This is a genomic window from Paraburkholderia sediminicola, assembly GCF_046026895.1.
Taxonomy (GTDB): Bacteria; Pseudomonadota; Gammaproteobacteria; order Burkholderiales; family Burkholderiaceae; genus Paraburkholderia; species Paraburkholderia sediminicola_C.
Window position 1 is genome coordinate 1 of sequence record NZ_JAQQEU010000046.1, and the last position, 57,286, is coordinate 57,286.

Here is a 57,286-nt window from a genome sequence, read left to right on the forward strand (position 1 = left end):
GACAGACGGCTGTCGCATGCCTTGCAGGGCAAATGCGCGCGGCGCGAAGGGAGATACGACGACCTGCGACCTAGGCGCGTGTCAATCCATGCCAATGTCCTAGGCTCGTCGACGTCTTCTACGAGAATGTCAACAAGGCAAAGTTTGAAGGGACGTTAGACGGCAGCTTCGTGTTGCAGGGAGAAACCTACCTTGTCGAGGCGAAGTGGCAGTCCGAGCCCACCGGAGCGGGGGACTTGCACGCTTTTCACGGGAAGCTTGAGCAGAAAGCAGCATGGGCCCGAGGCTTGTTCGTGAGCAACAGTGGCTTCACCGCGGACGGGTTAGCCGCCTTCGGTCGCGCCAAGCGCGTTATTTGTATGGATGGTCTAGACCTCTTCGACACACTGAACAGACAGCTTCCCTTGAACCATGTGCTCGAACGGAAGGTCCGGCGTGCTGCGGAATCGGGGCTTCCTTTCGAGCGCGTTCGGGACCTTTTTGCGTGAGTGAAACCTGGATAGCTATGCCGATGCATCGGGATGGGTAATTGGCAAACAGACTGCGAGGATGCTCGCCTCTGTGTCGTTTTCCCGAGGCGAACCCTTTGACCAGCTGTGCGCCGGCCTCGCGGTGACAGCCGCCTACCTGAGTGGAGTCATCGAATGGAAATCATCGTTGAGACGTCTGTGCCCTCTGGCGAACCTTCGTCGGCAGGCTTGCGCGTGAGGCCGCTTCCTGGGCAGGGAGTAGACCCAAACCTCAAAGTCGAGTGCAGTCGTTCAATGCGGCAGCAGCATCCAGCGGGTTCGCTGTTTCGGCTCTGCGTGAAGCTGAGTGAACGACAAGGCACACCATTTCTGTACGCTCATCCGTCCGCGCCGTTCGAACACGTGAATCGCGAAGAAGCGAGACGATTCATTTCGACCGTGTTCGGCGCATGACAGCTCGAAGCAGATTCATGGGAACACAAAGACGATGCAACAGGCGACCTATAAAGGTTACGTGCTAGGGGGCCATGCCATCGACCAGCAGAAAGAGGTTCTCGCGCCCGAGCAATACTACGCGAGCGGGACGATACTAGCGACCGGAAATTCGCGGAAGCCTCGGGAGTTCTCGCGTCTTTGACACCGAAGACGAAGCGTAGGACGTCGGACACTCGCGTGGGTGCTCGCTTGGGTCGACTCGCACGGTTACCCGAGGCGAATGGACTGTGCCCTCGATTCGTACTGAACAACGCCACGGGGTGCATCGACTCGCGTCACGTTCACAAAGTGAAGCTCCAAACGAAATCTCGAACATCACAAAATATAGTTTTACGATATACGTACATCAAAAAACAAATTAAATTTCGTATTTTTGTATATCCTATTAACGCGTTTTTCCACTGACCATCCTTGCTGCGTCTGCTCATTCCCAAACGAGCGATTCGCTGGAACTCCTGCCATACAAGGCTTCTAGCCGATTGGAAGCGCATTTTGGTACTGCAGCAGTGGTCGAATATTTTCAGTCAATTGTATTAGTTAACTAGCATTCTTAAAAAATAATTACATATTTGCATTTAAAAAAATTAACACTTGATTATCCCAGATTGGTCTGCTAATTTACGTTTAGGCGCAATGCCGAATTAAGCATTTTCTTGAATTGACCTCGTTCTCGACCTGGCTGCGACCGGCGCTCTATTTATGAGTAGATAAAGAGGCGAGGTTCGCAATGCGGGAAGTTGCAGGATGTGTAGGGGTCGGCGGATACAAGCGGTTTGCGGCCGCTTTCGCTCAGGCTGTTCGGTTGCCGTACTCGGATGCCTTCCGCCCTTCGGGCATCTTCCGTCAGAGAAACGCGACGGCTTCACGACGTGAAGCACCACAGCAGCCCCGACCAAATCATCGCGTACCGCAGCGTTTCAGGCCGCATGTGCGGGGAGTTCGACCGTGAGGAAGACCCTTCACTCGGTCGTGGAAATTCCCATCGCGGAAGGTCCCTTGGGAGCGAGCATCCCATTCCTGTTCCTCAGGGACGGCGAAGTTAGCATCTTCGCGCTGGCTTGGTCCCGGCATCACGCCCTGTACGAATTCACATCGCCCGCCGAAATCTTTGCAAGCATTCACGCGATTGGCCTGTTCTACGACTTCTACTATCTTGTGGAAAAGGGTCGACCTGTTTCAGCAGAAGACCTTGGCCGCGTTCTCGCGAGGTTTATGGAGGCGCGCGAGCATGGAACCGCTGAGTTGTGCTGGGATGCCGTGCAGCGGAAAACAGCCATAGACGACGTTCGCCGGATAAGTGCCTTTGGAGAATTCTGCGCGAACAGCCGAGGTGAAGGGACCACAGGTTACGCCACTTTTCCGAGACCCGAGCTCCGCAGACCTTAATCGTCCGATTGAATACTCTCGCCTCGCTCGCTTTTACGTAAAGGTGCTGCAAGAGACACAGACGCGCATAGAAGCCAAGTACGGGCAGCGAATCGCCTTGGTAGAGAACGATGGAAAAGGAGGCCTCAAATGGCTAGTCGACCTTCACTCACTTCGAGTTAGTGGGATTTCCAACCTGATTGAGGCAGGGGTTCCGCTCGAGGTAGTTTCGATGTTCGTGGCGGGGCACCAAACCCTCATCATGACTCTGCACTATCTCAAATATTCACCGGCAAAGCTGCGCAAGTTCATTCTTGACGCGCACGAAAGAATGGTCAACGACCAAGATTTCGTTGGGTCCGAACTCTTCGCGTCAAGCCTTGACGAACTTGCGCCGTACCTGCTCGGTCAGGAAGGTCCGGGAGTGGGGCCGGGCTTTCGCGCTCTGCAGGAGCGTACAGGGATTATGACCATCACGTCAGAAGGCATCTGCCCAGGTACGTCATGCAGTGTGGGCGGCCCCCTCATAAGCGTCGCACATAACACATACGCGCCGGTACCCGGAGGAAAAAGATGCGGGCTTTGCCGCTTTTGGATGACGGGCCCCGCTCATCTTCTCGGTCAGGTCACGGCTGTTAACAATCTTGCGTTTGTAATTCGCAAGAAGGGGCTAGAACTTGCGAAGATAAACGACGAGCGCCTCGACGCAGAGGACTCAGGTAACAAACGCAAAGCGAGAGAACTCCGCGACCGTGCAGACATCTTGAACCGGGAACTTGAAATCGACGTAAATGAATGGATTGCTCGCTATCGATATGCTGAAAAGTCCGTCGCACTCATGGATGATTACCTCGCTACGAAAAAACGTGTGACAGGTGAAGGAGCCAATGTCCCGGTGCCCGTGTTGACGTCAAGTAGTGGCCCGGAGCTCCGGGTCACTCTTGAACAGGCACACGAATTCGAATTGCTCGACCAGATTACGCAGATGAGCTCTTTCTCGACCAGCTTCAGCAACCGCGAGGCGGAGCTCGAGAAGAACGCAATCTTGTCTAAGCTGACGACTGCGAATGACATGAAGCCCTTCCTACTCAACCTTAACGACGAACATGCGCACGAAGCCGGAAATCTGCTTTCGTCTTTGATATTGCAGCAAGTCCGTGGTCAGAAGCTTGACGACCTACTGTCGGGCAAGAAGCCGCTCAAAGACTATCCTCGCCTTGCCAAAGCTATCAAGCTACTCGAGGAAAATGCGACCGCCGAGGCGCTGTCGGATTCGAATCAGATGAGCCGATTGGCCGCGCTGGTCGGCAAAGCGGCCGGGCCATCTGGTGCAACAGACGAAGAGGAGCAGTTCGCGTGAGTAAAGCAGCCGCCGTCGACAACCTGTACGCCGATTTGGTTTCGGCTGCTACGAATCCACGTCAACTTGAATCGCTGGAGAGAATCAAGAAGGCATGTGACTATCTGGAAGAACAGAGCGTCCAAGTTACGGCTAAAGCTATTGAGCATTACTGTGTCGACCGGGAATGGGGGGCCCGAAAGCCCAATCCATACGAAATTCGCCGGTCCTACGCCACTATGTTGACGTTCGGCGGTCTACTCAAGATGTGACATCTTCGGGCGGGACAAAGCGGGCAGAGCCGCTCATCGCTGACGAAACGGTCCGCGCCTATGTCCGTCTGCTTCAGGAAGAGCGTGACCAGGCGCTTGCAGCACGGGCCCGTATCGAGGCCGGTCTTCGCTTGATTCCTGGCGTCCCTATAGATGAGCTTATTAGGGTGGGATTCGGACGTGGAACATTGTCAAGTTCCAAATCCCCGGACTCCACCGCGTTGCCCGTAGCCGCAAAGGACGCGCTCGAAAAACTATTCGACACAAACATCCTTGCAAACTGCGGCTTGCAACTGCACAAGGACCGTATTCGACAAGCTATAACAGGAAATGTGCTTCTCGAGAAACACCATGTGACCGCGCTGCGAGAGCTGGCGGGGCGGAGCAAAAGCTAAAACTTTCACATACATTACAAATCGGCTGTTTTTGAATAGTTGCCCAACTAATATGGAGCGCCGCGCCGGTGGCGCTTTAGGTACTAATAGTTGCTAGTTGGGGTTTTTAACGACCGGCTGCATCCAGGCGCAAACCTGCCACACCGGGCGCTGCCCGACCGGCGTCGCGACCCAGGATCTGGTGCGCCAGCGCGCGCTGGTGGTGCCGGACAAGGCCGACCGCGTGTTCAATTTCCACCACAACACGCTACATGCGCTGAAGGAAATCATTCAGGCCGCCGGGCTCAGGCATCCTGCTGAACTGCGCGCGCATCACATCGTGCGGCGCGTGTCGTCGCATGAGGTGCGCCTGATGTCCGAGCTGCTGAAGTATCTCGAACCGAACGATCTGCTCAACGGCAACTATCGCTACTCGCTGTTCGAGAAGTACTGGCCGCTCGCGCAAAGCGATTCGTTTGCGGCGAAGGCGGAGCTGGCGGCGACGTAATCGCCAAGCGCCCGCGCAACACATAGGGCCGCCTAGCGCGGCCCTGTGTCGTTGAAAAACCGCGCTCACTCGCGTCCGACCCCGCAAAACGGACACCCCCCTGCCTTTCCGTTAAAATCTCAGGTTTAGCACTTCGCTCCACGGCCATCTCGCGCGCTTCGGCGCTGCGCGGCACGGCCTCATGCCCGAAAGGCACTTCATGCTCACGTTTCAGCAAATCATCCTGACACTGCAGTCCTATTGGGACAAGCAGGGTTGCGCGTTGCTCCAGCCGATCGACATGGAAGTCGGCGCGGGCACGTCCCACGTCCATACGTTCCTGCGCGCAATCGGCCCCGAGCCGTGGCGCGCCGCCTACGTGCAACCGTCGCGCCGTCCGAAAGACGGCCGCTACGGCGAGAACCCGAATCGTCTGCAGCACTACTACCAGTACCAGGTGGTGCTGAAGCCCGCGCCGGAAAACATTCTCGACCTGTACCTCGGTTCGCTCGAAGCCCTCGGCTTCGATCTGCAGCAGAACGACGTGCGCTTCGTCGAAGACGACTGGGAAAACCCCACGCTCGGCGCCTGGGGCCTCGGCTGGGAAGTGTGGCTGAACGGCATGGAGGTGACCCAGTTCACCTACTTCCAGCAAGTCGGCGGGTTGGACTGCAAACCGGTGCTCGGCGAAATCACGTACGGGCTCGAGCGTCTCGCGATGTATTTGCAGAAGGTCGAAAACGTCTACGACCTGGTGTGGACCGAGTGGGAAGAGCAAGGCCCGAACGGCCCGGAACTCCGCCGCCTAACGTATGGCGACGTGTATCACCAGAACGAAGTCGAACAGTCCACGTACAACTTCGAACAGGCCAATGTCGATCTGCTGTTCACGTTCTTCAACAGCTACGAAGCGGAAGCGAAGCGCATGATCGAAGCGCAGATCGCGCTGCCCGCGTATGAGCTGGTGCTCAAGGCCGGCCACACGTTCAACCTGCTCGACGCGCGCGGCGCGATTTCGGTCACGGAACGTGCGGCGTACATCGGCCGGATTCGCGCACTGTCGCGTCTGGTCGCGCAGGCTTACTACGATTCGCGTGAAAAGCTCGGCTTCCCGATGCTCGGCAATCCGGTGCACGGCGTGCCCGGCCTCACCACCGACGAGCAAGATGCCGCAATGCCCGCATGGGCGCCGCCGCTGAAAGTCGAACGCAAGATCGACCAGGACTGACGAGAACATCAATCAATGACTCATCCCCATCAAGCTACCCTGCTCGTCGAGCTGCTCACCGAAGAACTGCCGCCGAAGGCGCTCGCGCGTCTCGGTGACGCGTTCGCCGAAGGCATTGCGCAGCGCCTCGCGGCGCGCGACCTGATCGACGGCGAACTGTCGTTCGAACGTTATGCCACGCCGCGCCGCCTCGCGGTCACCATCAAGAACGTGCGCGCGGTCGCGCCGGAAAAACACGTGCGCGAAAAAGTGCTGCCGGTTTCCGTCGCGCTGGACAAAGACGGCCAGCCCACCGCACCGCTTGCAAAGAAACTCGCTGCACTCGGCTTCCCCGACTTTTCGGTCAGCGATCTGGAGCGCGCGCCGGACGGCAAGGCCGAAGCATTCTTCCTGCGCTATGCGGCACCGGGCGCAACGCTGGCCGAAGGCCTGCAAAGCGCGCTCGACGAAACGCTCGCCAAGCTGCCGATCCCGAAGGTCATGACCTATCAGCGCCCGGACGGCACCAATGTGCAGTTCGTGCGTCCGGTACATCGCCTGACCGCGCTGCATGGCGACCAGATCGTGCCGGTCACCGCGTTCGGCATCGACGCCGACGACACCACGCTCGGCCACCGCTTCCTCTCCGAAGGCTTCGTGCAGATCCAGCATGCGGATGCGTACTCGGAGACGCTGATGCACAAGGGCCGCGTGGTGGGGAACTTCGCCGACCGCAAGGAAACCATCCGCACGCATCTGCTCGCGCACGCCAACGGCGACCAGGTGGTGATGCCGGAAGCGCTGCTGGACGAAGTGACGTCGCTCGTCGAATGGCCGGTGGTCTACGCGTGCCGTTTCGAGGACGAGTTCCTGCAAGTGCCGCAGGAATGCCTGATCCTCACGATGCAGACCAACCAGAAGTATTTCGCGCTGACCGATGCGAACGGCAAGCTGCGCTCGCGCTTCCTGATCGTGTCGAACATCGAAACGACCACGCCGGGCGATATCGTCGAGGGCAACGAGCGCGTGGTGCGCCCGCGCCTGGCCGATGCGAAGTTCTTCTTCGAGCAGGACAAGAAGAAGCCGCTCGCGGATCGCGTGCCGCTGCTCGCCAACGTCGTCTATCACAACAAGCTGGGCTCGGCGCTGCAACGTGTCGAGCGTGTCGAAGCGCTGTCCGGCGCGATCGCCGGGCTGATCGGCGCCGATGCTGCGCTCGCAAAGCGCGGCGCGCGTCTGGCCAAGGCCGACCTGATCACCGACATGGTCGGCGAATTCCCCGAGCTGCAAGGCACGATGGGCACGTACTACGCGCGCCACGACGGCGAGCCGGAAGAAGTCGCGCTCGCGTGCACGGAACACTATCAGCCGCGCTTTTCGGGCGACGCGTTGCCCACCACCGCGACCGGCACCGTCGTCGCGCTGGCCGACAAGCTCGAAACGCTGGTCGGCATCTGGGGCATCGGCCTGCAACCCACCGGCGAAAAAGACCCGTTCGCACTGCGCCGTCATGCGCTCGGCGTGCTGCGGATTCTGGTCGAGAAGCAGTTGCCGGTCGACTTCGTCGAACTACTGCGCACCGCTTACGCGCAGTTCGCCGGCGTGCCGAACGTTGCCGATTCGACGCAAGCCATCTACGAATTCAGCATGGACCGCCTGCGCGGCCTGCTGCGCGAACGCGGCTACGCGGTTGGCGAAATCGACGCGGTGCTGGCCCTGAACCCGACGCGTCTCGACGACATCGTCGCGCGCCTCGACGCGGTGCGCGAGTTCGCGACGCTGGCCGAAGCGGAATCGCTCGCCGCGGCCAACAAGCGCATCTCGAACATCCTGAAGAAGTCGGAAGGCGCGGCGAGCGGCGGTGTGCAGCCCGCCCTGCTCGTCGAGACGGCGGAACAAGCCTTGCATGCGCAGCTCGAACAGGTCGCGCCGCGCGTGCAGACGCAACTGGCCGCGCGCGACTACACGGGCGCGCTGACCGCGCTCGCCGCACTGCGCGAGCCGGTCGACACGTTCTTCAACGACGTAATGGTCAACGCCGAAGATCCGGCGCTGCGCGCCAACCGTCTGGCCTTGCTCGGCGCGCTGCATCAGCAGATGAACTGCGTCGCCGACATTTCCCGACTCGCCGCCTGAGCCCCGCGCCATGCTGAACAGAAAAGTGGTGATCCTCGACCGCGACGGCGTGATCAACGTCGACTCCGACGCGTTCATCAAGTCACCGAGCGAATGGGTCGCACTGCCTGGCTCGCTCGAAGCGATCGCGCGTCTGAACCAGGCCGGTTATCGGGTGGCGATCGCGACCAACCAGTCGGGCATCGGCCGCGGTCTGTTCGACATGAACGCGCTCAATGCGATGCATCTGAAGATGCATCGGATGGCGGCGGCGGTCGGCGGACGTATCGAAGCCGTGTTCTTCTGTCCGCATACGGCGGAAGATCACTGCGAATGCCGCAAGCCGAAGCCCGGCATGCTGAAGATGATCACCGAGCGTTTCGAGGTCGATCCGGCGCACACGCCGGTCGTCGGCGATGCCATGCGCGATCTGCAGGCCGGCGCGGCGCTCGGCCACCCGCTTCATCTGGTGCTGACCGGCAAGGGCCGCAAGACGCTCGCGGCCGGCGGCTTGCCCGAAGGCACGATCGTGCACGACGACCTGCGCGCATTCGCGCTCGACTTCCTCGCCGACGCTCAAGAGTGACGCGCGCCAGGCGCGCCCCAACCCTCACAGACCACGCCGATGCGCTTCATTCGTTCTTTGCTGCTGCTGATCTACTTCTTCCTGTTCACGGTGCCGTATGCGATCGCGTGCTTCATCGCGTTCCCGTTCTTGCGCGCGGACAACCGCTACTGGATGGCGGCCGGCTGGTGCCGCGCAACGCTCGAGACGGTGCGCTGGCTCAACGGCATCCGCTACCGGATCGAAGGCTACGAGAACCTGCCCGACGGTCCGGCGGTGCTGCTCTCCAAGCATCAATCGGCGTGGGAAACGCTCGCGTTTCCGGCACTGATGCCGCAGCCGCTGTGCTACGTGTTCAAGCGCGAACTGCTTTATGTACCGTTCTTCGGCTGGGCGCTGGGCATGCTGAAGATGGTTCACATCAACCGCAAGGAAGGCAAGTACGCGTTCGAATCCGTCATCAGACAAGGCAAGGCGCGCATGGCGGAAGGCGCATGGGTCATCATGTTTCCGGAAGGCACCCGTACGCCCACCGGCAAGCAGGGCAAGTACAAGACCGGCGGCGCGCGCTTCGCGATCGCCTGCGGCGCGCCGGTCGTGCCGATCGCGCACAACGCAGGACGCGTGTGGCCGCGCAACTCGTTTCTGAAATATGCGGGTATAGTCACAGTGTCGATCGGCAAGCCGATCGAGACGACGGGGCTCACGCCCGACCAAGTCAACACGCGCGTCGAACAGTGGATCGAAACCGAAATGCGTCGCATCGATCCCACCGCGTACCGCGCGGCGAACGACAACTCTGCCGCCGCACCAATCTGACGCGCCCACGCCCTCACGGGCGTCTTGCGCGAAGCGAATCCGATGCAGAAGTCTCCTACGTCGCAGCCCGCTGCGGCGCTCGATAACCGGCAGCTCGATCTCCCGCTCTTCGCCGAGCCGGGGTCGATGTCGTCGTCCCCGTCCCCTTCCGCGCCATCGCCCGGCTCGCCTGTCGCGCAACAGCCGGCCGTACCGCTCGCGCCGGACGGCAGCAAGTTGCGCAGCCTGGCCATCGGCTCGCGCATGCTGCATTACGCGCTCAAGCGTTCGGCGCGCCGCTCGATCGGCTTCGCGATCGACAGCACCGGTCTGACGATCACCGCGCCGCGCTGGGTCACGCTCGCCGATATCGAAACCGCGATCACCGAAAAGCAGCGCTGGATCTTCACGAAGCTGATCGAATGGCAAACGCGAGTCGAACAGCGCGCGTTGCCGAAGGTCGACTGGAAAGACGGCGCCGAGGTGCCGTATCTCGGCCAGCCGGTGCGTGTGAAGCTCGGTTCGCCGCAAGGCACGTTGGCGTTCAGCGCAGCCGACGCGGCGCTGCAAGTGCCGTTGCCGTTGCAGGCCGATCCGCAGCAGATCAAGGACCGCGTGCAAGGCTGGCTGCAAGGCGAAGCGAAGCGTCTGTTCGGCGAGCGCCTTGCGATTTACGCGGACAAGCTCGGCGTCAACTATCGCGCGTATGCGCTTTCGTCAGCGGCCACGCGCTGGGGAAGTTGTTCGAGTGACGGCAAGATTCGCCTGAACTGGCGGCTGATTCATTTTCCGCTGTCCATCATCGACTACGTGGTTGCACACGAGCTCGCGCATCTGCGTGAAATGAATCACAGCCCGCGCTTCTGGCAAACAGTCGAATCGATTTTTCCGGAATTCCGCGAAGCGCGGCAGACGCTGAAGTCGCATCCGCCGGAATTGCTGCCAACGCTCTGAGGTCCTCGCGCCTTTGCTCAAACCGGTGCTTCATCTTGATGAAGCACCGGTCCGCATCGCAACCGGCCAACACCAGTCACGCATCGCGACAACTCGCGGCTTACTCCGCGCAGAAGGTTTCGTGCAGATGACGCCACGTCACCTTGCCGCGCGCGTCGAGATCCAGCACCGCTGTGGAGCGCCGCACGTTCGCGTTGCCCGCAGCGTCGCGCTGAAACTCGCGATACTTCACCACCGCACCCGACGGATACTCCGCGACGATCTCCATGTCGCGGATCGCGATTTGCGAGCCGGGACGCGCGCCGCGCAGCTGCGCGAAAATGTCGCACGCGCCCGCATGATCCAGCGCGGCACCGGACGGCATCACCATCGTGAATTGCGGCGCGAAGCGCGCCACGATCCGTTGCAGCGCGCCGTCGTCCGCGGAGCCGTCGAGCAATGCCTGGATTTCGGCGTGGATCTCGCCGAGTTCTTTGAAGTAGGGGTTATTGTTGTTCATTGCTTGAGTTTGCCCCGCCGACTACCTCATTTTTTCTTCTGGATGAATTCGATCTTGTAGCCGTCCGGGTCCGTGACGAAAGCGATCACGGTGGTGCCGTGTTTCATCGGGCCGGCTTCGCGCACGACCGTGCCGCCCTGCGCCTTGATCTTGTCGCAAGCGGCGTATGCGTCCTCGACTTCGACCGCGAGGTGTCCGAAACCGGTGCCGAGATCGTACGAAGGCGTGTCCCAGTTATGCGTCAATTCGATGACGGTGCCGTCGCGTTCGTCCGTATAGCCGACGAAGGCCAGCGTGAATTTACCGTCCGGGTAATCGTCGCGGCGCAGCAGTTTCATGCCGAGCAGCTCGGTGTAGAAGGCAATCGAACGATCCAGATCGCCGACCCGGAGCATGGTGTGAAGCAGGCGCATTGTGCACTCCTTGGTGCGTGATAACGAGACCGTCAATGTACCCGGAATCACGCGTCGCTGCAGGGGACGGATCGCGCGCGCCGGCGCTCAGAACTGATGCCGCAGCCCCGCCATGAGCCCGAGTTGCGTGCCCTTCTGCGCGAGTCCGATGCCGTTGATGCCTTGCAGTTGCGCGCCGATCAGATCGCCCCGGTACTGCGCGAAATCGCCTTCCAGATAGACGTCGGTGCGCCTCGACAGGTTATAGTCGGCGACCAGTTGATACTGCCATGCCGAGCCGTCCTGTTTGGCGGTCTTGCCGTCCTGCAACGTGCGCCATACGTTCGCCGCGAAGTGCCACGCGTTGCCGACCTGCTGCGTGATGCCGCCCATCATCATGCGACGCCTCGCGAAGTCCGTGTACTTGAGCGCGGCTAGCACGGGCGCGGTGAAGGGTCCGTTGGCGAAATTCGAAAAGCCCGCGTCGTTCTGATTGACGATGTAGCCCGCCGAGAAGCGCGTCAGGTTCCACGTGTACGAACCGCCGAAGGTCCATGCCTTGGCCGCCGCGCCGTTGACCGAATCTTTCGACTCCTCGTACGCGCCGCCGATGCTGAACGGACCGCCCGCCGGTCCGTAGGCCGCGGCCGCGCCGATCTGGCTGCCGTACGAATTGCCTGCGTTGCCGCCGAGCGCGTAACCGGCCGAGAAACTGAAGCCGTTGTATCTCGCCTGATATTGCGCCTGGTTGCTGGTCCAGATGCCGCCCGTCATCGTCACTTCCGGCTGGAAGCTGAAATCGTAGGGAATCCAGTAGTTGCTGCCATATCCGCCGGCCGTGATGCCTTCGATCATCACGTTGAACTGGCGGCCCAGAATCACCTGGCCATACGCGTTCGAACGCACGCCGACCTGCGCTTCGTTGAAGAACGGCAACGTGGGATCGCTCTGCCCGCTGTTGATGTAGAAACGATTTTCGAGCTTGAAGAAGGTGGACCAGCCGCCGCCGAGATCCTCGACGCCTTTGACACCCCAGCGGCTTTGCGTCAGGCCACCAGGACCAAGCCCGATCGACGAGTTGCCAGCCTTGTTCACGTTGGTCAGATAGCGCACGCTTTCGTCGGCCACGCCGTACAGCGTCACGCTGGACTGCGCGTGCGCCATCGGGCATCCCAGCGACGCGATCGCCGCGGGCATCCATGCCGCCCACCTGCTTACGTGCTTCATGTCGTCTCCTCGTACCGGCTCCGCGTTGCGCGAATTGGGTCGTCGGCGTGGGCGTCGGCGCGCTGCACTACAAGTGACGCAGTCCGTACGAATATCCTGATGAATGCTGGTGTTCGAACCTTAGCGCGAAATGGCGGCGCTCATAAATTAGTCTTACGAAGGTGTTGCTAACGGAGCAAAGGACTTGCGGCCTGTAAGAAGCACGCGTAGAAGGTAGGGGCTTCGGTTGGCCGGCGGGCTGGGTTTGCTATCGTATGACCTATCGAGGCAGCCGCTCGCCCTTAGGCTGGCATCCGCGACTGAGCGCCGCTCCCTTCACCGCTTTTCCCAGATCTCGCCGCCATCGACACCCATGAGCACCACCGCCCTGCCCGCACGCCGCGCCCCGGATAGATTCGCAATCTTGTTGATGATCGGCCTGTGCGCAATCTGGGGACTGCAGCAGGTCGCGATCAAGAGCGCCAACCCGGCGCTGCCGCCGGTTTTCCAGGCCGGCTTGCGCTCGGCGATCGCAGCGGTGCTGGTGTGGGGTTGGGCGCGTACCCGCGGCACGCCACTCTTTCGCGACGACGGCACGCTTGGCGCGGGCCTGCTCGCGGGCGTGCTGTTCGCCGCGGAGTTCGTCTGCATCTTTCTCGGCTTGACGCTGACCAGCGCGTCGCGCATGGCGGTGTTTCTGTACACGGCACCGTGCTTCACGGCGCTCGGGCTGCACGGGTTCGTCGACGGTGAACGGATGCGGCGGATTCAGTGGCTCGGCATCTTCGTCGCGTTTGCCGGGATGGCGCTGGCATTCGCGGACGGCTTCCTGCACGGACCCGCTGCGCGCGGCTCGGCGCTCGCGGGCTTGGCCGGCGACGCGCTCGGCGTGCTGGCCGGCATCACCTGGGCCGCGACGACCGTGGTGGTGCGCGCGACGCGCCTCGCGCAATCGAGCGCCAGCAAGACGCTGTTCTATCAGTTGGCGGTGTCGGCGGTGGTGTTGCTCGCGCTGGCGCTCGGGCTCGGCCAGGCCCGCGTCGAGACCGTCACGCCGCTCGCCCTGGTGAGCCTCGCGTATCAGGCGGTGGTCGTCGCGTTCGTCAGCTATCTGGTGTGGTTCTGGTTGCTGACGCGCTATAGCGCGTCGCGCCTGTCGGTGTTCTCGTTTCTCACGCCGATGTTCGGCGTGACCTTCGGCGTGCTGCTACTCGGCGACTCGTTCAGCCTGCGTTTCTTGTTGGCCGCGATGCTGGTGTTGACCGGCATCGCACTGGTCAACGCACCGGCGAAGCGGCTTGCGGCTTAGGGATTAGCGCATCGCGAGCGCGATGCATGGGGTGTGGCCAGCGCGCGAGACTTACCCTTTGCCCGCCACGATCTGCGCGACGCGCACGTATTCGGCGACCGGCACGTCTTCGGCACGGCGTTGCAGATCGAAGCCGAGCGCGTCGAAATCCACCGAATCGCGGAACGCAGCCAGCGTATTGCGCAACATCTTGCGACGCTGCGAGAACGCCGCCGTCACCACTTCGCCCAGCACCCGCTCGTCGACAGCCGGCAGTTCATGCAGCTCGTACGGAATCATCCGCACGATCGCCGAATCGACCTTCGGCGGCGGCTGGAACGCTTCGGGCGGCACGTCGAGCTGCTTGTCGATCACATAGCGGTATTGCAGCATCACCGACAGGCGGCTGAACGCCTTGGTGCCCGGCTCCGCCACCATCCGTTCGACCACTTCGTTCTGCAGCATGAAATGCTGATCGATCACGAGATGCGCGATCGAGGTCAGATGAAACAGCAACGGGCTCGAAATGTTGTACGGCAGATTGCCGACGATCCGCAGCGATGCCTTGTCGCCGGGCGCGGCCAGCGAGCCGAAGTCGAACGCGAGCGCATCGCCCGCGTGCAGTTCGAGCAGATCGCCGAACTTCGTCTTCAGGCGGCCGATCAGATCGCGATCCAGTTCGACCGCGTGCAGCGGCGCTTCCGGCGTCGCCAGCCGCTCGATCAGCGGTTCGGTGAGCGCGCCGAGCCCCGGCCCGATTTCGACCATGCGCTCGCCGCGCTGCGGCCGGATCACGTCGACGATCGAATCGATCACGCCCATGTCGACGAGAAAGTTCTGACCGAAACGCTTGCGCGCGAGATGACCTTGGTGTCGGCCCTGTTGCTGTCTGCTGGTGGACATCGAAGAAACGCTAAGAAAGAGAACTGCTTAAGAAAAGGAATACGCGCGACGCGCGTGCGAACCGCTCACAGGCCGCGCATGCTTCGCATTGCTCCTGCGCCTGCTCGCGCCGAACGCCCGGCGGCAGGAACGCGCGCAGCGGCGCTGACTCAGCCCGCGCGGCGGTTCTGCGCCATCGAGACCGCGGTGTCGATGGCGGCAATCAGGCTGCCCGCATCGGCGCGGCCGGTGCCGGCCAGATCGAGCGCGGTGCCGTGATCGACCGAGGTGCGGATGATCGGCAAGCCGAGCGTCACATTGATGCCTTCGCCGAAAGTCGCGTACTTCAACACCGGCAGGCCCTGATCGTGGAACATCGCCAGCACGCAGTCGGCCTGCTCCAGATAACGCGGCTGGAATAGCGTGTCGGCCGGATAGGGACCGCGCGCGTCGATGCCCTGGTCGTTCACGAGTTTGAGGGCCGGCGTGATCACGTCGATTTCCTCGCGGCCCAGATAGCCGTTTTCGCCCGCGTGCGGGTTCAACCCGGTCACGAGGATGCGCGGCGCCGGCAAACCGAAGTGATGGCGCAGATCGTGGTCGATGATACGCAGCGTCGCGACAAGACTCTCGATGGACAGCGCCGCGGAAACATCCTTGAGCGGCAGATGCGTGGTCGCGAGCGCAACGCGCAGCGGACGCTTGCCGGTGCCGGCCAGCATCATCACCACACGCGGCGTGTGGGTGCGCTCGGCCAGGTATTCGGTGTGGCCGGTGAACGGCACGCCGGCGTCGTTGATGGTGCTTTTCTGCAGCGGCGCCGTGACGATCGCGTCGAACGTGCCGGCCATTGCGCCGTCGATCGCACTGTCGAGCAGATCGAGCACGTAGCGGCCATTGGCGGCGTCCAGCTTGCCTGCGAGCGACGGCGCGCCCAGCGCCGTGTGCTGCAGGCGCACACGCTGCCCGTGCGCCAGCAGCGCGGCCCAATCGACACCCACCGCGTGGGCGCGTTCGGCGAGCAGCGCCGCGTCGCCGAGCACGGTGAACTGGGCGGCGGGCCAATGCGCCGCCGCGCCGGCCAACGCCTGCGCCGTCAGTTCGGGGCCGACGCCGGCAGGTTCACCGGTCGTGATCGCGATCTGCAACGGCAGGCTGGCGGACTGGGCGGCGCTCGTCATGATGGTTACTGCACGCTCGACAGCGTGGGTTTGACTTCCACGTACGCGGTGTCGCGCAGTTCGCGCAGCCAGTCGGCGTAAGCCTGTTCCGCCTTGCGCTGACCGATGGCCTGACGCGCCAGATCCATCTGCTGCGACACCGAGCCTTGCGCATCGCGGCGCCCCAGCACCTGGATCAGGTGATAGCCGTACTCACTGCGGACCGGGTCGCTGATCTGCCCGTCCTGCAACGAATTCATGGCGCGCTCGAATTCCGGCACCGTCTCACCCGGGCTGATCCAGCCGAGGTCGCCGCCTTGCGACGACGAACCGTCTTGCGAGTAGGTGTGCGCGAACTTCGAGAAGTCGCCGCCCGCGGCGATCTGGTTCTTGATGTCGAGCAGCTTCTGACGCGCCTGCGGCTCCGACATGCCGTCGCCGACGCGCAGCAGGATGTGGCGCACGTGCGTCTGCACGAGCTTCGGCGCATCCGAGCTGGTGCCCTGACCGGGGCGGCGGTCGACCAGCCGCACGATTTCGAAACCGTCGTTGGTGCGGATCAGATCCGGACTGACTTCGCCCGGGCGCATCGTCGACGCGGCCTTGACCAATTCAGGCGGCAGCTTGGACGGTGCGAGGAAACCCAGGTCGCCGCCGCTCTTGGCCGCGTCCGGCGCCTGCGAGTTGGACTTCGCGAGCTTTTCGAAATTGGCGCCGCCCTTGGCTTCGTTCAGCAGCGCCTGAGCCTTCTGCTGCGCCGCCTCGATGTCGGTCTCCGACGCGTTCAGCGGCGCCTTCACGAAAATGTGCTGCAAATGCAGGTCGCTCGTCTGACCGGCGTTCGGCCCACGCTGACTGGCGATGTAGTTCGCGACCTCGGCATCCGACACCGTGATCTTGCTGTCCACTTCCTTCTCGCGCAGACGCGACAGCGTGAGTTCGGTGCGCGCGTCGCCGGTGAAGGTGGTCCAGGGCACGCCTTGCGCCTCGATGCGCGCGCGGTACATTTCGAGCGACATGTTGTTCGCCTGCGCGAGCCGCTCGAGCGTTTTTTGCACCGCGGCGTCGTCGATGGTGATGCCGTCTTCTTTCGCCTTCTGCAGCTGGATGCGCTCCAGCACCATCTGGTTGAGCACCTGCTGGCGCAGCTGATCCATCGGCGGGACCGGCGCGTTCTGCTGGTTCAGCCGCCGCGTGATCAGGCCGATGCGCTCGTCGAGCTCGCGCCGCGTGATGACACCGTTGTTGACCACTGCGGCGATGGTGTCGACCGTCTGGCCGCTACTGCCGCCCAGCGCCTGCGCCTGTACCGGCGCAACCGACAGGAAAGACGCCGCGCCGACGAGACCGGCCGCAAGCGTTGCCAAGCGAAGCTTTTTCATGATTGCCACAGATACTCCAATGATGTCGGGCACGCCTGGCCCGTCTTTTCGCATTCTATAAATGATCGGGCGCACGTCATTCGTAATTGGTGAAACGCGACTCCGGCGGCGGCGGCGGGGGCAACGGCGTATAGCCCGCCACGCTGCTGCGGAACGCGGTCATCAGCCCGTTGTCGACGCTCGACAAGCCCTTGAACGTCAACTGCGCGAGAAACCGCGTGCTCGACTGAGTCTGCCCCGAGGTGTTCAGACCGTTCGCATAGCGCTGGAGGCCGGCGCCGAGCGTCCAGCAGTCGGCGTCGTATTGCATGCCGATCAGGCCGTCGACGATCCGATGGCCGTTCAGGTCGTAATTAAACCGGGCGACGCCGTACACCCGGTGCGTCAGCGGCCATTGGCCCGAAACCAGCACCTGGTTGATCGGCTGGTTGTCGAGCGTGGTGTTCGCGCGCGTGTAGCGATACGCGACGTTGATCACCTTGCCGCTCGCCGGACTGAACCCGAAGCCGACGCTCGTCTTCACCAGCTGATTGTTGTCGGCATTATATTGGAACGCCGTTTCCGAAGCGAAACCGGCGCCGAGCTTGATCGACGCGCCCGCGATCAGGTCCGAGTGCGTGGCCTGGGTGCTGGTCTGGGTCGGCTCCAGCGTGACGCGCTGATCCTGGAAAAAGTACTGCTGCGCGATCACGAAGCGCGCGCGTTCGTCGCCCGTGGCCGGGTTGATGAAGCGCGTGGTGATGGCGGCGGTCAGACGGTTCGCGTCGGCGATCCGGTCATTACCGACGAAGGTGTTCGGCGTGAAGATTTCCGCCAGACCGAAGTCGGAGTCGGCGGTGTCGAACAGCGGCGCGTTGTTCTGGTTGCGATACGGCGTGTACACGTAGTACAGCCGCGGCTCCAGCGTCTGGATGTAATCCGCGCCGAACACGCGCACCGAACGCTCGAAAACCAGCCCCGTGTCGAACGTGAACGTGGGGATGGATTCGGTGAAATTCTTCGCCGAACCGGCCGGCAGATCGGTGCCGATGTTGTTCAGGTTGTACGACGCGAAGTGCCACTGCACCTTCGGCGTGACGAAATAGCCCGGCCCGACCACCGAATACGACAAATACGGGTTGAACAGCACCCGCTGGCCTTCGGTCACGTCCGCGGTGGTGATGCGGAAGTTCGTGTAGTCGGCCTCGGTGCCGAAATCGAAACCGCCGACGTTGTACTTCGCGTACTTCACGTTTAACTGCGGCTCGCGGCCATACGGCGCGACCGACGGTTCCAGCGTCTGCCAGTGCTGCTCGCGCGCGAGCACGGACCACGGGCCGTTGTTGTAGGTCAACCCGGCTTCCTGCTGATACAGGAGCTGGGTGCCGTTCATGAACTGATTGACCGACGACGACAGGTCTTCCGGATAGGTGTTGTCCGAGACCTTGTTGTAGTAGATGTAGCCGCCGAACCCGTTGCCGAAGTTCTGGTTGTGCTGGATGTACAGCGCGTAGCGGTTCGTATGCGTCAGGTGATCGTCAGGCAGGAACTCGCCGGTGATCGAGCCGGAATACGTGGGCGACAGATAGCGGAACGTGCTCTGCAACTGCACACCGCGCTTTGAGATCAGACGCGGCGTGACCAACAGATCGCGATTCGGCGCGATGTTGAAGTAATACGGCACCGACAGTTCGAAGCCGTTGGTCGAACTCAGCGAGAACGTGGGCGGCAACAGCCCGCTGCGCCGAGCGCCCGACAGCGGGAACGACAGCCACGGCGACGCGAACACCGGCACGCCCTGGAAAAACAGGACACTGTTGTACGCGACGCCTTCGTCCGCGCCGGTGTCGAAGTCGAACTCGCTGCCCTTGATGTACCACGCCGGGTTGTCCGTGCAAGCGCACGCCGTGTAAGTGCCCTTCGTGAACACCGAGCGTTCGTAGTCGAGCAGGTCGACGCGCTCCGCGCTGCCCGAGCCGCCCGTCAGGTTGAAGTGGTATTTCGGCGAGGTCATGAAGCCTTCGGTCGAATCCACGCGCAGATGCGCTTCGGGACCGATGAAGGTATTGCCGCTGTTGATCACGTGCACCTGGCCGTACGCGTCGGCCATGTCGGTGTCCTGATCGTAGTGCAGCGCGTCGGCCTTGATGACGGCGGTATTGCGGCGCACTTCGGCCGAACCCTTGGCCGCCAGGTCCTGGTCGATGGTGCCGCTCGCGCTGTCGCCGAGCACGAACGTGGCCGGCCTCTGGCCGGTCTGCAGCGGATGTTCTTCGAGCTGCGGGTCGAGCCGCATGCCCCAGGGCGCGTTGATAGGTTGCGGCTGCGCGGCTTCCCCCACCAGCTGGGCGTGCGCAAGCGCGGGCATCAGGCCCGGAGCGGCGATCAACGCCGCGACGAGCCGCCTTTTGCGCGGCACTACGGCACAAGAGGGAGTCGTTTGGGAAAGCTGTCTAGGCGGCATGTATCGTTTGGCGAATCGGCCCGTCCGTCAGCTTTTGCAGTCACGATCCACCGCCTGCACACCCCGACCGTGACAGTCGGCTGTACATCAATATTTACAATCTGTCGAACGATGAGGCGGGCGGTAAAGCGGAACACGCGAAAGCTGGCGTGAGTCGCGTCAAAAAAGTCGTGGGGTATTATATGGCAAGACGTTGCCCCTCTGAATTTGCCGCCGGTTTTCATGACGCTCCCCCCTTCCCAAGACACCACCGATATCCGCCTCGAACTGCTCAAAGCCTGGCTGCAAGGCCACGCGGCGCGCTATGCGCTGCAGCTCGACACGCTTGCCCCCGCTTCGTCCGATGCCAGTTTCCGCCGCTATTTCCGGCTCGCCGGTAAGGCCGCGGAAGGCGAAAGCGCCGCCACCCTGATCGCCGTCGATGCCCCGCCGCCCGAAAAGTGCCGCGAATTCGTGCAGATCGCCGGACTGCTCGATGCGGCCGGCGTGCACGTGCCGCGCGTGCTGGAGGTCGATTTCGACGCCGGGCTGATGCTCGTCACCGATCTGGGCACCGCGTCGTACCTCGGCGCGCTGATCGACGCGCAACAGGCGAACGACCCGCGCCGCGCCCGTACGCTGATGCGCGACGCGCTCGACGCGCTGATCCGCTGGCAGCTGGGTTCGCGCGAAAACGTGCTGCCGCCGTTCGACGAAGCGTTCCTGCGCCGCGAGATGGAGTTGATGCCGGAGTGGTTCATCGGCCGGCACCTGGGCCGCGAGCTCGACGACAAGACACGCGGGCTGCTCGATCGCACGTTCGCGCTGCTGATCGCGAGCGCGCGCGCGCAGCCGCAAGTGTTCATGCTGCGCGATTTCATGCCGCGCAATCTGGTGGTTGCCGCGCCGGATCCGCGACATCCCGCCGCCAACCCCGGCGTGCTCGACTTCCAGGACGCGGTGTACGGCCCGATCACGTACGACGTCGCGTCGCTGCTACGCGACGCGTTCCTCGGCTGGGACGAGGAGTTCGAACTGGATTGCTTCGTGTACTACTGGGAGCGCGCGAAAAAGGCCGGCTTGCCCGTCGATGCCGATTTCGGCGAGTTCTACCGCCAGATCGAATGGATGGGGCTGCAACGGCACATCAAGGTGCTGGGGCTGTTCTGCCGGATCAACTACCGGGACAACAAACCGCATTACATGAAGGATCTGCCGCGTTTCATCGGCTATGCGCGCAAGGTGGCCGAACGCTACGCCCCGCTGCGCCCGTTCGCCAAGCTGCTCGACGATCTCGAAGGCCGCGCGAATGAAGTCGGCTACACGTTCTGACCAACAACAATGTCCTTGAAGAAAGCGATGATTTTCGCCGCGGGCCGCGGCGACCGCATGCGTCCGTTGACCGACGCCTGTCCCAAGCCGTTGCTCCGGGTGGGAGGCAAACCGCTGATCGTCTGGCAGATCGAACGGCTCGCGCGGGCCGGCTTCCAGACCATCGTGATCAATCATGCATGGCTCGGCGCGCAGATCGAAGCCGCGCTCGGCGACGGTTCGCGCTGGCAGGTCGAATTGCGCTACTCGGCTGAACACGAGGCGTTGGAGACGGCGGGCGGCATCGTGCAAGCGTTGCCGCTGCTGGAAGACGACGGCGCGAGCGAAGTGTTCGCGGCAGTCGCCGGCGATGTGTACGCCGATTTCGATTACGCGACGCTGAATGCTCGCGCCGACACCCTGAAGAGGCTCTCCGAGCCGGGCATGCATCTGGTGATGGTGCCGAATCCGGCGTTTCATCCGCACGGCGACTTCGGTCTGGTTGACGGCGTGCTGTCGCTCGACGCACAGCCCCGCCTGACGTTCGGCAGCATCGGGCTTTACGACACGCGCATGTTCCGCGATCTGCCGCGCGGCACCCGGCGCGCGCTCACGCCGTATTACCGTGAGACGATTGCGCGCGGCCTCGCGAGCGGCGAGTTGTACGAAGGCTTATGGGAGAACGTCGGCACGCCTGAGCAGTTGCAGGCGCTGGATCAACGGTTGAGCGCGCGCTGAGCGCAGCGAGTCGGGGGTCACTCCGAAAGCGTCGAGCAGAGCGCCGGCATCGTGCGGCGCTGTGCTCGATGTGCAACGCCACACGTTCGCGCCCGGCATTCGAACGCGCGGTCAGCGTCTACCTGCAGCGCTCGCTACTCCAGCCGCCTCGCGCCTTCCGCAAGCAAGCCAACACAGCGCGGCCCGCTCATCGTCCGCCATCCCCCGCCCCCGCCGTTTCCACCAGCTCCGGCGCCGCCGCCGCGCGCTGCTGCAACGCCCACATCTGCGCGAACAGGCCGTTCGCGCTCAGCAATTGCGCATGCGTGCCGCGCTCGACGATGCGCCCCTTGTCCATCACGATGATCTGCTGCGCGTGCACCACCGTCGAGAGCCGGTGCGCGATGATCAACGTCGTGCGCTCGCGGGCGATCTGATCGAGTTCGTGCTGGATCGCGCGCTCGGAACGCGAATCGAGCGCGGAGGTGGCTTCGTCGAACAGCAGGATCGGCGGATTTTTCAGGACTGTCCGCGCAATCGCGACGCGCTGCTTCTCGCCGCCCGACAATTTCAGCCCCCGCTCGCCGACCGGCGTCTCATAGCCCTTCGGCAGCCCTTCGATGAAGTCGTGGATATGCGCCGCGCGCGCCGCCGCGATCACTTCTTCCCGCGTCGCCGACGGCCTGCCGTAAGCGATGTTGTAGTAGATCGAATCGTTGAACAGCACCGTATCCTGCGGCACGATGCCGATCGACGCGCGCAGCGAATCCTGCGTGACGTCGCGAATATCCTGACCGTCGATGACGATCGCGCCGCCCGTGGCGCGGTCCAGATCGTAGAAACGAAATATCAGCCGCGCGAGCGTCGATTTGCCCGAACCGCTATGGCCGACCACCGCCGTCGTGGTGCCCGCGGCAATCGTGAAGCTCACGTCGTGCAGAATCTGGCGCGCCGGCTCGTACGCGAAGTTCACGTGCTCGAAGCGTACCTGTGCGCCGCTCACCCGCAATGCCGGCGCATCGGCGAGATCGGGCACTTCCTGGCTCGCGCCGAGCAGCGTGAACATGCGGTCCATGTCGGTGAGACTCTGCTTCAGCTCGCGATACACGACGCCGAGGAAATTCAGCGGAATATAAAGCTGCAGCATGAAGGTGTTGATCAGCACCAGATCGCCGAGCGTGAGGCGTCCGGCCATCACGCCTTGCGTCGCGCGCCACAGAATGAACACGAGCCCCGTGCCGATGATCGCCTGCTGTCCGAAGTTCAGCGCCGATAACGAGCGCTGCGATTTGATCGCCGCCGTGCGATAGCGCCTGAGATTTTCGTCGTAGCGGCTCGCTTCCCACGCTTCGTTGCCGAAGTACTTGACGGTCTCGTAGTTGAGCAGCGAGTCGATCGCGCGCGAGTTCGCCTTCGAATCGAGATCGTTCATCGTGCGGCGAAAATGCGTGCGCCACTCGGTCACCTTCACCGTGAAGACGATGTACACCGCGAGCGCGATGAACGTGACGATCGCGTAATACGCCTCGTATTTGACGACGAAAAACCCGAGCACGAGGCCGACTTCGACCAGCGTCGGCAGAATGCTGTACAGCGAATAGGAAATGAGTTGCGTGATGCCGCGCGTACCGCGTTCGATGTCGCGCGACATGCCGCCCGTTTGCCGTTCGAGATGGAACCGCAGCGACAACGCATGCAAATGGCGAAACACCTTCAGCGCCAGTTGCCGCACCGCGCTCTCGGTCACTTTCGAAAAGAGAATCTCACGCAGTTCGGTGAAGAGCGACGTGGACAGCCGCACCACCGCATAGGCGACCACCAGCAGCCCGACGCCGCCCAGCAGCACAATGGCCGGCGAGTCGTGCGCGCGGCCGAGCGCGGTCAGATGCTGCACCGACGCGAGGCTGTCGACGATGCGCTTCATCACGATCGGCACGCCGAGATTCGCGACCTTCGCGCCGATCAGGCAACTCAGCGCGAAACCGACCCGCCATTTGTAGGTAGCGAGGTACGGCAGCAGCGAGAGGATCGTCTGCCAGTCGTTGCGAGGCTGGGTGGAGATCGGCGAGGGTTCGGACGAGGACGGGCGGCGCATGGGGGTCTGCAAGGGGGAGAGGGTGGAGATGCCGGAGTTCGCAGCGGCGCGCCGAGCGCGGCATGCCGATCCGGCACACTGCTTTGTCGCGCGACCCCGCTGGGCGCTTTCCCGTACAATTCCTGATCTTTCTATTGTCGCAGAAGCCGGCTGGCGCCGCTTTTCATGGGCTGTCGGCCGTGCCGGATGGCCGGGTTTCCCGCCGCCCGCCGCCCGCCGCAGTCGTCGTGAAATTGCCGCCTGCTGCGCGAGCCGACCGAGCCAATACGTTTCTCAAGGGTGTCCCGATGACCGATCTTCTTCAACTGCCGTCCAAGCCTTGCGCGCTGCGCGTCATGCCTCAACCGTCGGACGCGAATGTCCACGGCGACGTGTTCGGCGGCTGGATCATGGCGCAGGTGGATATCGCCGGCTCGATTCCGGCGAGCCGGCGCGCCAACGGACGGGTGGCGACCATCGCGGTCAATTCGTTCGTGTTCAAGCAGCCGGTGTTCGTCGGCGATCTGCTGAGCTTTTACGCGGATATCGTCAAGACGGGCAATACGTCGGTGACGGTGTCGGTCGAGGTCTACGCGCAGCGCATGAGCCTCACCGAAGACCTGGTGAAGGTCACCGAGGCGACCCTCACCTACGTCGCCACCGACAGCGACCGCCGCCCGCGCGCGCTGCCCGTGCTCGATTGAAGAGGCTCTGCGGCCACGCAAGGAAAACGAGGCGCCAAGGCGCCTCGTTCCGTTTTACACGTGCTACCCGGATGGGTGAGCGCACGCGGCGCGCAGCGCTTTACTGGCTCGCTGCCGCGCCAATGCCCGCCTTCTTCTGCGCGTTCTGAATGTCGGTCGGATAATTCGGATCGTTGCGCGACGGTTGATAGCCGTGCGCCTCAAGTTGTTTCAGCTCCGCGTTTTTCCTCTCCCGCGCCTGCTTGCGCGCGGCCTTTTGCTCGGCCTTTTGCTCGGCCTTTTGCTCGGCCTTGGTGGTGGCTGCCGGTTTCGACGCGGCCATCGGCTTGGCTGCATCCGAATCAGCGCCGGCCGGGCCGCCGCCCCCGCCGCCGGTTTGCGCGAACGCCGGCGCCGCGCACGCCACACTGATCACCAACGATGCCAGCAACACAGCCCGTTTCCTTGCAGGTGAAGACATCATGTTTTCTCCAGTCGGATTGGCGAATCGCTAGCTTCGCGGTTCCCTGCAAAGCCGGCGATAGGAACCACGAATATAGCCGACCGAAGCGCCCGCGCAAACCGCCGTGATCCTCCAGCGCGAGGCCTAGGCGGCGCGAACCGGCGCCGTCGTCGGCGAACCGCCGCCACGCAAATAAGCGTCGACCTGGCCTTCGATCCACTGCGCGAAAGGCGCCTGCCCGGCATTGAGCACCTCGCGCTGCTGCCACACAAGCCAGTATGGATAGCGGTACGGCACGCGAATATCCGTGATCTGCACCAGCGCGCGTTGCGCCAATGCATGCGCGACCAGACTGCGCCGTTCGAGCGCGACGCCCTGCCCGAGCAAAACCGCGCCGATCACGATGTTCGAGTCGTTCGCCGATAGCACCACGGCGCGGGCGGCGGGCGCCGCGACCTGCGCCGCCTGACACCAGTCGGTCCACGGTGCGTCGGGGCTGGAGATCAGCGGACAGGCGAGCACGTCTGCCGCGGTCACCGGCAAGCGGCCATTCGGCCCGAGCGCGAAATGCGGCGCCGCGACCACCACCATGTCGTCGTCGAACAGTTTTTGTTGCGCGACGTCGGGCCAATGCCCCTGCCCCATGCGGATGCCGATATCGCTCACGCCCTGGCGAAAATCCTCGACCTGCAGACTGGTCACTAGACGCAGCCGGTAGTACGGGTGCGCGTCGCGAAAGCTCGCGAGGCGCGGCACCAGCCAGTGCTGCGCGAACGACGGCACCGTCGAGATCACCAGTTCGCTGTCGTCGGGGCGCGCCTGCGCGCGGCGCGTCGCCTGGGTGATGTCGCGCAGCGCCGCGCGGATGTCGAGCGCGTACAGCCGTCCTTCCTCCGTGAGCCGCAGCCCGCGCGCCTCGCGGATAAACAGCGTGACACCCATCGCATCTTCGAGCACCTTGATCTGCTGGCTCACCGCCGAGTGGGTCACATGCAATTCGCGCGCGGCCTGGGTGACGCCGCCCAGGCGGGCGACGGCCTCGAAGCAGCGCAGCGCGGTCAAAGGCGGGATCGGTTTCATGTTAGGAATTCTGACGGAAACCGTCGGTAATTGTCGCTTTTTTTGGCGCGCCGGGGCGTCTAATCTATCGGCTTGGCGCGCGCACAATTCGCGTCGGCGCGCAATCGCCGGACCCGTCGGCCCAGCGGCGCGCGATGATAGAACTTCTAACAGGAAAGAGATGAAATTGATCGGAATGCTCGATTCGCCCTACGTGCGGCGAGTCGCTATCTGCCTCAAATTGCTGAAGCTCGATTTCGAACACGAGTCAATTTCGGTTTTCAGCACCTACGACCAGTTCGCGAAAATCAACCCGGTCGTCAAGGCGCCGACGCTGATCGCCGACAACGGCCTCACCGTCATGGACTCGACGCTGATTCTCCAGTACCTGGCGACGCTCGCCGGGCCGGGGCAGCGGCTATTCCCCACCCGCCCCGACGACGCACTGCGCGCGGCCCGCCTCACGGGGCTCGCGCTCGCCGCGTGCGAGAAGACGGTGCAGATCGTCTACGAGCGCAATCTGCGGCCGGCCGACAAGCAGCATGAGCCGTGGGTCGAGCGCGTGCGCGCGCAATTGCTCGCCGCTTACGCGGAACTCGAACGCGAACTTTCGGCCGCCGCGCTCCCGACCGGGCAGGACCCGTTCGACGCGACCGACGTGACCATCGCGGTCGGCTGGCATTTCACGCAGATGATGTTGCCGGAGATCGTCAACAAAGCGGCGTACCCGCACTTGCAGGCGTTTTCCGCGTTCGCGGAGGAGCTGCCGGTGTTCCGGAGCACGCCGGCGGTGTGAGTGGACGCGCCCGGGGGCCGGGGCGGCCGATCAGGCCGTCTCCAGCTCCCGCGCCACGCCCCCTTGCAGCAACTCGGAGATCGCATCCGTCGACAGCGGCCTCGCGAAGTAGAACCCCTGCATCTCGTCGCACGCGCGCTCTTTCAGGAAGTCGAGCTGCGCCGACGTTTCCACACCTTCCGCGATCACGTTCAGCTTCAGCGAATGCGCGAGCGCGATGATCGCCGATGTGATCGTCTCGTCGTCGCCCGACAGGCCGATGTCCGCGACGAACGAGCGGTCGATCTTCAGCCGGTCCACCGGGAAGCGCTTCAGATAGCTGAGGCTCGAATAGCCGGTGCCGAAATCGTCGATCGCGAGACCGATACCGAGCGCGTGCAGTTCGTTGAGCATCAACACCGCTTCTTCGGCGTTGCGCATGATGGCGCTCTCGGTCAGCTCCAGTTCGAGATATTTCGGTTCGAGGCCGGTCTCGGTCAGCACCTGCATCACGAGCTTCGTGATATTGCGTTGCTGGAACACCCGCGCCGACAGATTCACCGACACCCGCGTCGGCGGCAAGCCCTCGTCCTGCCAGGCCTTGTTCTGGCGACACGCTTCACGCAGCACCCACTCGGACAGCGGGCCGATCAGACCGCTCTCCTCCGCCAACGGAATGAACGCCGACGGCAGCACCAAGCCCACCTCCGGATCGCGCCAGCGCACCAGCGCCTCGATGCCGACAATCTGTCCGCTGAGAATATCCACCTGTGGCTGGTAGTGCAGCAGGAACTCGTTGTCGCGCAACGCGCGACGCAGGCGCCGTTCGAGACTCAGCCGCGCGCCCGCGCTCGCGTTCATCTCCGGCTGATAGAACTGGAACGTATTGCGGCCCATGTCCTTCGCGCGATACATCGCGAGGTCGGCCTTCTTCATCAGCGTTTCGGCGTCCTCGCCGTCTTGCGGGAAGAGGCTCGCGCCCATGCTGCAACCCACGTACAGCTCGGTGCCGTCGAGCCACACCGGCTCCGAGATCGACGTGCGCACCCGCTCCATCCACGCGATCAACGACTGTTCGTCGACGGTATCGGTCATCACGATCACGAACTCGTCGCCGCCGTGCCGCGCCACCGTGTCGCTGGTGCGCGAGCAGCGCGCGAGCCGCTCGGCGACCACGCGCAGCAGACGGTCGCCGACGCTATGGCCGAGGCTGTCGTTGACGTTCTTGAAGCCGTCCAGATCGAGAAATACGACCGCGACGCCCTTGTGACTGCGTTGCGCGATGACGAGCGCATGCTCCAGCCGGTCGCGCAGCAGGTTGCGATTCGGCAGGCGCGTGAGGCCGTCGTAGTTCGCCTGGTATTCGAGCTGTTCCTGGTAGCGGATCAGATCGGTCACGTCGTTGATCACGCCGATGTGATGCGTGATCACGCCTTCGGCGTTCGGCACGGGTGCAATGAACAACTGATTCCAGAACAGCGCGCCGTCCTTGCGATAGTTGCGCACCACCGCGCTCCCTTCGCGATTGGCCGCCAGCGCCTGGCGGATCAGCGCGACGCCCTCCTGGTCGCGGTCGTCGCGTTGCAGCACGCGGCAATCGTGGCCGATCACTTCGGCGGGATCGTAACCGGTGATGCGCATGAACGCCGGGTTCACGTATTCGATCAGATTACCCGTGGGCGACGGCGCGGTGATCAGGATCGCGTTGACGCTCGCGTCGAGCGCGCGGCTTTGCAGACGCAACGCGAGATCGGCGCGCTTGCGCTCGGTGATGTCCGTGTACGACCCGAGCACGCCGATCACGCGCCCCCCGCCGTCGGTGAAGGGCAGCTTGCTGGTGACCGTGGTGTGGTGCACGCCGTCGATCACCACGTCGACTTCGAAGTTCATCTTCGGCACGCCGGTGCTGACCACTTCCTTGTCGTGGTCGCTCAGCAACTCGGCAAACGCGCGCCACGGCAGATCGGCGTCGCTTTTGCCCACCACCTGCTCGGGATACGCGAGCCCCGCATCGCGCGCGAACGCCATGTTGCAGCCGAGATAGCGCGAGCTCAGATCCTTCCAGAAAATGCGCTGCGGAATGTTGTCGATCACCGCTTCGAGCATCTGATTGGACCGCTGCGCTTCGGCTTCGGCTTTGATCTGGTCGGTGACGTCGTCGGCCAGCACGAAGAGCGCCGCGCGGCCCACAAAGTTCAGCGGGTGATACGACACGTCGACGCTGATGATTGAACCGTCCTTGCGCCGGTGATGCCAGATGCCCGCCATCGTACGGCCGCGCGGCACCGCGCCCGCGCGTTGCAGATACGATTCGAGACGCGCGATCTCGGCATGCGAGCGGATCGCGCGAATCGTCATGCCGAGGAATTCGTTTTCCGTATAGCCATATTGCTGGATCGCAGCCGCGTTGACGGCGAGAAACCGCAGCGTCTCGCGATCGAAGACATACATCGGCACCGGGTGGTCGTCGAACAGGCCGCGAAAGCGCTCGTCGTTGCGGCCGAGCGCGCGGACCGTGCGCAGCTTTTCGCGCGCTCTGCTCTCGCGCGCGCCGAACGTGAAGATCAACAGCGCGCTGCCGGTCAGCATCGTTACGATCAGCAGGAACATGGCGCGCCGCGTATCGCTCGCCGAGACCGCGAGCGCCCGCTGCAACGCCTGGTCTTCGTCGCTGCGCAGCGCGGCCAGCGCGTCTTCCACGCGATCGAGTTCGAGACCGAGGCGTGTGTACGTCGACGCGGCCCAGGCGCGCGACGCATTCGGTTCGGTGGCGGCGGCGCTGACGGCCGCGGTCGTGGCCGCGCTTTTCAACAGCGCGTCGTCGATGTCGCGTTGCAGCGCGTGGCTGTCCGCGCTCAGCCTGGCCAGCGCGTCGAGCATGTGCGGCTCGCCGGCGAGTTCCTGACGCAGTTCACGCTCCAGACCGGCGAGCGATGTCGCCATCGCAGCGGCCGCATTGACCGGCACCGGCTCGCCCGATGCCTCGAAACGGCCGAGCGCGGCCAGCGCCCCCTCGAGCGCCAGGTGGTAGCCGTCGATGTGCTGGCGCACGCTCGTCGAACGCAGCATGCGCTCGGCGGCGTCGCGCTGGCCGCAAATCTGCGTGTAGGCGACGAACGCGTTCGCCCCGACCGCGGCTACGACGACCGCTACGTTGATCAGCAGCCGCTTCGATAAAAAAGGAGTCATGGATTCCGAACGTCAATCGTTCCGAGGGCGGGAGCGCGCGGTCGCTTTCGGTGCGTCGGGCCGCATCGATGCGAGTCTTTTTACGCGCCAACCTATGGATAACGGCAGCGTTCGGAGCGGGTTGAGGGTGGGGAGTGAAAAAAAGCGTAAGGGATGGGGTGCGGTAGTTGGTCGGCCTGCGGGCTGCCGGACTGTGATAGGCGTGGCTAACGAGTCCGGGGAGCGGCGCCGTACGTGATCGGTGATCGAGCGCGTGACTTGCCGGAATTCAACGCCGTTTGTGAACTGGCGTATCTACCTGCCGGGACTGACTTGGCTAACCTGCCGGAACTGAACTGCCGCGCCTGACCAGCCGCTGCTGGCCGGTCCCATTTGGCCGGTCTGACGTAGCCCCGGCCTTGCGTGGACGCTCTCATCTCGCCGGTCGCACCTGGCCCATTGCTCTAGCCGGCCGCACCTAGCCGGCCGCACCTAGCCGGCCGCACCTAGCCGGCCGCACCTAGCCGGCCGCACCTAGCCGGCCGCACCAAATTCCTTCATCGCTGGCACGAAGTCGTGACTCACCTCCGGCTTGCGCGACAGCTTGGCGAGCACGTAGCGCTTGAACGGCGCAAGCTCGGCCCAGTGGGCGACGCTCGGCGTGGCGAGCCCCGCCAGCCCCGCATGAAGCGCGACGCCGTCCGGCACGCTATCCGTGCAACGCCAGGCCGGCGCCTCCTCGGGCGTGAACCACTCCGGCTCGACATTCGCGTGGGTGCGCAGCATTTCGAACAGCGCGTGATCGAAATTCGGCTCGATCTCCGCGTCTTCCTCGACCGGGAAGCGCGCCAGCAGCTTGCGGTCTTCGAGCGGCAGCAACTGCCACTGCGCGAGCGTGATGCGCAGCCCGAAGCGGTCGAGGTTAAAGCGCACCGACATCGGGATATAGGTGAAATTCTCCGAAGACTTGACCTCGAAGTTGAACAGAAGCGGTGCTTCGTTGAGTCCCATGACAGTGCTCCTCCTGATGGCGGACAGCGCGCGAGCGCAGCTTGAGGTATTTTAGAACCTTATTTGCGCAAGGGCGGGCATGGCTGGGCAGCGCCGCAAGCCGCGCAGCCCCGTAGGGCCATGCTCATGTCAATGGGCACGCTCGCGCGGCATCAAAGGAGGAAAGCAGCTTGAACGAACAGGAAACAGCCGGACAGCCGGGCGCGGTGGAGCGCCAGGTGCACCGGCATCGCGGCGCGGCGGTCGAAACCGTCACCGATCATGTCGGTCAGGAGTGGCCGGTCGCGCTCGTCTTCAACGGCATTTCGCACGCGGTGATGATGTGCACGCCGCGCGATCTCGAAGCGTTCGCGGTCGGATTCGCGATTTCGGAAGGGATTGTCGAGCGCGGCAGCGACATTCAGGATATCGAGGTCGAGCTGCATGACGACGACGAATTGCCGCACGCCGAAGTGCAACTGCAGGTGGTGCAACAGGCGTTCGTCGCGCTGAAGGAGAAACGCCGCGCGCTGGCCGGGCGGACCGGCTGCGGCGTGTGCGGAATCGAAAGCATCGATCTGCTCGACCTGAAGCCGGAGCGGGTGCCCGACACCGGCTTCCTGCAACGGCTCGCGCCGGATGCGATTGCGCGCGCCGCCCGCGAACTGCCCGGGCACCAGGCACTGACGCGGCTGACGGGCGGCCTGCACGCAGCCGCATGGTGCGACGCGGCGGGCGCGATCCGTTACGCGTTCGAGGATGTCGGCCGTCACAACGCGCTCGACAAGCTGATCGGCCAGCTCGTGCTCGATCGCGCGGATACCCGCGACGGCTTCGTGTTTCTGTCGAGCCGCGCGAGCTACGAGCTGGTGCGCAAGGCCGCGCGCGTCGACGTGCCGATGGTCGCCACGATTTCCGCGCCGTCGTCGCTGGCGATTGCGATTGCCCGCAAGGCGGGCGTGCGGCTCGTCAGCTTCTGCCGCGAAGGCAGCTTCGTCGACTACGACACGTTGCAGCCAGCGCGGACTTGAATGAATGAAGCGTGACGACGGTTCCCGCTGCCTCGCCGCTCAGAGGCGGCGCCTCAGTCGAACTGCCTGAAGTCCGGCTTGCGCTTCTCGAAGAACGCCTTGAACGCCTCACGCGCTTCCGGCGCGAGCAGCATCTTGCCGAAGTGCACCGCTTCGTCCGTCATCTGCGTTTGCAGTTCCTGGTGGCTGGCGTGCTTCATCAAACTCTTCGTCACGCGCAACGACGACGCCGGCAACGCAGCCAGCTTCGCGGCCTGCGCGGCGGCGAACGCATCGACCTCGGCGGCCGGCAGCACGCGATTCACGAAACCCATGCGGTGCGCCTCGGCCACGTCGAACGCCTCGCCGAGCAGCAGCTTTTCCGCCGCGGCCTGATAGCCGGCCACGCGCTGCAACAGCAGACTCGACGCCGCTTCCGGACACAGCCCGAGTTGCGTGAACGGCAGCGAAAAGCTCGCGGTATCGGCCGCATAGACCAGATCGCAATGCAGCAGCAAGGTCGTGCCGACGCCGACCGCCGGTCCCGCCACCGACGCCACCACCGGCTTCTCCGCCGAGCTGATCGCGCGCAGGAACTGGAACACCGGCGCGTTTTCGCCCATCGGCGGCGTCTTCATGAAATCTTCGAGATCGTTGCCGGCGCTGAAGATGCCCGCGCTGCCGCGAATCAGAATGGCGCGCACCGACGGGTCGCCGTGCGCCTCAACCAGCGCGTCGGCCATCGACTGATACATCGCGGCCGTAATCGCGTTCTTCTTGCCGGGCCGGTTGAAGGCAATCGTCAGCACGCCATCGGCGCGTTCGACCAGAATATCCATCGTCATCTCCTTCATCTCCTCATGCTGTTGCTGAGAAAGTAAAAACGGTTCGCAAGCCTCATGGCCTGCGAACCGTTCTGCGCTCGTCAAGGAATCACTGCGGGACTCACCGTGTGAACCGGCTTATAGACGCTCGATGATGCCCGCCGCGCCCATCCCGGTGCCGACGCACATCGTCACCATCCCGTACTTGTAGTTGCGGCGGCGCAGGCCATGCACCACCGTCGACGCACGAATCGCGCCCGTCGCGCCCAGCGGGTGGCCGAGGGCGATCGCGCCGCCCAGCGGGTTGATCTTCGACGGGTCCAGACCCAGGTCCTGAATCACCGCCAGCGATTGCGCGGCGAAGGCTTCGTTCAGTTCGATCCAGTCGAGGTCGTCCTGCTTCAGCCCGGCGGCCTTCAGCGCGGCCGGAATCGCTTCCTTGGGGCCGATGCCCATGATTTCCGGCGGCACGCCGCGCACGGCGAAGCTGACGAAGCGCGCGAGCGGGGTCAGGTTGAATTCCTTGAGGATCTTTTCCGACACGACGATCAACGCGCCCGCGCCGTCCGACGTTTGCGAGCTGTTGCCCGCCGTCACCGAGCCTTTGTTCGCGAACACCGCGCGCAGCCGGGCGAGACCTTCGAGCGACGTGTCCGCGCGCGGGCCTTCGTCGAGCGAGATTTCGCGCGTCTGTACGCGCACTTCACCGGTCGCGAGATCGGGGAAGCGTTCGGTGATCGTGTACGCGGCGATTTCGTCGTTGAATTCGCCGGCCTGCTGCGCGGCGATCGCGCGGCGGTGCGATTCGACCGAGAACGCGTCCTGTGTTTCGCGGCTGATCTTCCAGCGCTCGGCGACTTTCTCGGCGGTCAGTCCCATGCCGTACGCAATGCCGATGTCCTCGTTGCGATCGAAGATATGCGGCGACAGCGACGGCTTGTTGCCCATCATCGGCACCATGCTCATCGATTCGCAGCCGCCTGCGATCATCGCGTCCGATTCGCCGACACGGATGCGGTCGGCGGCCATTGCCAGCGCGGTCAGGCCCGACGCGCAGAAGCGGTTCACCGTGACGCCGCCGACCGTGTTCGGCAAGCCGGCCAGCAGCGCGCCGATACGCGCGACGTTCAGCCCCTGTTCCGCTTCCGGGATCGCGCAACCGACGATCGCGTCTTCGATCACCTTGGTGTCGAGCCCGGGCACCTGCGCCACGGCCGATTTGATTGCGTGCACCAGCAGTTCGTCGGGCCGCGTGTTCTTGAACATCCCGCGCGGCGCCTTGCCGATCGGCGTGCGGCTCGCGGCGACGATGTATGCGTCTTGCAATTGCTTTGCCATTTGAAGCTCCTTTGTCGATGGGAGTTAGCGCTTTAGCGCTTACTCCCATCCCATGCGGTCTTTATCGCGGTCGACCGGAGTTGGCGCTTTAGCGCTTACTCCTGTCCCATGCAGTCTTATCGCGGTCGACCGGAGTTGGCGCTTTAGCGCTTACTCCGGTCCCATGCAGTCTTATCGCGGTCGACCGGAGTTGGCGCTTTAGCGCTTACTCCTGTCCCATGCAGTCTTATCGCGGTCGATGGGAGTTAGCGCTCCAGCGCTTACTCCCATCCCATGCATATGTTTGCTGTCACGTCGTCGCTCAATTGCGCACCGGCTTGCCGGTTTGCAGCATGCCCATGATCCGTTCCTGCGTCTTCTGCGTGCCGAGCAGCTCGACGAATGCTCGGCGCTCGAGCTGCAGAAGCCATTCCTCATCGACCAGACTGCCCGCTTCCACATCCCCACCGCACACCGCTTCCGCGATGCGGCTGGCAATCAGAAAGTCATGCTCGCTGATAAAACGGCCATCGCGCATGTTGACAAGCGATGCCTTGATAGTCGAGACCGCCGAGCGGCCCGCCACCGGCACCTGCGCGACCCGCAGCGGCGGACGATAACCCGCCGCGGCGAGCGCGCGCGTTTCCTTCTTCGCGACATCGAGCAGTTCGAACACGTTGAACACGATCGTGTCGGACGGCTTCAGATAGCCCATTGCGCGGGCGTCGAGCGCGGAGGCCGAGACCTTCGCCATCGCGGCGTTTTCGAACGACTTCTGCAGGAACTTCAGCAGGTCGCTGGTCGCGCCGACCTGCGTGGCGGCTTCCGCCGCGCGCAGCGCCGCTTCCTTCAGGCCGCCGCCGGCGGGCACGAGACCCACGCCGACTTCCACCAGACCCATATAGCTTTCGAAGTGTGCGACCCGCTTCGCGCTATGCAGCGCCAGCTCGCAGCCGCCACCGAGCGCGATGCCCGACACCGCCGAGATCACCGGCACGCTCGCATACTTCACGCGCAACATGCCTTGCTGGAACTTCTTCACGAACGGCTCGATGCCCTTCGCGCCGCCCATCATGAACGCGGGCATCGCTTCTTCGAGATTGGCGCCGGCGGAGAACGGGCCGCCCGGCGTGCCGAGTTTCAGCGACGTCGGCTGCCACACCACGAGGCCCTTGTAGTCCTGTTCGGCCAGTTCGATGGCCTGCGTCAGACCGTCGATCACCGACGGTCCGATCGTGTTCATCTTGCTCTTGAACGACACGATCAGCACGTCGTTCTCGCCCGCGCGATCGTCGACCCATGCGCGCACGGCGTCGGTTTCGAACAGCGTCTTGCCGTAGGTCTTAGGATCAGCCGCGGTTTCGCCGGCGAGCGGCGCACGGAACACCTGCTTGTCGTACACGGAAAGTGACGAGCGCGGCACGAAGGTCTTCGAAGCCGGCGACCACGAACCTTCGTTCGTATGCACGCCGCCCTTTTCCGCCACCACACCTTCGAGCACCCACGGCGGCAGCGGCACGTTCGACAGCGCCTTGCCCGCCGCGATGTCTTCCTGGACCCAGTCGGCGACCTGCTTCCAACCGGCGGTCTGCCAGCCTTCGAACGGGCCTTCGTTCCAGCCGAAGCCCCAGCGGATCGCCAGATCGACGTCACGCGCGTTGTCAGCGATCGACTCCAGATGCACGCCGATGTAGTGATACACGTCGCGGAAAATCGCCCACAGGAACTGAGCCTGTGGATGCTGCGATTCGCGCAGCAGCTTCAGACGCTCCGCCGGCGGACGTTTCAGGATGCGGCCGACCAGTTCGTCCGCCTTCGCACCGCCGTCGACGTACTCGCCCGTCTTCGGGTCGAGCACCTTGATCGCCTTGCCTTCCTTCCTGTAGAAACCGCCGCCGGTCTTCTGACCCAGCGCGCCCTTCTTCACCAGTTCGGCCAGCACGGCCGGCGTTTCGTAGACCGGGAAGAACGGGTCGTCCTTCAGCGTGTCCTGCATCGTCTTGATCACGTGTGCCATCGTGTCGAGACCGACCACGTCGGCGGTACGGAACGTGGCCGACTTCGCGCGGCCCAGGCGCGAGCCGGTCAGGTCGTCCACTTCGTCGAAGCGCAGACCGAATTTCTCGGCTTCCGTGATAACGGCGAGGATCGAGAAAACGCCGACGCGATTGGCGATGAAGTTCGGCGTGTCTTTCGCCCGCACGACACCCTTGCCGACCACGCTCGTCAGGAACGTTTCGAGTTGATCGAGAATGTCGGGGCGCGTCGTCGTGGTCGGAATCAATTCGACCAGGTGCATGTAGCGCGGCGGATTGAAGAAGTGCACGCCGCAAAAGCGCGCCTTCAGTTCATCCGGGAAACCTTCCGACAACGCCGTGATCGACAGGCCGGACGTGTTGGTCGCGAAGATCGCGTTCGGTCCGATGTGCGGCGCGACTTTCTTGTACAGGTCGTGCTTCCAGTCCATCCGTTCGGCGATCGCTTCGATCACGAGATCGCACTCGGCGAGCTTCGCGATGTCGTCGTCGTAATTGGCGGGGTGGATGTATTGCCCGTCGTCCTTCACGCCGAACGGCGCGGGCGACAGCTTCTTCAGATTCTCGATCGCCTTCAACGCGATCGCGTTCTTCGGGCCTTCCTTGGCGGGCAGATCAAACAGAAGCACGGGCACCTTGGCGTTGATCAGGTGCGCGGCGATCTGCGCGCCCATCACGCCGGCGCCGAGCACGGCTACCTTGCGAATGATCAGATTGCTCACGTCGTTCCTCCGGGAATTGATGCGGATGTCGCGAAGTTTCATGGACGCTTCGCGATGTGTGGCAGGTGGGGCGCCGCGGCTGCGACACGCGCGGCGCCTGCTTTGAGGTGGAAGCGTTAGAACAGCGCTTCTTCGATGTCCATCAGCGACTTCGAACCGGCGCGCGCCTGACGGATCGTCATCGCCGTTTCTGGCAGCAGCTTCGCGAAGTAGAAGCGCGCGGTGGCGAGCTTGACCTTATAGAACGGATCGCCCGATGCTTCCTTGTCCAGTGCGATGCGCGCCATGCGCGCCCAGAAGTACGAGAACACCAGATGGCCGACGGTGCGCAGATACGGCACGGCCGCGGCGCCGACTTCGTCCGGATTCTGCATCGCCTTCATGCCGATTTCCATCGTGAGCTTCTGCACCTTTTCGCCGATGTCGGCGAGCGGGTTGACGAACTCCTGCATCTCCGGCTTGATGCCTTCGGCTTCGACGAATTCCGTCACGAGCTTGCCGAACGTCTTCATCTTCACGCCCATGTCGCCGAGAATCTTGCGGCCGAGCAGGTCGAGCGCCTGAATCGCGTTGGTGCCTTCGTAAATCATGTTGATACGCGCATCGCGCACATACTGCTCCATGCCCCACTCGGCGATGAAGCCGTGGCCGCCGTAGATCTGCATGGCGTGATTGGTGCTTTCGAACGCGTTGTCCGACAGGAACGCTTTCAGGATCGGCGTGAGCAGCGCGACGAGATCGGCGGCTTCCTTGCGCACCGCTTCGTCGCCGTGCGACAGTTCCTTGTCGATATGCAGCGCGGACCAGTACGAGAACGCGCGCGCGGCTTCGGCGTAGGCCTTCTGCGTGAGCAGCATGCGGCGCACGTCGGGATGCACGATGATGGGGTCGGCGGCTTTTTCCGGCGCCTTCGGGCCGGTCAGCGAACGCATCTGCAGACGCTCTTTCGCGTACGTGAGCGAGTTCTGGTACGCGACCTCGGTCAAACCTAGGCTCTGCATGCCGACGCCCAGGCGCGCGGCGTTCATCATCACGAACATCGCGTTCAGGCCTTTGTTCGGCTCGCCGACCAGCCAGCCCTTCGCGTTGTCGAGATTGATCACGCAGGTCGCGTTGCCGTGAATGCCCATCTTGTGTTCGATCGAGCCGCACTTCACGCCGTTGCGCTCGCCCGGCTCGCCCGCTTCGTTCGGCACGAACTTCGGCACGATGAAGAGCGATATGCCCTTGGTGCCCGTGGGCGCATCCGGCAGCCGCGCGAGCACCAGGTGAACGATGTTTTCCGCGAGATCGTGCTCGCCGCTGGAGATGAAGATCTTCGTGCCGCTGATCGCGTACGAGCCGTCGCTGTTCGGCTCGGCCTTGGTGCGCAGAATGCCGAGGTCGGTGCCGCAATGCGGCTCGGTCAGACACATCGTGCCGGTCCAGACGCCTGCGACCAGCTTCGGCAGATAGCGCTGCTGCAACTCGGGCGTGCCGTGCGCATGCAGACACTCATACGCGCCGTGCGAGAGGCCGGGGTACATCGTCCACGCCTGATTAGCCGAATTCAGCATTTCATAGAGCGCGTTGTTGACGAAGGCGGGCAGCCCCTGGCCGCCGTATTCCGGATCGCAGCCCAAGGCGGGCCAGCCGGCTTCGACATACTGTTGATACGCTTGCTTAAAGCCCTTCGGCGTAGTCACGACGCCGTCGCCGACGTACGTGCAGCCTTCCTGGTCGCCGCTTTGATTGAGCGGGAACAGCACTTCGGAGCAGAACTTGCCGGCCTGTTCGAGCACCGCGTTGATCGTATCGGCGTCGAGATCGGCGTGCTTCGGCATCTGCCTGATCTCGGCTTCCACGTTAAGCAGCTCGTGCAACACGAATTGCATGTCGCGCAGCGGCGCGGCGTACTGTCCCATGACTCTCTCCAAAGTTTGACAAGAAGCCGGGCTGTTAGCTGAGTCCGTGGACCGGAACTTTCTGCGCCGCTAAATGCGGTTGATTTCCAGCGACGCTGCTAACGGCTTTCGCTTTGATACGAAACAATCAGTTTTTCCAGCGCGGCCCACGTGAGACGCACCGCATCCGGCAAGTGCAGGAAGCGCGCATCGTGATGCAGGCCGAGCGTGAAGCTGTACAGTTCGAAAAGCATCAACTGCGGATCGGTGTCGGCGCGCAGATGCCCTTCTTCCATTGCCTGCGAAATCGCGCGCGTGAGCGCCGCACGCCAGATCGTCACGCTCGACACCAGTTGCTCACGCACCGGGTTATCCGCGCGGTCGTCGTATTCGACGGCGCCGCTGATGTAGATGCAACCGGTGGTGACTTCCTGGATGCGCTTCTCGATCCAGCGGGAAATCATCGCGCGCAAGCGCGGCAAGCCACGCGGCTCGCGCAAGCTCGGAAAGAACACCTCGTCTTCGAAACGACGGTGATATTCGCGCACGACTTCGACCTGCAAATCCTCGCGCGATCCGAAATGCGCGAACACCCCGCTCTTGCTCATCTGCATGCGCTCGGCAAGCAGGCCGATAGTCAGACCTTCCAGTCCGTCGCGGCTTGCCAGATCAAGTGCCGCATCGAGAATCGCGACTCGCGTTTGTTCGCCTTTTCGCATAGCTGTTTTTTACCGTTCTAATGTGACCGAAAGAAAATCGAACGGCCGTACTATTATTGAGCGCTGCCGTCCGCGAAACAAGGACTTTATTAGAAACCGGTTTCTAACCGGCTTCAATTCTGCGGCATCCGTCAATCAGACGAATCAGATTTTTTAGAGGCGTTTGCCTTGACACAAGGATTGCCATTCCGGGTGCTTGCCTTGCCGATTGTCGCAACCGGCCGACATGATGCAGCAAGTGGGGGGAAATCAAGAAGGATTTGATGAACAGCGAAGGGGTTGGCACACGGCTGTTCGAGAAATTGCGAATGCAGCCACCGTGGATGGCGGCTGCGAGCGAGAGGTCGGCTTTACAGGGGGGGCCGTTGCCAGCGCGCTCAAAACGACGGCCTGACGGCTAGCGTGACGAGCGAGAGGCTCGCCGCAGCGCAAGCAACCGTCATTCAGCAACCGCCGGGAAGCGCTGCCGCAGCGCCGCGGCGACCCGCTCCAGCACAGTGTCCCAGTCGCCGCGCTGCGTCTGCGTGAAAAGACGCAGGCCGGGATACCAGGGACTGTCGTCCCGGCCGCGCAGCCAGCGCCAGCAGCCCGCGAAGCGGTTGAGCAGCCAGACCGGCTTGCCCATTGCGGCGGCAAGATGCGCCACCGAGGTATCCACGGAAATCACCAGATCGAGGTTGTCGATCAGTGCAGCGGTATCAGCAAAATCCGTCAGTTGATGGGTCCAGTCGGTCAGACGTGCGTGGCTGGCCGGGTCGGCGAGCTTGGCGGGATCCTCGCTCTTTTGCAGGCTGATCCAGTGCACGTGGCGCTGCGCAAACAGCGGCGCGAGCTGCGCAACCTGCCGGCTGCGCAGCCGGTCCAACGCGACGCCAGAATGGCCGCCCGCCCACACCACGCCGACACGCGGTAAATGCCGCGTGTCCGGCAGCGCTTCGAGCCGTGCGCGCCATTGCGCGGCGCGTTGAGCGTCGGCATGCAGATAGGGAAGCGCGGCCGGAATGGTGGTCAGCCGTGTCTGGAACGCCATCGGCAGGGACAGCAGCGGACAATAGCGGTCCCAGCTGCTCACGTCCTGCACCTCGTCGAGCAAAATCAGGCCCGGCCAGCGTACGCACAACGACTGCTTGTACAGGCGCCGCAACGGCCGTGGGCACACATAGCCGACCTCGGAAAAATGCTCGAGCGCCATCGGCAGGTAGCGCACGAACTGCAGGCTGTCGCCATAGGCTTGCTCGTTGAGGACCAGCAGACGTTCGCCGCGCGCACGCCCCGAGCGCACGGCGAGCGGAGCGCTCGGCGCCTCGCCCGACCAGCGCGGCAGCGCCACTTGCACGGGCGCCTGCGCGGGTCGTCCATCGGACAGCTTGAAGCTGACCCAGCGGTCTTCGAAATACGGCCACGCGTCTTCATAGCGGCCGGTCGCGAGCAAAGTCATCGCCAGGTTGTTGCGCGCGACGAGATTGGCGGACGATAACTCGATGGCGCGCCGGTAGTGCCGCTCGGCATCCTCCAACGCGCCGAGGTCCGCATAGCTACGCCCGAGGTTGTTATGCGCCGCCGAATGGGTCGGCTCGATTTCGAGCGTTCGACGGTAGCTGATTGCCGCTTCGTCGAGCTTGCCGAGATGTTGCAGCGTCAACGCGAGGTTGTAGTGGAGCGCGGCGAAGTCCGGCTGCAACGCGAGCCCTTGCCGCAGACTGTCGACGGCACCCGGAAAGTCGCCGAGTTTGAGTTGAATCGCGTAGAGCGTGTTGTACAGGATCGGCTCGGGACGAAGCTGGATGGCGCGTTCGAGCCAGCGCCGCGCGCTTTGCGTGTGGCCCGACGCAAGCGCGAGCAGGCCTTGCAGATGGATAGCCCCGACATGCTCGCCATCCTGCCCGAGAATTCGATCGGCCAGCATCTGTACCGTGTCGAGGCGACCCGCTTGATAGGCCGCCATGGCTTCGTCGTGAAGGCTCGACGTGTCGTCGGGGTGGATAGTCGGAGGAACGCGCATTTTGACGAGCGAGCGTCCATGACGCGCCGGTCCGGCCACCGTGAGCGGCACGAACCCGGCGGCGAACACGGGTTGATGATGAACAGGGTTTCAGCGGCGCGCGTGACGCGGCGGGCCGTGCGATTTCCATCAAGCAGAGATTATGGTGGGGCTACTGCGGGGAGTCTTTAGGAGCGTTCTGAAATGCGTCGTGATGTGCCGGCCGCGCCAGGCGGCTCTGCCGGCCATGAGCCGCCTCGCTCGGCTCCCATCACCTTGCGCGCGGCACAATCGCCTAATCGTAACCACCCACCGTCAACAATTTCATCGCCACCCGATAGCTCGTATAAGCCAACCAGCTCAGCGCCCGCTCGCCCGCCGGGCGCGATTCGTAGTGCGCCTCATCGATACGGCGCGAGTCCTTGAACGCATCGAGAATCGCCTCGCGCAGCGCGTTGATCGACGGGTCGTTCACCAGCACCACATTCGCCTCGTTGTTGAGCATCAGACTCAGCGCGTCCAGGTTCGACGAGCCCACGGTCCCCCAGTTCGAATCCACCACCGCGACCTTGCCATGCAGCAGCGTCTTCTCGTACTCCGCGATCTGCACGCCAGCCCTGAGCAACGCGTGATACAGGAACCGCACCGCATAGTCGAGCGCCTTGAACTCCTTGCGCCCGATGATCAGCTTCACCACCACGCCGCGCCGCGCCGCGAACACCAGCGCGCGCCGCAGCTTGCGCCCCGGCATGAAGTACGGATTGGCGAGCAGGATTTCGTTTCGCGCCTGGCCGATCGCGGCCAGATACGCCTTTTCGATCGCGCGGCGGTTGATCAGGTTGTCTCGCGCGACGAATGCGACACAGGGCCGGCCGCCCGCCCACAGTTCCTCGTTACGGCGGCGGCGGCGCCGCCGCAAGCTGCCGAGCGATGCGGAAGTCTGCGGCCCGAGGTCCGGCTGCAGCGAATGCAGCGGACGATGCCCGAGCTGAATCCGCCGCCATTGCACCTCGAACGCCTGGCGGACGTCGGCGACCACCGGCCCATGCAATTCGACCGCGAAGTCCCAGCGCCGGTACGGCAGCCTCTCGCCGTTGTTCTCGTAGTCGTCGACGATGTTGATGCCGCCGCAATATGCAAATTGATCGTCGATGACTGCCAGCTTGCGGTGCGTGCGCGAAAAGCCGAAGTGGCCAAACAGATGCGGGTTGTAAATGCGATGGTCGATGCCGGCAACCGGCCACTCGTTGAACATCGGCAGACGCGCGGTGCCGATGCCGTCGGTGATCACGCGCACCCTCACGCCGCGCGAGGCCGCGCGCAGCAACGCCGCGCTGACCGCCTGGCCGGCCTTGTCGTGGCAGAAGATATAGGTTTCGAGAACCACGTCCTGCTGCGCGGCGTCGATACGTCCTATCAGCGCGCTGAAAAACTCGTCGCCCGAACGCAGCAGTCGAACATCGTTGCCGCTCGTGAAGCGGTAACGTTGCCAATAGCGCCGGCCGAGCAGCGCATGCCGCAGTCGCGCGAAACGGCCCGCGCCGCGTGTGCTCATCGGCGAGGCTCCGCCGCAGGCCCGGCGGGGCGACGCGCGCCGAGCCGCCTCGGCAACTGCAAGATCGCATCGGCATTCGACGACGAAAAGCAGCGGGACGCCGCCTCTTCGTAGGGCAGCCACAGGAACGCAGTGTGCTCGCGCGGTGCCAGCGTCACTTCGAGCTGCTCGGGCACCTGCACGCTGAACCAGTGCTCGGTGTTGTGGATCACGCCCTCGGCATAGCGATGGCGGAATTCCGGATAGATCTCGTATTCGATCGAATATTGCCAGTCGAACAACGCGCTGTGCGGCACCACTGCGCCGCCGACCACGATGCCGGTTTCCTCTGCGACTTCGCGCACGGCCGTTGCGACGAGCGGTTCGTCCAGCTGATCTTTGGAGCCCGTCACCGACTGCCAGAACCCCGGATGATCGGCGCGCTCGATCAGCAGCACATCGAGCGCGGGCGTATGGATGACGACGAGTACGGATTGCGGAATTTTCGGCGGTTTCGGCATGGCGGAAAAACTGGGCGCGGCGCTTGCGCGGTACATGTCGACGATGAGTCCAATGAGCGGTCGAAAGCAGTTGCTTCGACTGTAACGCAAAAAGCGAAAAAGGCGCATCAAGCGCCTTTTTCGTATGCTCCTGCTGTCGTTTTCAGACAGCATTCACTTGCCTCAAGCCATGACTTACGCCTTCGGTTCCGGCGTACGCAGACGGATGTGCAACTCGCGCAACTGGCGCTCGTCCACTTCGCTCGGCGCCTGAGTGAGCAAGCACTGCGCGCGTTGCGTCTTCGGGAACGCGATCACGTCGCGGATCGAATCGGCGCCGGCCATCATCGTGACGATGCGGTCCAGACCGAACGCGATACCGCCGTGCGGCGGCGCGCCGTATTGCAGCGCGTCGAGCAGGAAGCCGAACTTGGCTTGCGCTTCTTCCGCATTGATCTTCAGCGCGCGGAACACCTTGCTCTGCACTTCTTCACGATGGATACGCACCGAACCGCCGCCGATTTCCCAGCCGTTCAGCACCATGTCGTAGGCCTTCGCGAGGCAGCGCGCCGGATCCGTTTCCAGATACTCGAGGTGCTCGTCCTTCGGGCTCGTGAACGGGTGATGCGCGGCGACGTAGCGGTTGTCTTCCTCGTCGTACTCGAACATCGGGAAGTCGATCACCCACAGCGGCTTCCAGCCGGACTCGACGAGGCCGTTGGCCTTGCCGAATTCCGAGTGGCCGATCTTCAGACGCAGTGCGCCCAGGCTGTCGTTCACCACCTTCGCGCGGTCCGCCGCGAAGAAAATGATGTCGCCGTCTTGTGCGCCGGTGCGCTCGATGATCGCCTTGACCGCTTCGTCGTGCAGGTTCTTGACGATCGGGCTTTGCAGACCGTCACGGCCCTTCGCGACCTCGTTGACCTTGATCCACGCGAGACCCTTCGCGCCGTAGATGCGCACGAATTCCGTGTAGCTGTCGATGTCGCCACGCGAAAGCTCGCCGCCCTTCGGCACGCGGATCGCCGCGACGCGGCCGTCCTTCGTGTTGGCCGGCGTGCTGAACACCTTGAAGTCGACGTCCTTGACGGCATCGGTCAGGTCGGTGAATTCGAGCTTCACGCGCAGATCCGGCTTGTCCGAACCGAAGCGGCGCATCGCTTCCGAATACAGCATGACCGGGAATTTCTCGTCCAGCGTGACGCCGATCGTCTGCTTGAACACGTGGCGGATCATCGCTTCGAACAGATCGCGGATTTCCTGTTCCGACAGGAACGAGGTTTCGCAGTCGATCTGCGTGAATTCCGGCTGACGGTCGGCGCGCAGGTCTTCGTCGCGGAAGCACTTGACGATCTGATAGTAGCGATCGAAGTTCGCCACCATCAGCAGTTGCTTGAACAGCTGCGGTGACTGCGGCAGTGCGAAGAACTGGCCCGGGTTCGTACGCGACGGCACCAGGTAGTCGCGCGCGCCTTCCGGCGTGCTCTTCGTGAGCATCGGCGTTTCGATGTCGATGAAGCCTTGCTCGTCCAGATACTTGCGCACTTCGATCGCGACGCGGTAACGCAGACGCAGGTTGTGCTGCATCTGCGGACGGCGCAGGTCGAGCACGCGGTGCGTGAGACGCGTGGTTTCCGACAGGTTGTCATCGTCGAGCTGGAACGGCGGCGTGATCGACGGGTTCAGCACGATCAGCTCGTGGCACAGCACTTCGATCTTGCCGCTCTTGAGCGCGGTGTTGGTCGTGCCTTCCGGACGGCTGCGCACCACGCCCTTGATCTGCAGGCAGAACTCGTTGCGCACGCCTTCGGCGGCCTTGAACATTTCCGCGCGATCCGGGTCGCAGACGACCTGGACGAGCCCTTCGCGATCGCGCAGGTCGATGAAGATGACCCCGCCATGGTCGCGGCGGCGGCTCACCCAGCCGCACAGCGAGACGGATTGGCCCAGCAGTTCTTCGGTCACCAGACCGCAGTATTCAGATCTCATCGACATGATGTTTGTCTTTCGTTTTGCATTGGTTGAACGGCGCGCCGCAGTTGAACACTGCGCGCCGGCATTACAGCGGAGGCTCGACGGTCGTGCCGCGCACAGGCGCCGGCGCCGGCGTCGGCGGTGCGGACGGCGCCACGACGCCCATCGAGACGATGTACTTGAGCGCGGCGTCGACGGTCATGTCGAGCTCGATCACTTCGTTTCTGGGCACCATCAGGAAGAAGCCGGACGTCGGGTTCGGCGTGGTCGGCACATACACGCTGACGTAATCTTCTTTCAGGTGGTTGACCACGTCACCGCCGGGAATGCCGGTCAGAAACGCAATCGTATAGGAGCCGCGGCGCGGGTACTCGATCAGGAGCGCCTTGCGGAAAGCGTTGCCGCTGCTCGACAACAAGGTATCGGACACCTGCTTGACGCTGGTGTAGAGCGGGCCGACCACCGGAATGTGGGCGACCAGCAGTTCCCACCACTTCACGAGCTTCTGCCCAATGAAGTTCTGCGTCAACAGCCCTACAACAAAGATGAACGCGAGCGTCAGCACCGCGCCGAGGCCGGGCAGACGGTAGCCGATTGCGCGTTCCGGCTGCCAGGACGTTGGCAGCAGCAACAGCGTCTGGTCCATCGTGCCGATGATCAGACCGAGCACCCACAGTGTGATAGCCAGAGGCACCAGCACCAGCAGGCCAGTCAGGAACACCGATTTGAGCGTCGTTTTTTTCGTCGTCATGTGTACCGCCAGAAAGCCGCGCGGGCCGAAACCCAACGCGCGGTGTGTGCGCCGCCCCCGAGGGGCGGCAATGCCACTAGGCGCTGCCGGCGCCGCTCGCACTCGTCGAGGCGGCCGGGGCGGCAGCAGGCGCAGCCGGCGAAGCGGCTGCGCTCGATGAACCGGCCGCGGCCGGGGCCGCGTCGGATTTGGCGGCGCCGTTAGTGGCGGCCGCGTTCTCGCTCGCGCCATTGGACGCGCCATTCGCGTCGGGCGTGGCCGGCGCGCTCGCGCCGCCATTGCCGCCGCGGAAATCGGTTACATACCAGCCGGAGCCCTTTAACTGGAAACCGGCGGCAGTGACCTGCTTGCGAAAGGTGTCTTTCCCGCACTCGGGACACTGCGTCAACTGGGGGTCGCTGATCTTCTGAAGCACGTCCTTCCCGAAGCCGCATGACTCGCAACGATAAGCGTAGATCGGCATGAACTATTCCCTACTGAATTCTTGTAAACGCTTGCAAAGCCTTGAATTATAGCCGCAAACGATATCCGTTCCGCGAATTTCGGGAACCGATGCTCGACGCGACCGCCGTTGCGCCAGTTTGGGGCGGCCGCAGTCGAATCAAGGGCGGCCCACGCCGCGTTCGAACGCGGCCGCGCGCCTTCAGGCGCGGCGGCGCCACGTGAGCCAGCGCTCACGTCCGGCAAAAACGGGGATCGAATCGGTTACGGGTTCGTCTTCGACCAGCTCGAAGTCAGGCGTGAGCAACCCGTGGAGTTCGGCGCGTTCGATACCGAACGGCGGCCCTTTCGGTGTCGCGCCGACGAAGAAGAATCCTGCGAGCAGCGCGCCGCCTGGCAGCAGTTCGGCCATCCGGCGCGCGTAGTCGGGGCGGCGGGCCGGGGGCAACGCGCAAAGAAACGCACGCTCGTAAATCCATGCGGGCGTGAAAGGCGGCTCGTAGGTGAAGAAATCCGCCTGCTCCACTAGCTGCGCATGCCGGGCGCCCAAGTGCTCGTGCGCCGCCGCGACGGCGGCCGGTGAGAAATCGATCGCGCGAACCGGGTTGCCTCGACTGGCGAGCCAGACTGCTTCGTACGCGCTGCCGCAGCCCGGAATCAGCACGGCGGCGCCGCTATGTCGCTCGGCGAACGCGCGGAACGCGGCGGGCACGCCCGCCTGATCCCACGGCATGAAGCCACGCTCGAAGCGCTCGTCCCAGAACGCCGGCGAGTTCGGGTCGCGGGTCGTGAATTCGGGCGAGGATGGTTCGGTCGGGTCGCTCATCGGATGTCTCGCGTGGGTTGTGTGGGTTGCCTGGGTCGCAATCAACCGCCGTAAGCCAATGCCAGAAACGCCCGCGCCAGCACGGCGCCGACGCCGACCGCCACGCCAAACATCAGCAACCCCTGCAACAGCCGGTTGGTACGCTTCTGCTCGAGCAGAATCTGGCGAATCATGTCGTCGTTCGCGCCGCGCGTGCTCTCGTGGCGATGGGCCAGCACGTGATGGATCAGGCGCGGTAACTGCGGCAGCGTCTTGCTCCATTGAGGTGCTTCGATCTTCAGGCGCTCGTACCAGCCGCGCAAGCCGATCTGCTCGTTCATCCAGCGTTCGAGATACGGCTTCGCCGTCTTCCACAAATCCAGCTCAGGATCGAGCGAGCGGCCCAGCCCTTCCACGTTCAGCATGGTCTTTTGCAGGAGCACCAGTTGCGGCTGAATTTCGACGTTAAAGCGCCGTGAGGTCGAGAACAGGCGCATCAGCACCTGGCCGAGCGAAATGTCTTTGAGTGCGCGGTCGAAATACGGCTCGCAGACCGCACGGATCGCGCTTTCGAGTTCTTCGACCCGAGTAGTCGGCGGCACCCAGCCTGACTCCAGATGCAGCGTGGCGACGCGGTGGTAGTCGCGCTTGAAGAACGCGAGGAAGTTCTGCGCGAGATAGTTCTTATCGAAGTCCGACAGCGCGCCGATGATGCCGAAGTCCAGCGCGATATAGCGGCCGAAGTGTGCCGGATCGAGACTCACCTGAATGTTGCCCGGGTGCATGTCGGCGTGGAAAAAGCCGTCGCGGAACACCTGGGTAAAGAAAATCTCGACACCTTCGCGCGCCAGCTTCGGAATGTCGACGCCGGCCGCCCGCAGCGTCTCGACCTGGCTGATCGGCACGCCGACCATGCGCTCCATCACCAGCACCGTGGGCGTGCAGAACTCCCAGTACATTTCCGGCACCATCAGCAGATCGAGCCCGGCGAAGTTGCGCCGCAGCTGACTTCCGTTGGCCGCCTCGCGCATCAGGTCGAGTTCGTCGTGCAGGTACTTGTCGAACTCGGCGACCACCTCGCGCGGCTTCAGGCGCTTGCCATCGGCCCACAGGCGCTCCGCCCACACGGCGATGTCGCGCAGCAGCGCGAGATCGGAGTCGATCACCGGCAGCATGTTCGGGCGCAGCACTTTCACCGCGACGGCCTTGCCGGCGTGCTGCCCGGCCTTCACTTTCGCGAAGTGCACCTGGGCAATCGACGCGCTCGCCACCGGCACCCGTTCGAAATCGTCGAACAGCACATCGACCGGTGCGCCGAGCGACTTCTCGACGATCCCGATCGCGACCGCCGAGTCGAACGGCGGCACCTGATCCTGGAGCTTCGCCAGTTCGTTGGCGATGTCGACCGGCAGCAGATCGCGCCGGGTGGACAGCACCTGGCCGAACTTGACGAAGATCGGCCCGAGACTTTCGAGCGCGAGCCGCAGGCGCACGCCCGGGGGCGCGTCGAACTTGCGGCCGATCGTGGTGATACGCAACAGCAGACGCACGCGCCGGTCATTGATGCGGCTCAGCATCATTTCATCGAGACCGAACCGGATGACCGTGAAAAAAATCTTGAAGAAACGCAGAAAACGCATAGTTGTGCCCGGTGACTAGCGCGTGCCGCGCGACGTGGCGGCGCCGCCCGGCGCATTGGCGCCGCGGGCTTCGACCTTCTGTTCAAGACGCTCGATGCGTTTTTCAACGCGCGCCAGAGCGTCGCGCGCGCGCGCCAGTTCGACGTTGAAATCCGCTAGCGCGGCGCGGCGCACCAGTTGCGGATTCTCGTCGAGCAAATATTCGGCGGCCGTGTCGAGCAGATTGCGGCCGGTGCGCTGCACATGCTCGCCGACCGTCCGCACGACCGACGCCACACGCCAGGCCGGCCCGTCGCCGATCAGCTTCGCCAGATCTTCCTCCGGCTCCCAGCGCAGATGCTCGGCAAGCTTCGCGATCACGGTGGCAAACTCGGCGTCGCCTTCGATCTTCACATGCTTCATGACGGCGGCCTGGCCGCCTTGCATGAAGGCCGGCAGCGCGTCGGACGGGACCGAGACGGTCACGTCGAACTGGTGCGTTTCGGTTTCGCTGACCGCGGTCAGATAGCCGTCCGGTTGCACCAGTAGCGTCAGGTCGACCGGTGGACATGAAAGACGGGCGGTCTTGCCCGCGTAAGGAGCGAGGCGCCCACGAGCCCACGATTCGCGGGCGAGCAGATGATTGACAGCAGCGGCGAAGGGCTTGGCGGCGAGGGTCATCGAAAGTGGCAAGAAAAAACCCGCGCGAACGAGGTGCTCGCGCGGGTTCCTATTGTAACGTCCGTTCGCTTCGTGGCCCGCTATGCCGAACGGCCAACGATATGCGCAAAATCAGCACAACTCGCACCGGCTGGAGCGCGGCCCGCGCGGCTTTGTCCCGGCTCGACGCCGCTACTTGCTCAGTGCTGCGCCACCTGCTGGATACCGGCAAGCAACCAGCCTTCGCCGGCGCGATTCCCCTTCGACAGATTCCAGACCTCGACGAACGGCTCGGCCGCCGCGCCCGGCGCTTCGCGAATCAGGCCAGAGAAGCGCACGCTCGCGAAGTATTCGGTCGCGCGCTCTTCGACGCCCAGCAGTTCGGCGTTCAATTGCACCACGTCGGTCTGATTGGACTCCGTGCCGCGCGAAGCGAGATCGACCCGCACTTCGGCGAACATTTCCGGCGTGGTGAATTCGCGGATGTCTTCGACGTTGCCCATGTCCCATGCGGCTTGCAGGCGCACGAAATACACCTTGGCATTACGCAGGAACGCTTCCGAATCGAAGCCGGCCGGCACCACTGGCGCGGGGTTGATGGACGGCGTGCTCAGCGGGTTGCCCTGCGGTTCCAGATAGGAGCCGGTGGGCGGCGCGCTGTAGCGAGGTTCCTGCACGTAGCCGGAGCTGCCGGCGTTCAGCGACGGCGAAGCGCCCGCATACGCAGGTTGCGCCGCATCGCGCTTGCGGCCCGTGAAGCGGCGGATCAGCCAGATGACGACCATCGCGATCAACGCGATGATGATCACGTTAGCCATCATGCCGGCGAACGCCTCGCCCATGCCGAAGTGCGACAGCAAGGCCGCGATGCCGAGACCGGCGGCCAGGCCGGCGATCGGGCCGAGCCAGCGGTTGCGGTTAGGCGCGGCCGGTGTCGGCGCGGGCGCCGGTTGCGCGCGCTGCTGCATCGCCTGATTGCTTTGGGAGGGTTGCGACGGCGTCGCCTGATTTTGCTGCTGCACAGTGTTCGACTGACGGCCGAAACTACGGCCACCGCCCATGCGGCGAGCTTCCGCGTCGAGCGAGGCGAGAGAGCCGGCCATGATCAGACCGACCATCGCGATCAGTCCGATTCTTCTCACCAGCGATCGCCCAACCCTACGGGGAGATAACACACCTGAATCGGACATTTTCGTACTTTCCTTTAAAAAACGATGGGGTAGGGGCCCTAGTATTTGGTCCCCACATGTAAAGCTACCACGCCAGCTGACAAATTGTAATATTTGACGCCGTCCAGGCCTGCTTGTTCCATCATTGCTTTCAAAGTTTCCTGATCCGGATGCATACGGATCGATTCCGCCAGGTACTGATAGCTCTCGGCGTCTTTCGCAAAGCGTTCGCCAAGCCACGGCAATACCTTGAACGAATACACATCGTAGACCTTCTTGAGCGGATCCCATACCTTCGAAAATTCCAGCACGAGCAGCCGGCCCGCCGGTTTCAGCACGCGCCGCATTTCCGCCAGCGCGACGTCTTTATGCGTCATGTTGCGCAAGCCGAATGCCACGGTGACCACGTCGAAGTAATTGTCCGGAAACGGAATTTTCTCCGCATCGCAGAGCAGCGCCGGGGTGATGACGCCTTTGTCCAGCAAACGGTCGCGGCCCACGCGCAGCATCGATTCGTTGATGTCGGTGTGCCAGACTTCGCCGCTCTCCCCCGCCTGTTTCGCGAAGGCCTTCGACAGGTCGCCCGTGCCGCCCGCGATGTCGAGCACCTTGTAGCCCGGCCGCACGTTCGCCTGGGCGATCGTGAACATCTTCCACGCCCGGTGCAACCCGCCCGACATCAGGTCGTTCATCAAGTCGTAGTTGGCGGCAACCGAGTGGAACACACCCGCCACCTTCTGCGCTTTTTCCTGTTCGTCGACCGATTGAAAGCCGAAGTGGGTTTTGCTCATCGCGCTCGTCCTTTCGCGTATTCTGAAATATGGAGCCGCATCGGTGCGGCGATCGGGGCGAATCGTATCAGTGACAGTGCCCGTGCGCAGCGCCGGATGGCACCATGGGGGTATCGCGGTCGACGCCGGCCGCTTGCAGTTTGGCGAGATAGTCGCGCCAGAGTTCATCCTGGCGCACCGCCATGTCGTACAGCAGGTCCCACGAATAGATGCCGGTGGCATGCCCGTCGGAGAAAGTGGGCTGCAGCGCATAGTTGCCGACGCCTTCGACCATCGTGATCGTCACGTCGCGTTTGCCGGTCTGCAGGGTTTCCTGGCCGGGGCCGTGGCCCTGCACTTCCGCTGACGGCGAATACACGCGCAGCAGTTCGAACGGCAAGCGATATGATTCGCCGCTTGCGTACTGCAATTCGAGCACGCGCGATTTTGAATGCACAACCACGCCGGTGGGCACCGGGGTCTCAGGGGTCAATCCGCTCATGATGGCCTCATAAGGAAACGCCGGGCCGCTCTAGGGTGTCGCCCCGTTCGGGGCCTGGCGCGAAGCGACAGGTTAGAGGGCGCTCAGCTAGGAGTAGGAGCTTGTTCGATTTCCTGCCGCACCGCTTCGCGCAGCAACGTGGCTTGCGCGCGGCGCGACGACAGCATCGCTTCGGACACCGTGCGCTGGCGCGGCGCCCAGATGGGCAGCGGAAAATGAGCGTCGTTCGAAAAACGCGGAATCACGTGCCAGTGCACGTGCGGCACCTGGTTGCCGAGGCTCGCCAGATTCACCTTGACCGGATGCATGATGCGCCGGATCGCACGCTCGACCGCATACACGGCCTTCATCACGCGATCGCGCTCGTCGGCGGCGAGATCGGAAAACTCGGCGACGTGCCTGTTCCAGATCACCCGGCAAAAGCCCGGGTAGTCGTGTTCGTCGGCGAGGACGACACGCAAGGCGTCGTCCTGCCACAGCACATCGCCGCCATCTTCACGGCAAAAAACGCAGTCCATCGTCGTCCTCAGGCAAAAATCGTCAGTCGTGCCATTAAACCAGCACGCGCTCGATTCCGCCATTGTTCGCCCGTTGGACGTAGTCCGCCATCCATTCTTCGCCCAGCACGTGGCGCGCCATCTCGACGACGATGTAGTCCGCCTCGGTGTTCGCGTCCTCGTTGTAGCGTGACAGCCCTTGCAGGCAGGACGGGCAGCTCGTCAGGATCTTCACCTCGGTGGCGCCGTTCGGCTGCGGGCCGTCGCCGGCCTTGAGCACGGAGCCGTTGGGCGCGCCCGCCGCGCCGGCCGAGGCATTGGCCGGATTGATTGCGTTCGCGCCGGCTTCCGCCACGAGCGGAATGCCGCGCAGCTTGGCCGCGCCCTTGCGAATCTCTTCTTCCTTGCGGAAACGGACTTGTGTCGAAATGTCGGGACGCGTCACCGCGAGCGTGCCTGATTCGCCACAGCAACGATCGTTCTTCTCGATCTTGTAGCCGTCTTTCTCCGAACCCATCAGCTGATTGACGAGCTTGACCGGGTCCATCGTCTTGATCGGCGAGTGGCACGGGTCGTGGTACATGTAGCGCACGCCGTTCACGCCGTCGAGCTTGATGCCCTTTTCCAGCAGGTACTCGTGGATGTCGATGATCCGGCAGCCGGGGAAGATCTTCTCGAATTCATAGCCGGCGAGCTGGTCATAGCAGGTGCCGCACGACACCACCACCGTCTTGATGTCGAGATAGTTCAGCGTATTGGCGACGCGGTGGAACAGCACGCGGTTATCCGTGACGATCTGCTCGGCCTTGTCGAACTGGCCCGAGCCGCGCTGCGGATAGCCGCAGCACAGGTAGCCCGGCGGCAGCACGGTTTGCACGCCCGCTTCCCACAGCATCGCCTGAGTCGCCAGACCGACCTGCGAGAAGAGCCGCTCGGAGCCGCAGCCCGGGAAGTAGAACACCGCTTCCGTATCGGCGGTGGTCGTCTTCGGATTGCGGATGATCGGCACGATCTTGTTGTCTTCGATATCGAGCAACGCGCGCGCGGTTTTCTTCGGCAGGTTGCCCGGCATCTTCTTGTTCATGAAGTGGATCACCTGCTGCGTGACCACCGGCTTGCCGACCGTGGCCGGCGGATGCGCGGTCTGCTTCTTCGCGAACTTCTTCAGCACCTCGTTGCCGAGACGCTGCGCCTTGTAGCCGACACCCATCATCGCGGTGCGCGCGAGCTTGATGGTCTGCGGATTGGTGGCGTTCAGGAAGAACATGCCCGCCGCGTTGCCCGGGTTGAACTTCTTCTTGCCCAACTTGCGCAGCAGGTTGCGCATGTTCATTGTGACGTCGCCGAAGTCGATCTTCACCGGGCACGGCGTCACGCACTTGTGGCACACGGTGCAGTGATCGGCGACGTCGTTGAACTCGTCCCAATGCTTGATCGACACGCCGCGGCGCGTCTGCTCTTCGTACAGGAACGCCTCCACCAGCAGCGAGGTGGCGAGAATCTTGTTGCGCGGGCTGTACAGCAGGTTGGCGCGCGGCACGTGGGTCGCGCAGACCGGCTTGCACTTGCCGCAACGCAAACAGTCCTTGATCGACTCGGAAATCGCGCCGATGTCGGACTGCTGCATGATCAGCGATTCGTAGCCCATCAGGCCGAAGCTGGGCGTGTACGCGTTGCGCAGGTCCGCGCCTTCGAGCAGCTTGCCCGCGTTGAAGCGGCCATGCGGATCGACGCGCTGCTTGTACGCGCGGAATTCGCCGATCTCTTCGTCGGTCAGGAATTCGAGCTTGGTGATGCCGATGCCGTGCTCGCCGGAAATCACGCCGTCGAGCGAACGCGCCAGCTTCATGATGCGCGCGACCGCGGTGTGCGCGTCCTGCAGCATCTCGTAGTTGTCGGAGTTGACCGGCAGGTTCGTGTGCACGTTGCCGTCGCCCGCGTGCATGTGCAGCGCGACGAACACGCGGCCGCGCAGCACCTGCTTGTGGATCGCCTGGGCTTCTTCGAGGATCGGCTTGAACTCGCCGCCGTTGAAAATCTGCCGCAATTCAGCGCGGATTTCCTGCTTCCACGACACGCGGATCGTGCGGTCCTGCGTGATGTGGAACACGGTCGCGTCGGGTTGCTGGTCGGCGCGGTCGGCGAACTTCTCCGCCAGCGCTTCGTAGCCGAGGCCGACCAGATAGTGCTGCGCTTCGCGCACCGACAGGTCGAGCTTGTCGCGCAGGAATTCCCAGCGCGTGCGCACGCGCGCGAGCAGATCGAGCGCCTGTTGCACGCGGTCTTCGAGCAGCTCGGCGCTGGGGATTTCGTTGGCGTCGTCGCTCTTGCCGAGCGGCAGCTTGCCGCCCTTGAAGAACGCTTCGAGCGCGTCTACCAGTTGCAGCTTGTTCTTGATCGACAGCTCGATGTTGATCCGCTCGATGCCGTCCGTGTACTCGCCCATGCGGTCGAGCGGGATCACCACGTCTTCGTTGATCTTGAACGCGTTGGTGTGCTTGGCGATCGCCGCGGTGCGGCTCCGGTCGAGCCAGAACCGCTTGCGCGCCTCGGCGTTGACCGCGACGAAGCCTTCGCCGCTCTTGCCGTTGGCCATCCGCACGACTTCCGAGGTGGCCTGCGCGACCGCGTCCGCGTCATTGCCGACGATGTCGCCGATCAGCACCATCTTCGGAAACGCGTTGCGCTTGCTCTTGGTCGCGTAGCCGACCGCGCGCAGATAGCGCTCGTCCAGATGTTCGAGGCCCGCGAGAATCGCGCCGCCCTGACGCGACGTCTCGAACAGATAGTCCTTGATTTCGACGATGCTCGGAATCGCCTCGCGCGCCTGGCCAAAAAATTCGAGGCAGACGGTGCGCGTGTGCGCGGGCATCTTGTGCAGCACCCAGCGCGCGGACGTGATCAGCCCGTCGCAGCCTTCCTTCTGCACGCCCGGCAGGCCGGCGAGGAATTTGTCGGTGACGTCCTTGCCGAGACCTTCCTTGCGGAACACGCGGCCCTTGATGTCGAGCGATTCGGTGCGCAATAGTTTTTCGCCCGGGGCGTAGTTGCCGTCGAACCACTTGAGCTCGAAACGCGCGACTTCGATGTCGTGAATCTTGCCCATGTTGTGGTCGAGGCGCGTGACTTCGAGCCAGTTGCCTTCCGGGTCGACCATGCGCCACCACGCGAGGTTGTCGAGCGCCGTGCCCCACAACACGGCCTTCTTGCCGCCCGCGTTCATCGCGACGTTGCCGCCGACGCAGGAAGCATCCAGCGAGGTCGGGTCGACTGCGAACACGAAGCCGGCCTGCTCCGCCGCTTCGGTGACGCGGCGCGTGACGACGCCCGCGCCGGAGAAAATCGTTGCGACCTTGCGATCGACGCCCGGCAGTTCGGTCATCTCGACCGCGCCGAGCTGTTCGAGTTTTTCGGTATTGATGACGGCCGAGAACGGCGTGAGCGGCACCGCGCCGCCCGTATAGCCGGTGCCGCCGCCGCGCGGAATCACGGTCAGACCCAGTTCGAAACACGCCTTGATCATGCCGGCGATTTCGGCCTCGGTGTCCGGCGTGAGCACGACAAACGGGTATTCGACGCGCCAGTCGGTGGCGTCGGTCACGTGGGACACGCGCGACAACCCGTCGAACTTGATGTTGTCCTTTTCCGTGACCTTGCCCAGCACCTTGGTCGCGCGGCGGCGCAGATCGTAGGTCTTCTGGAATTCGCTCGCGAACTCGTCGACCGCGCGGCGCGCGGCCTGCACCAGGATTTCGACGCGGGCGGCACGGTCCACGCCCGCTTCGTCGCCATGTTCGACCAGATCGGCGCGGCGGCGCTTCTCGATCTCGGACAGACGGTGATGCAGCGCTTCGATCAGCAGCGCGCGACGCTTCGGATTGTCGAGCAGATCGTCCTGCAGGTACGGATTGCGGCGCACCACCCAGATATCGCCGAGCACTTCGTACAGCATCCGCGCCGAGCGGCCGGTGCGGCGTTCCGCGCGCAGTTCGGCGAGCACCGACCACGCGTCGTTGCCCAGCAGGCGAATGACGATTTCCCGGTCGGAAAACGACGTGTAGTTATAGGGAATTTCGCGCAGACGCGCTTCGGGATCGGCGGCCACCGCAGCGGCGGCCCCGTTCGGATCGAAAACTTGAGGTGCGTTCATGTTGGACGACTCTGTAGGTCAACCGCGCGCGCTTTTTAATGAGGCGTCGGCTGACGGTGCGCGTGGGGCGCAATGCCTGGAAATCTTCTAGGGAGCGAAGCACACCAGACGGCCTACCCACGTCGGTCGCTTCGCGGCGCTCAGATATAACTACACGATCGTGCGTGGCGGACGTGACGCTCCGCCGCGGGACAAGACTCACGCGGGACGGGCATCAAGTGGGCGATCCGAGGCTGCCAGTGCATCTTCCGATCCTTATTCCAAAACGGAATTCTACCGCATCATTCCGCCCCGCGTTGATGGCTGCAATCGGAGCTGTGACGGGGCTTTGCACGTTTTCGCGTGGAATCGCCTTGCGGCGCGCATGCGGAGAATTGACTGACCGAACGGTCGGGCAGCCCTCTGGGGCACGGCTTTCGCGGATCAGCGGAAGGCCAGCGCGCCCACCGTTGGCGCTATCATTGACCCTTTCCCGTCTCACAACGCGCATCGCGCCACCCGCATGGCCTC

45 protein-coding genes and 2 pseudogenes are annotated in these 57,286 nt (G+C 63.5%); 16 read left to right on the plus strand and 31 right to left on the minus strand.

What is annotated here, in order from left to right; all coding sequences use genetic code 11:
* Positions 1-167 precede the first annotated feature (167 nt).
* The 10 genes and pseudogenes from PQR02_RS26570 to PQR02_RS26615 all read left to right on the plus strand — a co-directional run.
* Positions 168-488 (plus strand): annotated as a pseudogene (locus tag PQR02_RS26570) (restriction endonuclease); the annotation flags it as partial.
* 1,422 nt (positions 489-1,910) lie between these two features.
* Complete coding sequence (locus PQR02_RS26575) at positions 1,911-2,351, plus strand: hypothetical protein (protein ID WP_408238267.1); 441 nt, start codon at positions 1,911-1,913, stop codon at positions 2,349-2,351.
* A gap of 241 nt (positions 2,352-2,592) precedes the next feature.
* On the plus strand, positions 2,593-3,690 hold the full coding sequence (locus tag PQR02_RS26580) for a hypothetical protein (RefSeq protein WP_408238270.1): 1,098 nt from the start codon (positions 2,593-2,595) through the stop codon (positions 3,688-3,690).
* Positions 3,687-3,941 carry a hypothetical protein gene (locus PQR02_RS26585; protein WP_408238273.1) on the plus strand — a complete coding sequence of 85 codons (255 nt, stop codon included), beginning with the start codon at positions 3,687-3,689 and terminating at the stop codon, positions 3,939-3,941. The genes PQR02_RS26580 and PQR02_RS26585 overlap by 4 nt, the downstream gene beginning before the upstream one ends.
* Before the next feature lie 495 nt (positions 3,942-4,436).
* Positions 4,437-4,823: pseudogene (locus PQR02_RS26590) on the plus strand (glutamate synthase-related protein); the annotation flags it as partial.
* A 199-nt stretch (positions 4,824-5,022) separates the two neighbouring features.
* Entirely contained in the window at positions 5,023-6,030 is a 1,008-nt protein-coding gene (gene glyQ, locus PQR02_RS26595; protein ID WP_408238386.1) for a glycine--tRNA ligase subunit alpha, read from the plus strand.
* 15 nt (positions 6,031-6,045) lie between these two features.
* Positions 6,046-8,145 (plus strand): glycine--tRNA ligase subunit beta, encoded by a 2,100-nt coding sequence (gene glyS / locus PQR02_RS26600; RefSeq protein ID WP_408238276.1) that lies wholly within the window; start codon positions 6,046-6,048, stop codon positions 8,143-8,145.
* A gap of 10 nt (positions 8,146-8,155) precedes the next feature.
* The gene (gene gmhB / locus PQR02_RS26605) at positions 8,156-8,710 is read left to right on the plus strand and encodes a D-glycero-beta-D-manno-heptose 1,7-bisphosphate 7-phosphatase (protein WP_408238279.1); all 555 of its coding nucleotides are present in this window, start codon (positions 8,156-8,158) and stop codon (positions 8,708-8,710) included.
* Between the two features lie 39 nt (positions 8,711-8,749).
* On the plus strand, positions 8,750-9,508 hold the full coding sequence (locus tag PQR02_RS26610) for a lysophospholipid acyltransferase family protein (protein ID WP_408238282.1): 759 nt from the start codon (positions 8,750-8,752) through the stop codon (positions 9,506-9,508).
* 42 nt (positions 9,509-9,550) lie between these two features.
* Positions 9,551-10,441 (plus strand): M48 family metallopeptidase, encoded by an 891-nt coding sequence (locus PQR02_RS26615; protein ID WP_408238284.1) that lies wholly within the window; start codon positions 9,551-9,553, stop codon positions 10,439-10,441.
* A 100-nt stretch (positions 10,442-10,541) separates the two neighbouring features.
* Here PQR02_RS26615 and PQR02_RS26620 read toward each other — a convergent pair whose 3' ends face one another.
* From PQR02_RS26620 to PQR02_RS26630, 3 genes are all read right to left on the minus strand, one after another.
* A complete protein-coding gene (locus tag PQR02_RS26620; protein ID WP_408238287.1) occupies positions 10,542-10,940 on the minus strand; it encodes a hypothetical protein in 399 nt (132 codons plus the stop codon).
* A gap of 26 nt (positions 10,941-10,966) precedes the next feature.
* Positions 10,967-11,353 carry a lactoylglutathione lyase gene (gloA, locus tag PQR02_RS26625; protein WP_408238290.1) on the minus strand — a complete coding sequence of 129 codons (387 nt, stop codon included), beginning with the start codon at positions 11,351-11,353 and terminating at the stop codon, positions 10,967-10,969.
* An 87-nt stretch (positions 11,354-11,440) separates the two neighbouring features.
* Positions 11,441-12,559, minus strand: a complete 1,119-nt coding sequence (locus PQR02_RS26630) for a porin (protein ID WP_408238293.1) — start codon at positions 12,557-12,559, stop codon at positions 11,441-11,443.
* A gap of 352 nt (positions 12,560-12,911) precedes the next feature.
* Here PQR02_RS26630 and PQR02_RS26635 point away from each other — a divergent pair, with 352 nt between their 5' ends.
* Positions 12,912-13,847 (plus strand): DMT family transporter, encoded by a 936-nt coding sequence (locus PQR02_RS26635; RefSeq protein ID WP_408238296.1) that lies wholly within the window; start codon positions 12,912-12,914, stop codon positions 13,845-13,847.
* A gap of 51 nt (positions 13,848-13,898) precedes the next feature.
* Here PQR02_RS26635 and rsmA read toward each other — a convergent pair whose 3' ends face one another.
* From rsmA to PQR02_RS26655, 4 genes are all read right to left on the minus strand, one after another.
* A complete protein-coding gene (gene rsmA / locus PQR02_RS26640; RefSeq protein ID WP_408238299.1) occupies positions 13,899-14,729 on the minus strand; it encodes a 16S rRNA (adenine(1518)-N(6)/adenine(1519)-N(6))-dimethyltransferase RsmA in 831 nt (276 codons plus the stop codon).
* 149 nt (positions 14,730-14,878) lie between these two features.
* Positions 14,879-15,889, minus strand: a complete 1,011-nt coding sequence (gene pdxA, locus PQR02_RS26645; protein ID WP_408238302.1) for a 4-hydroxythreonine-4-phosphate dehydrogenase PdxA — start codon at positions 15,887-15,889, stop codon at positions 14,879-14,881.
* A 5-nt stretch (positions 15,890-15,894) separates the two neighbouring features.
* Complete coding sequence (locus PQR02_RS26650; protein WP_408238305.1) at positions 15,895-17,259, minus strand: peptidylprolyl isomerase; 1,365 nt, start codon at positions 17,257-17,259, stop codon at positions 15,895-15,897.
* Positions 17,260-17,326: 67 nt separating this feature from the next.
* Positions 17,327-19,693: an LPS-assembly protein LptD gene (locus PQR02_RS26655; RefSeq protein ID WP_408238308.1), complete on the minus strand. Its 2,367-nt coding sequence runs from the start codon at positions 19,691-19,693 to the stop codon at positions 17,327-17,329.
* A 222-nt stretch (positions 19,694-19,915) separates the two neighbouring features.
* On the opposite strand from PQR02_RS26655, the gene PQR02_RS26660 reads away from it, so the two are divergent.
* Positions 19,916-21,004 (plus strand): aminoglycoside phosphotransferase family protein, encoded by a 1,089-nt coding sequence (locus tag PQR02_RS26660; protein ID WP_408238311.1) that lies wholly within the window; start codon positions 19,916-19,918, stop codon positions 21,002-21,004.
* Positions 21,005-21,013: 9 nt separating this feature from the next.
* Entirely contained in the window at positions 21,014-21,721 is a 708-nt protein-coding gene (gene murU / locus PQR02_RS26665) for an N-acetylmuramate alpha-1-phosphate uridylyltransferase MurU (RefSeq protein WP_408238314.1), read from the plus strand.
* A 187-nt stretch (positions 21,722-21,908) separates the two neighbouring features.
* Here the strand turns inward: murU and PQR02_RS26670 are convergent, their stop codons facing one another.
* Complete coding sequence (locus tag PQR02_RS26670) at positions 21,909-23,795, minus strand: ABCB family ABC transporter ATP-binding protein/permease (RefSeq protein ID WP_408238317.1); 1,887 nt, start codon at positions 23,793-23,795, stop codon at positions 21,909-21,911.
* A gap of 287 nt (positions 23,796-24,082) precedes the next feature.
* On the opposite strand from PQR02_RS26670, the gene PQR02_RS26675 reads away from it, so the two are divergent.
* Positions 24,083-24,478: an acyl-CoA thioesterase gene (locus PQR02_RS26675; RefSeq protein ID WP_149668418.1), complete on the plus strand. Its 396-nt coding sequence runs from the start codon at positions 24,083-24,085 to the stop codon at positions 24,476-24,478.
* 100 nt (positions 24,479-24,578) lie between these two features.
* Here PQR02_RS26675 and PQR02_RS26680 read toward each other — a convergent pair whose 3' ends face one another.
* Both PQR02_RS26680 and PQR02_RS26685 read right to left on the minus strand, forming a co-directional pair.
* Positions 24,579-24,941, minus strand: a complete 363-nt coding sequence (locus tag PQR02_RS26680) for a DUF4148 domain-containing protein (protein WP_408238320.1) — start codon at positions 24,939-24,941, stop codon at positions 24,579-24,581.
* Between the two features lie 123 nt (positions 24,942-25,064).
* Positions 25,065-26,000 (minus strand): LysR substrate-binding domain-containing protein, encoded by a 936-nt coding sequence (locus tag PQR02_RS26685; protein ID WP_408238323.1) that lies wholly within the window; start codon positions 25,998-26,000, stop codon positions 25,065-25,067.
* 160 nt (positions 26,001-26,160) lie between these two features.
* Here PQR02_RS26685 and PQR02_RS26690 point away from each other — a divergent pair, with 160 nt between their 5' ends.
* Positions 26,161-26,775 (plus strand): glutathione S-transferase, encoded by a 615-nt coding sequence (locus tag PQR02_RS26690; RefSeq protein ID WP_408238326.1) that lies wholly within the window; start codon positions 26,161-26,163, stop codon positions 26,773-26,775.
* Between the two features lie 30 nt (positions 26,776-26,805).
* On the opposite strand, the gene PQR02_RS26695 is transcribed toward PQR02_RS26690, so the two are convergent.
* Positions 26,806-29,943 carry a sensor domain-containing protein gene (locus PQR02_RS26695; protein ID WP_408238329.1) on the minus strand — a complete coding sequence of 1,046 codons (3,138 nt, stop codon included), beginning with the start codon at positions 29,941-29,943 and terminating at the stop codon, positions 26,806-26,808.
* A 513-nt stretch (positions 29,944-30,456) separates the two neighbouring features.
* Positions 30,457-30,933: a nitrate reductase associated protein gene (locus PQR02_RS26700; RefSeq protein ID WP_408238332.1), complete on the minus strand. Its 477-nt coding sequence runs from the start codon at positions 30,931-30,933 to the stop codon at positions 30,457-30,459.
* Positions 30,934-31,103: 170 nt separating this feature from the next.
* On the opposite strand from PQR02_RS26700, the gene fdhD reads away from it, so the two are divergent.
* Positions 31,104-31,943: a formate dehydrogenase accessory sulfurtransferase FdhD gene (gene fdhD, locus PQR02_RS26705; RefSeq protein ID WP_408238335.1), complete on the plus strand. Its 840-nt coding sequence runs from the start codon at positions 31,104-31,106 to the stop codon at positions 31,941-31,943.
* A 53-nt stretch (positions 31,944-31,996) separates the two neighbouring features.
* On the opposite strand, the gene PQR02_RS26710 is transcribed toward fdhD, so the two are convergent.
* From PQR02_RS26710 to PQR02_RS26800, 19 genes are all read right to left on the minus strand, one after another.
* A complete protein-coding gene (locus PQR02_RS26710; protein WP_408238338.1) occupies positions 31,997-32,767 on the minus strand; it encodes an enoyl-CoA hydratase in 771 nt (256 codons plus the stop codon).
* Positions 32,768-32,884: 117 nt separating this feature from the next.
* Complete coding sequence (locus PQR02_RS26715; protein WP_408238341.1) at positions 32,885-34,084, minus strand: acetyl-CoA C-acyltransferase; 1,200 nt, start codon at positions 34,082-34,084, stop codon at positions 32,885-32,887.
* 301 nt (positions 34,085-34,385) lie between these two features.
* The gene (locus PQR02_RS26720; protein ID WP_408238344.1) at positions 34,386-36,821 is read right to left on the minus strand and encodes a 3-hydroxyacyl-CoA dehydrogenase/enoyl-CoA hydratase family protein; all 2,436 of its coding nucleotides are present in this window, start codon (positions 36,819-36,821) and stop codon (positions 34,386-34,388) included.
* A 116-nt stretch (positions 36,822-36,937) separates the two neighbouring features.
* Entirely contained in the window at positions 36,938-38,725 is a 1,788-nt protein-coding gene (locus PQR02_RS26725) for an acyl-CoA dehydrogenase C-terminal domain-containing protein (RefSeq protein ID WP_408238347.1), read from the minus strand.
* A 98-nt stretch (positions 38,726-38,823) separates the two neighbouring features.
* Complete coding sequence (locus PQR02_RS26730) at positions 38,824-39,423, minus strand: TetR/AcrR family transcriptional regulator (RefSeq protein ID WP_408238350.1); 600 nt, start codon at positions 39,421-39,423, stop codon at positions 38,824-38,826.
* Positions 39,424-39,862: 439 nt separating this feature from the next.
* Positions 39,863-41,425, minus strand: coding sequence for a tetratricopeptide repeat-containing glycosyltransferase family protein (locus PQR02_RS26735; RefSeq protein ID WP_408238389.1), 1,563 nt, complete (start codon positions 41,423-41,425; stop codon positions 39,863-39,865).
* A gap of 274 nt (positions 41,426-41,699) precedes the next feature.
* A complete protein-coding gene (gene clsB, locus PQR02_RS26740) occupies positions 41,700-42,959 on the minus strand; it encodes a cardiolipin synthase ClsB (protein ID WP_408238353.1) in 1,260 nt (419 codons plus the stop codon).
* Positions 42,956-43,459: a dihydroneopterin triphosphate diphosphatase gene (gene nudB, locus PQR02_RS26745; RefSeq protein WP_408238392.1), complete on the minus strand. Its 504-nt coding sequence runs from the start codon at positions 43,457-43,459 to the stop codon at positions 42,956-42,958. Before nudB ends, clsB begins: the two co-directional genes overlap by 4 nt.
* A gap of 174 nt (positions 43,460-43,633) precedes the next feature.
* Entirely contained in the window at positions 43,634-45,433 is a 1,800-nt protein-coding gene (gene aspS / locus PQR02_RS26750; RefSeq protein ID WP_408238356.1) for an aspartate--tRNA ligase, read from the minus strand.
* A gap of 64 nt (positions 45,434-45,497) precedes the next feature.
* Entirely contained in the window at positions 45,498-46,163 is a 666-nt protein-coding gene (locus PQR02_RS26755; RefSeq protein WP_408238359.1) for a DUF502 domain-containing protein, read from the minus strand.
* A gap of 76 nt (positions 46,164-46,239) precedes the next feature.
* Positions 46,240-46,626 carry an FmdB family zinc ribbon protein gene (locus PQR02_RS26760; protein WP_408238362.1) on the minus strand — a complete coding sequence of 129 codons (387 nt, stop codon included), beginning with the start codon at positions 46,624-46,626 and terminating at the stop codon, positions 46,240-46,242.
* Between the two features lie 180 nt (positions 46,627-46,806).
* The gene (locus tag PQR02_RS26765) at positions 46,807-47,430 is read right to left on the minus strand and encodes a methyltransferase domain-containing protein (protein ID WP_408238365.1); all 624 of its coding nucleotides are present in this window, start codon (positions 47,428-47,430) and stop codon (positions 46,807-46,809) included.
* Positions 47,431-47,471: 41 nt separating this feature from the next.
* Positions 47,472-49,049: a ubiquinone biosynthesis regulatory protein kinase UbiB gene (ubiB, locus tag PQR02_RS26770; protein ID WP_408238368.1), complete on the minus strand. Its 1,578-nt coding sequence runs from the start codon at positions 49,047-49,049 to the stop codon at positions 47,472-47,474.
* 15 nt (positions 49,050-49,064) lie between these two features.
* Positions 49,065-49,709 carry a ubiquinone biosynthesis accessory factor UbiJ gene (locus PQR02_RS26775; RefSeq protein WP_408238371.1) on the minus strand — a complete coding sequence of 215 codons (645 nt, stop codon included), beginning with the start codon at positions 49,707-49,709 and terminating at the stop codon, positions 49,065-49,067.
* Between the two features lie 179 nt (positions 49,710-49,888).
* A complete protein-coding gene (locus PQR02_RS26780; protein ID WP_408238374.1) occupies positions 49,889-50,878 on the minus strand; it encodes a Tim44 domain-containing protein in 990 nt (329 codons plus the stop codon).
* Positions 50,879-50,916: 38 nt separating this feature from the next.
* Entirely contained in the window at positions 50,917-51,648 is a 732-nt protein-coding gene (ubiE, locus tag PQR02_RS26785) for a bifunctional demethylmenaquinone methyltransferase/2-methoxy-6-polyprenyl-1,4-benzoquinol methylase UbiE (RefSeq protein ID WP_408238395.1), read from the minus strand.
* Positions 51,649-51,715: 67 nt separating this feature from the next.
* Complete coding sequence (locus PQR02_RS26790; protein ID WP_408238377.1) at positions 51,716-52,129, minus strand: gamma-butyrobetaine hydroxylase family protein; 414 nt, start codon at positions 52,127-52,129, stop codon at positions 51,716-51,718.
* 83 nt (positions 52,130-52,212) lie between these two features.
* Entirely contained in the window at positions 52,213-52,647 is a 435-nt protein-coding gene (locus PQR02_RS26795; RefSeq protein WP_408238380.1) for an HIT family protein, read from the minus strand.
* 34 nt (positions 52,648-52,681) lie between these two features.
* Positions 52,682-56,776, minus strand: a complete 4,095-nt coding sequence (locus PQR02_RS26800; RefSeq protein ID WP_408238383.1) for a DUF3683 domain-containing protein — start codon at positions 56,774-56,776, stop codon at positions 52,682-52,684.
* Between the last annotated feature and the right edge of the window lie 510 nt (positions 56,777-57,286).

Bases quoted from the DNA above. Each gene is read 5' to 3' on its own strand.
- PQR02_RS26580 (WP_408238270.1), top strand. From the start codon at position 2,593: ATGACTCTGCACTATCTCAAATATTCACCGGCAAAGCTGCGCAAGTTC.
- glyQ (WP_408238386.1), top strand. From the start codon at position 5,023: ATGCTCACGTTTCAGCAAATCATCCTGACACTGCAGTCCTATTGGGAC.
- glyS (WP_408238276.1), top strand. From the start codon at position 6,046: ATGACTCATCCCCATCAAGCTACCCTGCTCGTCGAGCTGCTCACCGAA.
- gmhB (WP_408238279.1), top strand. From the start codon at position 8,156: ATGCTGAACAGAAAAGTGGTGATCCTCGACCGCGACGGCGTGATCAAC.
- PQR02_RS26610 (WP_408238282.1), top strand. From the start codon at position 8,750: ATGCGCTTCATTCGTTCTTTGCTGCTGCTGATCTACTTCTTCCTGTTC.
- PQR02_RS26615 (WP_408238284.1), top strand. From the start codon at position 9,551: ATGCAGAAGTCTCCTACGTCGCAGCCCGCTGCGGCGCTCGATAACCGG.
- PQR02_RS26620 (WP_408238287.1), bottom strand. From the start codon at position 10,940: ATGAACAACAATAACCCCTACTTCAAAGAACTCGGCGAGATCCACGCC.
- gloA (WP_408238290.1), bottom strand. From the start codon at position 11,353: ATGCGCCTGCTTCACACCATGCTCCGGGTCGGCGATCTGGATCGTTCG.
- PQR02_RS26630 (WP_408238293.1), bottom strand. From the start codon at position 12,559: ATGAAGCACGTAAGCAGGTGGGCGGCATGGATGCCCGCGGCGATCGCG.
- PQR02_RS26635 (WP_408238296.1), top strand. From the start codon at position 12,912: ATGAGCACCACCGCCCTGCCCGCACGCCGCGCCCCGGATAGATTCGCA.
- rsmA (WP_408238299.1), bottom strand. From the start codon at position 14,729: ATGTCCACCAGCAGACAGCAACAGGGCCGACACCAAGGTCATCTCGCG.
- pdxA (WP_408238302.1), bottom strand. From the start codon at position 15,889: ATGACGAGCGCCGCCCAGTCCGCCAGCCTGCCGTTGCAGATCGCGATC.
- PQR02_RS26655 (WP_408238308.1), bottom strand. From the start codon at position 19,693: ATGCCGCCTAGACAGCTTTCCCAAACGACTCCCTCTTGTGCCGTAGTG.
- PQR02_RS26660 (WP_408238311.1), top strand. From the start codon at position 19,916: ATGACGCTCCCCCCTTCCCAAGACACCACCGATATCCGCCTCGAACTG.
- murU (WP_408238314.1), top strand. From the start codon at position 21,014: ATGTCCTTGAAGAAAGCGATGATTTTCGCCGCGGGCCGCGGCGACCGC.
- PQR02_RS26670 (WP_408238317.1), bottom strand. From the start codon at position 23,795: ATGCGCCGCCCGTCCTCGTCCGAACCCTCGCCGATCTCCACCCAGCCT.
- PQR02_RS26675 (WP_149668418.1), top strand. From the start codon at position 24,083: ATGACCGATCTTCTTCAACTGCCGTCCAAGCCTTGCGCGCTGCGCGTC.
- PQR02_RS26680 (WP_408238320.1), bottom strand. From the start codon at position 24,941: ATGATGTCTTCACCTGCAAGGAAACGGGCTGTGTTGCTGGCATCGTTG.
- PQR02_RS26685 (WP_408238323.1), bottom strand. From the start codon at position 26,000: ATGAAACCGATCCCGCCTTTGACCGCGCTGCGCTGCTTCGAGGCCGTC.
- PQR02_RS26690 (WP_408238326.1), top strand. From the start codon at position 26,161: ATGAAATTGATCGGAATGCTCGATTCGCCCTACGTGCGGCGAGTCGCT.
- PQR02_RS26695 (WP_408238329.1), bottom strand. From the start codon at position 29,943: ATGACTCCTTTTTTATCGAAGCGGCTGCTGATCAACGTAGCGGTCGTC.
- PQR02_RS26700 (WP_408238332.1), bottom strand. From the start codon at position 30,933: ATGGGACTCAACGAAGCACCGCTTCTGTTCAACTTCGAGGTCAAGTCT.
- PQR02_RS26710 (WP_408238338.1), bottom strand. From the start codon at position 32,767: ATGACGATGGATATTCTGGTCGAACGCGCCGATGGCGTGCTGACGATT.
- PQR02_RS26715 (WP_408238341.1), bottom strand. From the start codon at position 34,084: ATGGCAAAGCAATTGCAAGACGCATACATCGTCGCCGCGAGCCGCACG.
- PQR02_RS26725 (WP_408238347.1), bottom strand. From the start codon at position 38,725: ATGGGACAGTACGCCGCGCCGCTGCGCGACATGCAATTCGTGTTGCAC.
- PQR02_RS26730 (WP_408238350.1), bottom strand. From the start codon at position 39,423: ATGCGAAAAGGCGAACAAACGCGAGTCGCGATTCTCGATGCGGCACTT.
- PQR02_RS26735 (WP_408238389.1), bottom strand. From the start codon at position 41,425: ATGCGCGTTCCTCCGACTATCCACCCCGACGACACGTCGAGCCTTCAC.
- clsB (WP_408238353.1), bottom strand. From the start codon at position 42,959: ATGAGCACACGCGGCGCGGGCCGTTTCGCGCGACTGCGGCATGCGCTG.
- nudB (WP_408238392.1), bottom strand. From the start codon at position 43,459: ATGCCGAAACCGCCGAAAATTCCGCAATCCGTACTCGTCGTCATCCAT.
- aspS (WP_408238356.1), bottom strand. From the start codon at position 45,433: ATGTCGATGAGATCTGAATACTGCGGTCTGGTGACCGAAGAACTGCTG.
- PQR02_RS26755 (WP_408238359.1), bottom strand. From the start codon at position 46,163: ATGACGACGAAAAAAACGACGCTCAAATCGGTGTTCCTGACTGGCCTG.
- PQR02_RS26760 (WP_408238362.1), bottom strand. From the start codon at position 46,626: ATGCCGATCTACGCTTATCGTTGCGAGTCATGCGGCTTCGGGAAGGAC.
- PQR02_RS26765 (WP_408238365.1), bottom strand. From the start codon at position 47,430: ATGAGCGACCCGACCGAACCATCCTCGCCCGAATTCACGACCCGCGAC.
- ubiB (WP_408238368.1), bottom strand. From the start codon at position 49,049: ATGCGTTTTCTGCGTTTCTTCAAGATTTTTTTCACGGTCATCCGGTTC.
- PQR02_RS26775 (WP_408238371.1), bottom strand. From the start codon at position 49,709: ATGACCCTCGCCGCCAAGCCCTTCGCCGCTGCTGTCAATCATCTGCTC.
- PQR02_RS26780 (WP_408238374.1), bottom strand. From the start codon at position 50,878: ATGTCCGATTCAGGTGTGTTATCTCCCCGTAGGGTTGGGCGATCGCTG.
- ubiE (WP_408238395.1), bottom strand. From the start codon at position 51,648: ATGAGCAAAACCCACTTCGGCTTTCAATCGGTCGACGAACAGGAAAAA.
- PQR02_RS26790 (WP_408238377.1), bottom strand. From the start codon at position 52,129: ATGAGCGGATTGACCCCTGAGACCCCGGTGCCCACCGGCGTGGTTGTG.
- PQR02_RS26795 (WP_408238380.1), bottom strand. From the start codon at position 52,647: ATGGACTGCGTTTTTTGCCGTGAAGATGGCGGCGATGTGCTGTGGCAG.
- PQR02_RS26800 (WP_408238383.1), bottom strand. From the start codon at position 56,776: ATGAACGCACCTCAAGTTTTCGATCCGAACGGGGCCGCCGCTGCGGTG.